The organism is Candidatus Phyllobacterium onerii (assembly GCF_028331445.1).
Taxonomy (GTDB): Bacteria; Pseudomonadota; Alphaproteobacteria; order Rhizobiales; family Rhizobiaceae; genus Phyllobacterium; species Phyllobacterium onerii.
Genome location: NZ_JAQMHX010000021.1, coordinates 1 through 54902 on the forward strand (window position 1 = coordinate 1; position 54902 = coordinate 54902).

48 protein-coding genes and 2 pseudogenes are annotated in these 54902 nt (G+C 57.3%); 24 read left to right on the top strand and 26 right to left on the bottom strand.

The window, feature by feature from the left end; genetic code table 11:
* Window positions 1-274: hypothetical protein (locus PHA01_RS26860; protein WP_271899339.1), on the bottom strand; the 274-nt coding region annotated here is incomplete at its 3' end.
* A 14-nt stretch (window positions 275-288) separates the two neighbouring features.
* Here PHA01_RS26860 and PHA01_RS26865 point away from each other — a divergent pair.
* A complete protein-coding gene (locus PHA01_RS26865; RefSeq protein ID WP_271899340.1) occupies window positions 289-930 on the top strand; it encodes an NAD(P)-dependent oxidoreductase in 642 nt (213 codons plus the stop codon).
* A 255-nt stretch (window positions 931-1185) separates the two neighbouring features.
* Window positions 1186-2235 (top strand): LLM class flavin-dependent oxidoreductase, encoded by a 1050-nt coding sequence (locus PHA01_RS26870; RefSeq protein WP_271899341.1) that lies wholly within the window; start codon window positions 1186-1188, stop codon window positions 2233-2235.
* A 95-nt stretch (window positions 2236-2330) separates the two neighbouring features.
* On the opposite strand, the gene PHA01_RS26875 is transcribed toward PHA01_RS26870, so the two are convergent.
* The 8 genes and pseudogenes from PHA01_RS26875 to PHA01_RS26910 all read right to left on the bottom strand — a co-directional run bounded on the left by PHA01_RS26875 (window position 2331) and on the right by PHA01_RS26910 (window position 12891).
* The gene (locus tag PHA01_RS26875) at window positions 2331-4319 is read right to left on the bottom strand and encodes a S10 family serine carboxypeptidase-like protein (RefSeq protein WP_271899343.1); all 1989 of its coding nucleotides are present in this window, start codon (window positions 4317-4319) and stop codon (window positions 2331-2333) included.
* Between the two features lie 168 nt (window positions 4320-4487).
* Window positions 4488-4910 carry a hypothetical protein gene (locus PHA01_RS26880; RefSeq protein ID WP_271899344.1) on the bottom strand — a complete coding sequence of 141 codons (423 nt, stop codon included), beginning with the start codon at window positions 4908-4910 and terminating at the stop codon, window positions 4488-4490.
* Window positions 4911-5046: 136 nt separating this feature from the next.
* Entirely contained in the window at window positions 5047-7050 is a 2004-nt protein-coding gene (locus tag PHA01_RS26885; protein ID WP_271899345.1) for a S10 family serine carboxypeptidase-like protein, read from the bottom strand.
* A 315-nt stretch (window positions 7051-7365) separates the two neighbouring features.
* Window positions 7366-7528: pseudogene (locus PHA01_RS26890) on the bottom strand (glutamate racemase); the annotation flags it as partial.
* A 24-nt stretch (window positions 7529-7552) separates the two neighbouring features.
* Window positions 7553-7960, bottom strand: a complete 408-nt coding sequence (locus tag PHA01_RS26895) for a hypothetical protein (RefSeq protein ID WP_271899346.1) — start codon at window positions 7958-7960, stop codon at window positions 7553-7555.
* A 7-nt stretch (window positions 7961-7967) separates the two neighbouring features.
* Window positions 7968-11120, bottom strand: a complete 3153-nt coding sequence (locus PHA01_RS26900) for a S10 family serine carboxypeptidase-like protein (RefSeq protein ID WP_271899347.1) — start codon at window positions 11118-11120, stop codon at window positions 7968-7970.
* Window positions 11121-11243: 123 nt separating this feature from the next.
* A complete protein-coding gene (gene murI / locus PHA01_RS26905) occupies window positions 11244-12047 on the bottom strand; it encodes a glutamate racemase (RefSeq protein WP_271899348.1) in 804 nt (267 codons plus the stop codon).
* Window positions 12040-12891 carry an RNA methyltransferase gene (locus PHA01_RS26910; protein ID WP_271899349.1) on the bottom strand — a complete coding sequence of 284 codons (852 nt, stop codon included), beginning with the start codon at window positions 12889-12891 and terminating at the stop codon, window positions 12040-12042. The genes murI and PHA01_RS26910 overlap by 8 nt, the downstream gene beginning before the upstream one ends.
* A 349-nt stretch (window positions 12892-13240) precedes the next feature.
* Between PHA01_RS26910 and PHA01_RS26915 the strand changes: the two genes are divergently transcribed.
* The 3 genes from PHA01_RS26915 (at window position 13241) to PHA01_RS26925 (ending at window position 16376) form a co-directional block, all read left to right on the top strand.
* On the top strand, window positions 13241-14455 hold the full coding sequence (locus PHA01_RS26915; RefSeq protein WP_224512971.1) for an NADP-dependent isocitrate dehydrogenase: 1215 nt from the start codon (window positions 13241-13243) through the stop codon (window positions 14453-14455).
* Between the two features lie 138 nt (window positions 14456-14593).
* On the top strand, window positions 14594-15829 hold the full coding sequence (locus tag PHA01_RS26920) for an aminotransferase-like domain-containing protein (RefSeq protein ID WP_271899350.1): 1236 nt from the start codon (window positions 14594-14596) through the stop codon (window positions 15827-15829).
* A gap of 232 nt (window positions 15830-16061) precedes the next feature.
* Window positions 16062-16376: a YciI family protein gene (locus tag PHA01_RS26925; protein ID WP_181872349.1), complete on the top strand. Its 315-nt coding sequence runs from the start codon at window positions 16062-16064 to the stop codon at window positions 16374-16376.
* A gap of 865 nt (window positions 16377-17241) precedes the next feature.
* On the opposite strand, the gene alaS is transcribed toward PHA01_RS26925, so the two are convergent.
* Together alaS and recA are read right to left on the bottom strand one after the other, a co-directional pair.
* Window positions 17242-19899 (bottom strand): alanine--tRNA ligase, encoded by a 2658-nt coding sequence (gene alaS / locus PHA01_RS26930; protein WP_271899352.1) that lies wholly within the window; start codon window positions 19897-19899, stop codon window positions 17242-17244.
* A 297-nt stretch (window positions 19900-20196) separates the two neighbouring features.
* Window positions 20197-21291: a recombinase RecA gene (gene recA / locus PHA01_RS26935; RefSeq protein WP_114428850.1), complete on the bottom strand. Its 1095-nt coding sequence runs from the start codon at window positions 21289-21291 to the stop codon at window positions 20197-20199.
* Window positions 21292-21610: 319 nt separating this feature from the next.
* Between recA and PHA01_RS26940 the strand changes: the two genes are divergently transcribed.
* Together PHA01_RS26940 and PHA01_RS26945 are read left to right on the top strand one after the other, a co-directional pair.
* Window positions 21611-22555, top strand: a complete 945-nt coding sequence (locus PHA01_RS26940) for a carbohydrate kinase family protein (RefSeq protein ID WP_271899353.1) — start codon at window positions 21611-21613, stop codon at window positions 22553-22555.
* A 14-nt stretch (window positions 22556-22569) separates the two neighbouring features.
* Window positions 22570-23496 carry a pseudouridine-5'-phosphate glycosidase gene (locus PHA01_RS26945; protein WP_271899354.1) on the top strand — a complete coding sequence of 309 codons (927 nt, stop codon included), beginning with the start codon at window positions 22570-22572 and terminating at the stop codon, window positions 23494-23496.
* On the opposite strand, the gene PHA01_RS26950 is transcribed toward PHA01_RS26945, so the two are convergent.
* Window positions 23486-24148 carry a YiaD family glycine zipper/OmpA-like lipoprotein gene (locus tag PHA01_RS26950; RefSeq protein WP_271899355.1) on the bottom strand — a complete coding sequence of 221 codons (663 nt, stop codon included), beginning with the start codon at window positions 24146-24148 and terminating at the stop codon, window positions 23486-23488. The genes PHA01_RS26945 and PHA01_RS26950 overlap by 11 nt on opposite strands.
* A 303-nt stretch (window positions 24149-24451) precedes the next feature.
* On the opposite strand from PHA01_RS26950, the gene PHA01_RS26955 reads away from it, so the two are divergent.
* Window positions 24452-25657, top strand: a complete 1206-nt coding sequence (locus PHA01_RS26955) for an HPP family protein (protein ID WP_271899356.1) — start codon at window positions 24452-24454, stop codon at window positions 25655-25657.
* Between the two features lie 4 nt (window positions 25658-25661).
* Here the strand turns inward: PHA01_RS26955 and PHA01_RS26960 are convergent, their stop codons facing one another.
* The 3 genes from PHA01_RS26960 to PHA01_RS26970 all read right to left on the bottom strand — a co-directional run bounded on the left by PHA01_RS26960 (window position 25662) and on the right by PHA01_RS26970 (window position 28344).
* Window positions 25662-26321 carry a VOC family protein gene (locus PHA01_RS26960; RefSeq protein WP_271899357.1) on the bottom strand — a complete coding sequence of 220 codons (660 nt, stop codon included), beginning with the start codon at window positions 26319-26321 and terminating at the stop codon, window positions 25662-25664.
* Between the two features lie 64 nt (window positions 26322-26385).
* Window positions 26386-27627 (bottom strand): epoxide hydrolase family protein, encoded by a 1242-nt coding sequence (locus PHA01_RS26965; protein ID WP_271899382.1) that lies wholly within the window; start codon window positions 27625-27627, stop codon window positions 26386-26388.
* A gap of 318 nt (window positions 27628-27945) precedes the next feature.
* Window positions 27946-28344 carry a RidA family protein gene (locus tag PHA01_RS26970; protein WP_271899358.1) on the bottom strand — a complete coding sequence of 133 codons (399 nt, stop codon included), beginning with the start codon at window positions 28342-28344 and terminating at the stop codon, window positions 27946-27948.
* A gap of 205 nt (window positions 28345-28549) precedes the next feature.
* Here PHA01_RS26970 and PHA01_RS26975 point away from each other — a divergent pair.
* Together PHA01_RS26975 and PHA01_RS26980 are read left to right on the top strand one after the other, a co-directional pair.
* Window positions 28550-28663, top strand: a pseudogene (locus PHA01_RS26975) (TetR/AcrR family transcriptional regulator); the annotation flags it as partial.
* Between the two features lie 134 nt (window positions 28664-28797).
* On the top strand, window positions 28798-29772 hold the full coding sequence (locus PHA01_RS26980) for a Bug family tripartite tricarboxylate transporter substrate binding protein (protein WP_417021052.1): 975 nt from the start codon (window positions 28798-28800) through the stop codon (window positions 29770-29772).
* A gap of 100 nt (window positions 29773-29872) precedes the next feature.
* Here the strand turns inward: PHA01_RS26980 and PHA01_RS26985 are convergent, their stop codons facing one another.
* Entirely contained in the window at window positions 29873-30109 is a 237-nt protein-coding gene (locus PHA01_RS26985; protein ID WP_271899359.1) for a hypothetical protein, read from the bottom strand.
* A 189-nt stretch (window positions 30110-30298) separates the two neighbouring features.
* On the opposite strand from PHA01_RS26985, the gene PHA01_RS26990 reads away from it, so the two are divergent.
* Window positions 30299-31012: an SDR family oxidoreductase gene (locus PHA01_RS26990; RefSeq protein ID WP_271899360.1), complete on the top strand. Its 714-nt coding sequence runs from the start codon at window positions 30299-30301 to the stop codon at window positions 31010-31012.
* On the opposite strand, the gene PHA01_RS26995 is transcribed toward PHA01_RS26990, so the two are convergent.
* Window positions 31009-31704, bottom strand: coding sequence for an ArsR/SmtB family transcription factor (locus PHA01_RS26995; protein ID WP_271899361.1), 696 nt, complete (start codon window positions 31702-31704; stop codon window positions 31009-31011). The two genes, PHA01_RS26990 and PHA01_RS26995, sit on opposite strands and share 4 nt — an antisense overlap.
* A 131-nt stretch (window positions 31705-31835) precedes the next feature.
* Between PHA01_RS26995 and PHA01_RS27000 the strand changes: the two genes are divergently transcribed.
* Both PHA01_RS27000 and PHA01_RS27005 read left to right on the top strand, forming a co-directional pair.
* Complete coding sequence (locus PHA01_RS27000; RefSeq protein ID WP_271899362.1) at window positions 31836-32165, top strand: NIPSNAP family protein; 330 nt, start codon at window positions 31836-31838, stop codon at window positions 32163-32165.
* Window positions 32162-32509 (top strand): antibiotic biosynthesis monooxygenase family protein, encoded by a 348-nt coding sequence (locus PHA01_RS27005; RefSeq protein WP_271899363.1) that lies wholly within the window; start codon window positions 32162-32164, stop codon window positions 32507-32509. Before PHA01_RS27000 ends, PHA01_RS27005 begins: the two co-directional genes overlap by 4 nt.
* On the opposite strand, the gene PHA01_RS27010 is transcribed toward PHA01_RS27005, so the two are convergent.
* Together PHA01_RS27010 and mbfA are read right to left on the bottom strand one after the other, a co-directional pair.
* Complete coding sequence (locus PHA01_RS27010) at window positions 32500-32640, bottom strand: hypothetical protein (RefSeq protein ID WP_271899384.1); 141 nt, start codon at window positions 32638-32640, stop codon at window positions 32500-32502. The genes PHA01_RS27005 and PHA01_RS27010 overlap by 10 nt on opposite strands.
* Window positions 32641-32887: 247 nt before the next feature.
* A complete protein-coding gene (gene mbfA / locus PHA01_RS27015; RefSeq protein WP_271899364.1) occupies window positions 32888-33871 on the bottom strand; it encodes an iron exporter MbfA in 984 nt (327 codons plus the stop codon).
* 148 nt (window positions 33872-34019) lie between these two features.
* Between mbfA and PHA01_RS27020 the strand changes: the two genes are divergently transcribed.
* Window positions 34020-34640, top strand: a complete 621-nt coding sequence (locus tag PHA01_RS27020; RefSeq protein WP_271899365.1) for a LysE family translocator — start codon at window positions 34020-34022, stop codon at window positions 34638-34640.
* Window positions 34641-34781: 141 nt separating this feature from the next.
* Window positions 34782-35756, top strand: coding sequence for a cysteine synthase A (gene cysK / locus PHA01_RS27025; protein WP_271899366.1), 975 nt, complete (start codon window positions 34782-34784; stop codon window positions 35754-35756).
* 38 nt (window positions 35757-35794) lie between these two features.
* Here the strand turns inward: cysK and cckA are convergent, their stop codons facing one another.
* Window positions 35795-38392: a cell cycle histidine kinase CckA gene (gene cckA, locus PHA01_RS27030; protein WP_271899367.1), complete on the bottom strand. Its 2598-nt coding sequence runs from the start codon at window positions 38390-38392 to the stop codon at window positions 35795-35797.
* A gap of 339 nt (window positions 38393-38731) precedes the next feature.
* Between cckA and PHA01_RS27035 the strand changes: the two genes are divergently transcribed.
* Entirely contained in the window at window positions 38732-39769 is a 1038-nt protein-coding gene (locus PHA01_RS27035; protein WP_271899368.1) for a flagellar biosynthetic protein FliO, read from the top strand.
* A gap of 193 nt (window positions 39770-39962) precedes the next feature.
* On the opposite strand, the gene dksA is transcribed toward PHA01_RS27035, so the two are convergent.
* Complete coding sequence (gene dksA / locus PHA01_RS27040; protein WP_091877580.1) at window positions 39963-40379, bottom strand: RNA polymerase-binding protein DksA; 417 nt, start codon at window positions 40377-40379, stop codon at window positions 39963-39965.
* 382 nt (window positions 40380-40761) lie between these two features.
* Here dksA and PHA01_RS27045 point away from each other — a divergent pair, with 382 nt between their 5' ends.
* From PHA01_RS27045 to PHA01_RS27070, 6 genes are all read left to right on the top strand, one after another.
* Window positions 40762-41277 (top strand): SixA phosphatase family protein, encoded by a 516-nt coding sequence (locus tag PHA01_RS27045; protein ID WP_271899369.1) that lies wholly within the window; start codon window positions 40762-40764, stop codon window positions 41275-41277.
* Between the two features lie 96 nt (window positions 41278-41373).
* Window positions 41374-42837, top strand: coding sequence for a YcjX family GTP-binding protein (locus PHA01_RS27050; RefSeq protein ID WP_271899370.1), 1464 nt, complete (start codon window positions 41374-41376; stop codon window positions 42835-42837).
* Complete coding sequence (locus tag PHA01_RS27055) at window positions 42834-43916, top strand: YcjF family protein (RefSeq protein WP_271899371.1); 1083 nt, start codon at window positions 42834-42836, stop codon at window positions 43914-43916. The genes PHA01_RS27050 and PHA01_RS27055 overlap by 4 nt, the downstream gene beginning before the upstream one ends.
* A 48-nt stretch (window positions 43917-43964) precedes the next feature.
* The gene (locus PHA01_RS27060) at window positions 43965-44183 is read left to right on the top strand and encodes an AbrB/MazE/SpoVT family DNA-binding domain-containing protein (protein WP_271899372.1); all 219 of its coding nucleotides are present in this window, start codon (window positions 43965-43967) and stop codon (window positions 44181-44183) included.
* Complete coding sequence (locus tag PHA01_RS27065; RefSeq protein ID WP_271899373.1) at window positions 44170-44517, top strand: type II toxin-antitoxin system PemK/MazF family toxin; 348 nt, start codon at window positions 44170-44172, stop codon at window positions 44515-44517. Before PHA01_RS27060 ends, PHA01_RS27065 begins: the two co-directional genes overlap by 14 nt.
* Before the next feature lie 106 nt (window positions 44518-44623).
* Entirely contained in the window at window positions 44624-45160 is a 537-nt protein-coding gene (locus PHA01_RS27070; protein ID WP_271899374.1) for a hypothetical protein, read from the top strand.
* A 37-nt stretch (window positions 45161-45197) separates the two neighbouring features.
* Here the strand turns inward: PHA01_RS27070 and folK are convergent, their stop codons facing one another.
* Window positions 45198-45710: a 2-amino-4-hydroxy-6-hydroxymethyldihydropteridine diphosphokinase gene (folK, locus tag PHA01_RS27075; RefSeq protein WP_271899375.1), complete on the bottom strand. Its 513-nt coding sequence runs from the start codon at window positions 45708-45710 to the stop codon at window positions 45198-45200.
* Entirely contained in the window at window positions 45707-46546 is an 840-nt protein-coding gene (gene folP, locus PHA01_RS27080) for a dihydropteroate synthase (RefSeq protein ID WP_271899376.1), read from the bottom strand. Before folP ends, folK begins: the two co-directional genes overlap by 4 nt.
* 137 nt (window positions 46547-46683) lie before the next feature.
* On the opposite strand from folP, the gene PHA01_RS27085 reads away from it, so the two are divergent.
* A complete protein-coding gene (locus PHA01_RS27085) occupies window positions 46684-47301 on the top strand; it encodes a DUF922 domain-containing Zn-dependent protease (RefSeq protein ID WP_271899377.1) in 618 nt (205 codons plus the stop codon).
* 6 nt (window positions 47302-47307) lie between these two features.
* Here the strand turns inward: PHA01_RS27085 and PHA01_RS27090 are convergent, their stop codons facing one another.
* The 3 genes from PHA01_RS27090 to PHA01_RS27100 form a co-directional block, all read right to left on the bottom strand.
* The gene (locus PHA01_RS27090; RefSeq protein ID WP_271899378.1) at window positions 47308-48333 is read right to left on the bottom strand and encodes an NAD(P)/FAD-dependent oxidoreductase; all 1026 of its coding nucleotides are present in this window, start codon (window positions 48331-48333) and stop codon (window positions 47308-47310) included.
* Between the two features lie 189 nt (window positions 48334-48522).
* Window positions 48523-48843: a 2Fe-2S iron-sulfur cluster-binding protein gene (locus PHA01_RS27095; RefSeq protein WP_271899379.1), complete on the bottom strand. Its 321-nt coding sequence runs from the start codon at window positions 48841-48843 to the stop codon at window positions 48523-48525.
* Window positions 48844-48991: 148 nt separating this feature from the next.
* Window positions 48992-49360, bottom strand: a complete 369-nt coding sequence (locus tag PHA01_RS27100; RefSeq protein WP_271899380.1) for an Hpt domain-containing protein — start codon at window positions 49358-49360, stop codon at window positions 48992-48994.
* Window positions 49361-49663: 303 nt separating this feature from the next.
* On the opposite strand from PHA01_RS27100, the gene PHA01_RS27105 reads away from it, so the two are divergent.
* A complete protein-coding gene (locus PHA01_RS27105) occupies window positions 49664-54637 on the top strand; it encodes an apolipoprotein A-IV repeat region-like domain-containing protein (RefSeq protein WP_271899381.1) in 4974 nt (1657 codons plus the stop codon).
* Window positions 54638-54902: the final 265 nt, after the last annotated feature.

Here is a 54902-nt window from a genome sequence, read left to right on the forward strand (position 1 = left end):
ACGGAAAACCGGTTCCCACTTTTCCTGGAATTTGCTTCAGCCTTTTGTTTTGACGCAATTCCGGACGGAAAACCGGTTCCCACTTTTCCTGGAATTGCTTCAGCCTTTTGTTTTGACGCAATTCCGGACGGAAAACCGGTTCCCACTTTTCCTGGAATTGCTTCAGGCGGTTACTTCCATGTGCCCTGAAACGGAAAAAGTGCGTACTTCTCTCCATCCCGCTTCTAGCATACACGGTTATTATTGGTAACCAGAAAACGATGCGTACCTGCATCAGAGGAGCATGTCATGAAAATCGCGTTGATCGGCGCCACCGGCTTTGTTGGCAGCGAAATTTTGAAGGAAGCCGTGGCGCGCGGCGACAGCGTCACAGCGCTGGTGCGCAGCCCGGACAAGGTGGAAAAGCTGAAGGGCGTTACAGCCGTCGAAGCCGACGCAACCAACACCTCCGATCTTGCCGCCAAGCTCAAGGGCCACGACATCGTCATTTCCGCCTATAATCCCGGCTGGACCAACCCCGACATCAAGGCAGTCCATATTGCGGCCAGCAAATCGATCACCGCGGCAACGAAGCAGGCGGGGATCACTCGGCTGATCGTGATCGGTGGCGCCGGCAGCCTTTATGCGCCTGATGGCACGCAATTTGTCGACGGCGAAGGTTTTCCGGCCGAATACAAGGAAGGCGCATTGGGTGCACGCCAAGCACTGAATGACCTGCGCAGCGAGACGGCGCTCGACTGGAGTTTCGTATCGCCGCCGTTTCATCTGGCACCGGGACCGCGCACCGGCAAATACCGGCTTGGCAAGGACAATCCGGTATTCGACGCCGAGGGCAACAGCGCGATCAGCGCCAGCGATCTGGCCGTGGCGATCGTGGATGAGGCAGAATCGCCGAAGCACAGCAGGGAGCGTTTTACCGTGGGCTATTGAGGTGAGCTCCTCTTACCCTCCCCCTTGTGGGGAGGGAGGCTGCGCAGCAGCAGGGAGGGTTTCTCTTTTGCTTGAAGACCCCTCCCGTCGCTTCGCTCCTGCCCTCCCCACAAGGGGAGGGTAAGGGCCGCAACGTGTTGCCTCGAACGCAAACCACCGGTTTCCTTTTAGTGCCTTGGCAACCGCAACGTGCGTTCTTCCCATGGCGTCATCCTGCGCTTAACTATGTAGCAAAGTTTAACGCAAGGTATGACCATGGAACTCGGCATCTATACATTTGCAGGGATGAGCCCCGATCCCTCGACGGGCGTCGCCATCAGCGCGCACCAGCGCATGCAGAACCTCATCGAGGAGATGGTGCTCGCCGACGAGGTCGGGCTCGATGTGTTCGGGATCGGCGAACACCACCGCCCCGATTTCGTCATCTCGACCCCGGCCATTGCATTGGCGGCTGGCGCCTCGCGGACGAAGAACATCCGGCTGACCAGCGCAGTAACGGTGCTGAGCTCGGACGATCCGGTGCGGGTTTTCCAGGAATATGCGACCCTGGACCTGATCTCCTCGGGCCGCGCCGAAATCATGGCCGGACGTGGCTCATTTATCGAATCCTTCCCGTTGTTCGGCTATGACCTCAACCATTACGACGAGCTTTTTGCCGAAAAACTCGACCTGCTCCTGAAACTGCGCGCCAGCGAACGCGTGACATGGAGTGGCAATTTTCGCGCGCCGATCGACAATCTCGCCGTTTACCCACGTCCGCTGCAGGATCCCCTTCCCGTCTGGATCGCCGTCGGCGGCACGCCGGCATCGGTGGTCCGTGCCGGAACGCTGGGCCTGCCGCTGGCCGTGGCGATCATCGGCGGCGAGCCGCATCGTTTTGCGCCGCTGGTGGACCTTTATCGCAAGTCGGGCGCCAAGGCGGGGCATGCGCCGGAAACGCTGAAAGTCAGCATCAATTCGCATGGCTATGTCGCGGAGAATTCGCAAGCCGCGTCAGACGAATACTGGCCGTCCTACGAAGTGGTGATGAACAAGATCGGCCGCGAGCGTGGCTGGCCACCGAGCAATCGCGCCCAATACGAAGCCGGACGGACGCCGCGCGGCGCGCTGCTGGTGGGCTCTGCGCAGGAGATCATCGACAAGATCATGCTGCAGCACAGCTATTTCCAGCACGACCGCTTCATGCTGCAGATCGACCTCGGCAGCCTGCCGCACGCGAACACGCTGAAGGCCATCGAGCTTTATGGCACGAAAGTCGCGCCGGTGATCAGGAAGGAGCTGAGCGGAGCAGAGGTAAAGGGGTAAGCCCAGCGGTGCCTGTCTCACCGCCGGGATTGATTTTGAGCAATTCCGGACGGAGAACCCGGTGCCCACTTTTCGTGGAATTGCTCTAGTTTGAGCTAATTCAGAACGGATGCAGGTTTTGCAGCCGCGGTCGATTGCGAGCCATAGGCAGGTGCGTTGTAGAATTCTTCAAGCGCCTCTCTCGCTGGCGCGCGCGCTTCTTCTGCATAATAGAACATGTGTCCGCCTTCGAAATTCTTGACTGGAATGCGACCCGCCAAGCCAGCGCCGGCGAGATCAAGCTCCGATTGATGGAATGGCGTCACCAGATCGTAATAACCATGCAAAGCCAGCATCTTGACGGACGGATCGTAGTTCAGGGTGCTGACCAGATCGGGAAGGCTGCTCCGTGCATTGAGCCGCTTGCCCTCGCGCTCATATCGCCAATTTCTAATGATTGGATCCGACAACGTCGAATATTCCGAGGCATTCTTATAGTTGAACATGTCCGGGAGTAATGTCTTGATCTCGGCTTTGAAGGCCTCGTCTTCGTAGAAGGTGATGTCGTAACCACCCTGCTTGGGAATATGCGCACGGACATCGTAGATACCGAAATTTGAATCCGGAATTAAGTCGTTCATAAATTTGTCTGCGCCAGTGTTAAATTCTATCTCGGTCGGAGCCCCAAAGGCAATGCGAACCACTTCTGAGCCTGTCAAATGAAACATACCGGCTCTAAAGTCCAAGCTCCGCGTGTCGTCATTGATGTACTCAAGCCAAGCTGGAGAATCGCCAGTCTTGTTTTTGTCGATTGCGATTTGGGCATAGCGGTTAATGCCCGCAACGACATCCGTGCCAAAAGCGTCGATATAGGCAGGACGGTCAGTAGGATTGGCAATGAACCAATTGGCTGTGGGGGTCGCGATATTGGGCTTGATCAAGTAAGGGACCATGCCAAACGCTACGGCGCGCCCTGGCTCGTTATACCACTTCATAAAATAGTCGACATTTCTCTGTGCGTTATCCGCCATCGACTTGATCGTTGCCCGGCCGGGATAGTGCCATATCGAGTAGGCGGGGTTATACTGTTCGGCCACGAAGCTTCTTAACCCGTTGAGGTACTCGTCGAGTGGCGATTGGCCACGCCTCGTCGCTTTTCCAAAATACTCGGCAGTCATCCCGAACGACGGAAGAAAGCCAGCGCAGGAGATGTCACCGCCCTGCCCGCAATTCGTTTCATAGTTGAGGATGGGCGAATTCAATATAATCCCCGACAAAACTATCGGCTTCTTGCCAGATTTGTCGGGTTCGAAGTTACTCGTTCCCGCCGCTTCCAAAAGATTGGCCGTGACCGGAACGCGGATGCCGCCATAGGATTCGCCATAAAGATACTTGGGCGAGCTCTGGCGATTGTAGAAATTGACGAAACGGGTAACGAAATCGCGGTTGATCCGCGCATCAACCTCCATGCCCCAGAATTCGGCATTCAAGTGTGGGGCGATTGCCTGCGAAAGACCGGTTCCGACGGGGTCGACAAAGACCAGATCCGTCTTGTCGAGAAGCGTTTCCAGATTGTCAATGAGGGGCATATTCCCAGGCTTGGCAGAGAAATACTCCTTCGGAATGTTGGGAATACCGGTCTTGAGCCGCTTCGGCGCCCATGAGCCGAGGTGCAGCCAGATCGAGGCAGATCCCGGGCCGCCATTCCAAAAAAATGTCACAGGGCGATTTTCTTTGGGCAAATCCTCGCGCGTATACGCCATATAGAAAATGGACGCTTGGGCATCCTTTTGCTCTGGAGCTTTGCGGTCATGGGGAGCGTAGGCGATGAGATGACCCGCCCGCGCCGTATAACTAATGGTCTCGCCATTCTTGAGGGTCATCTGATGGTTCTTTACAGCGGGTGCCTCGCTGACCATCGCAAGCTCAAGACTAGCGTCGATTGCGCCGCTATAGGTGTTCTTGTCTTCAAGGACCGCGTCCGCAGGAGCTACCGGAACTAAAGGAAGGTCCGTCAGCTGGATGACCGGGCCGGGATCGACTTTCGGCAGATTGACCGGTGGGTCGACCTGAGGCGGAACAAATGTGCTCTCTGTCTGCGTCACGTTGGAATCGTTGCACGCCGCCAAGCAGAGCAGCGCTAAAACGAACATAATCCGGTAATTCATCACATCCTCGCAATTGATAAAAAATATAGCTTGTTCAATGAATTATTGTCGTGCGGCCACCCATGCGATGAAAGCAAGCGGCCGCTCGGCTATCGAAGCGGTCAATCATTCGATGATTTGAATTGGCTTCTTCTCGATGGCCTTTGTCGGGTCGCCAAGGCCTGCCTTGGGCACGACTGGCGCTAGCGGCGAGCGGACGCTCATGAAAGTATTGATGTCATTGAGACTAACCGAACTGCGACCACTTTTGCTGATTTCGTTGAAATGATCAGCAACGAAACCCCAGCCGGCGTCTTTGGCTTTCTGCGCCGTCAATTTGCCGGAGGGACCAGCAGCGGCTTCAAACTGAGCCTTAAGCCGCTGTTCGAGTTCCTTCTGGATGTTTTCGGCCGTCATCGCCGGCCGGACTGTACCGGGCGGATCTGGTGGCGGAAAGCCGAGACGCTCACCGGCACTAAGTGGGGAAATGGCCAGGAAAGACACTGAAGATGCCAAGATAATCGTCGCAAACAAATAAAGCTTCGTCATGAAATCCACACCTCATAGCAATGAAATTAGTCAGCTACTTTAGCGAATGTAATAGCAAAAGTTTATGCGCAGCAATTATCCAATAGTCTGATATATTATTCAATCGTCTGGCCCCCGATCGATCAAAATCGGACCATTAATGTAATACGACAGGCGCCTTGCCAGCGCCCGTGGGCCGACCATCGTAGAACGCATCGAGCGTCTTTTTTGCTTGTGCGCGTGCCTTGTCATCATCGAAAAACATGTGCCCGCCTTCGTAGAGTTCGACCGGGACGATGCCTGCCAAGCCAGCGCCGGCGAGATCAAGTTCTGTCTGGTGAAAGGGCGTCAGCAGGTCATAGTAACCGTGCAGGGCAAGCGCCCTTACCGCCGGGTCGTTCTCCAAAGTCGCGACCAGGTCCGGAAGTCCAGTTCTGAAGGGCTGCAGCTTGTGCTCTCGCTCGAATTTCCAACGGCCGCGTATGCTGTCATCGCGCAGCATGTAGAGCGAAGCGTTATGATAGCTGAACATCTCAGGCAGGGCCGTCTTGATTGCATCTGCAAACCCTGCACCGGTGTAGAGCGCAGCGGCAGGGCTGCCAAAATTGGAGATGTTCGCCCGAGCGTCAAAGAAACCGAGATTTGAGCCCGGAACAAGCTTGTTTGGGAATTGAACCGGAGACACTTCAAATTCATACAGCCAATCCGCATCGAGCCCGGTGATGCCGGTCATATCCTTGAAGAAGCTCAAACCGGCCGGCGTCTGCGCATAGTCCCGCCACGCCGGCGTCAAGGCTCTCTCGATCTCCTGTTTTGCGTTCGCGACAAATTGCTTGAGCGCGTCAAAGGGATCGGCCATGAATGCTTCGACGAAACGACCCCGCTCCGCAGGGGTGGCAACAAGCAGATTTGCAAGTTCTGTAGCCTTGCTGCTGGCATTCTGCTTCGTGTCGACATTGAGCGCCCACTCTCGGGCACTGGCAGGGTTCTGCCAGTTACCGGTCAGCGTGCCGTATTGGCGATTGGCTTCGGCATAGGCCGCCTTGGCCCTGGTAAGCATCGGCGTGTACCAGATCTTTCGTGCGGGATTGTACTTTTCGGTAACGAAAGTTCGTAACGTTTCAATGTATTCCAGAGCGGTCGCTGTTCCGCGCCTGGTGCTCATGCCGTGGTAGTCAGCCGCCATGGCGTAGGATGGCAAATATCCCGCACAGCTAACATCTGCGGTCTGGCAGTTCATATCGAGATTGAGAATCGGCGAACCCAGCACGAGGCCGGATAGAGCGACAGGCTTCCTGCCGGTTTTGTCAGGGGCGAAATTGCCGCTTCCCGCAGCGACGAGCAGATTGGCGACGATCGGCAGGCGGATGCCATCATAGGATTCGCCATAGAGATATTTCGGCGAGGCCTGGCGGAGGTAACGATTGACGAAGCGCACGACAAAGTCCCGGTTTACCTGCGCATCGGCCTCCATGCCCCAGAAGTCGCTGTTCTTGTACGGTACAATGGCCTGCGATAACCCCGTTCCGGGTGGATCGACAAATACAAGATCGGTCTTGTCCAGCAGCGTTTCGGCATTGTCGACCCACGAAAAGTCTTTCGCCCCGCTCACCAGACGTTCCTGGGTAACATCGGAAGCACCTGTCTTGAGTCGCTTCGGCGCCCACGAGCCCAGATGCAGCCAGGCCGAGGAATAGCCTGGACCACCGTTCCAGAAGAACGTCACCGGGCGATTTTCCTTCGGCAAGTCCTCCCTCGTGTAGGCCGTATAGAATATGGAAGCCTGCGCTACGTTCCCCGCCGGGTGCTCAATATCCTTCGGCGCATAGGCAATGAGGTGGCCGGCGGCGGCGGTGTATCTGACCAGTTTGCCATTGATCATGATCTGGTGATTCTTGACAGCGGGCGTCTCGTCGACAGTCGCAAGCGGAAGGCTCGCATCTGCTGCGGCGCTATAGACGGTCTTGTCTTCCAGCACATGGTCCTCGGGTGGGACAAGAGCGACGGTAGTGATCGAATCTGCCCCTGGACTTCCCGGAGCATTGATATGTGGCTCGGCCTCAGGCGCCACAAACGTACTATCGGCCTTGGTGTTGCCGGAATCACCATCGCAGGCAGCCAGCAAAAGCGATGCAGAAAAGAGCAGAATCCGGTACTTCATCGCAACCTCCAAATCAAAAAAATATTATTAATCAATGGATTACGGTAACTGGACAATAAGAGACGGTGTGAAAAGGCTGTCTTGGAGCAACCTTCGCAAAAAGGGCCACAAGCAGCATGGTCAAGATACACGGTATGGTTTTACGAGGCAGACGATACACAACTATGAGATGTGCTGTCTATTGAGCTAAAGTCGTATGCCGCTCTGTCTGCCTGGAGCGACGCATATTTCTTCGCCATCGTCCAGACTGGCTGCAACTCAAGGTCTAGTTGATGTTCAGGCCGAAACCCTGCATGAGCCGTCTTGCCGCCGGTAGACCAGCCAGAGCGCAAGGCGCCGGAAGACATTGGCGAGAAAAGGGACAATGCGTACAGGCAAGGACGACGATATCGGTGCGGCGGCCGCCCTTCTCATGGAAGCACGGCGCGATTTCTGTCCGAATGGCTTCATCGTCGATATGGTCGCCGCGAGTATGCGCGAGGCGCAGCGACAGCCTGAGGGTTCATTTCACGATTTGAACAGTCTTCGGTTTGGCCGGGCCACCTTGCATGAAATCCAGAACATCGCCGAACTTTACGTAGCCGTCATGATCGCGGTCGATCGCCGCAAAATGATCGGCAACATAGCCCCAGCTTGCGTTTTTCGCTTGGCTGGCTGTCAACAAGCCGGAGGCAGAGCCCGCAGCTTCTGCAAAGCGCGCCGCAAGTTCAGCGTTGACCTCGGCATTGATCGATTGACCGGTCACGGGCGGCAGGTTCGGATCGAACGGCGGTGAGCCGAACCTCCCGTCCTTGATTTGAACCACCGGCGTGGTGATTGCCATTGTATTGTTGCCGAGCGGCATGGCGAATACGGGGGATACACTGAACAAGACGAGCATGATGGCCATTTGCGGGGATGTTTTCATCATGTGTCTCTCAATTCACAACCGTAGTCTTCTGTTCAGTCACAAGCGTTGGCGGCGAGTAGAGCGGCGCGTCGACGAAATCAACAATGGTTTTTTTCAGTTTCGGCAGTTCGCTTTCGACATAATACATCATGTGCCCGCCCTCGAAATTGTGGATTGGAATGCGATCATGCAGGTTGACATCTTTGCCGTTGATCTTGACCGTCTTGTCGAGGTCGAGCTCGGATTGAAATGTCGGCGTTCTGCCATCGAAATAGCCGTGGGTGACCATCAGCTTCAGATCCGGCGCATAATTGAGTGCTTGGGTGATGTCGCCGAGGCTATTCGTCTTGGTTTTCTCGCCACGCGATGACCAGTCCCAAGCAAAGCTTCCGGTTGTCACACTTAATGACGCTTCATAATAAGAGTCATTCTTGAAATTGAGATATTCCGGCAGGTATTCCTTGATTCGCCTGTGAAACGCCGGATCTTCCATAAAGGAGAAGTTGTAGTCTACCTTACCTGCGATACTCATACGCATATCGTAGTTGTTGAACGTGTATCCTGGTTTCAGTTTCGCCATGAAATTTTTTGGATTTATATTTATCCCGTTCGACCAGGTATTGGAAAGTCCAGTGAACCGCTCAAGCTCCTTGATGTAGGCTTTTCCGTCATCGGTCTGGCTGAACGCACTGAAAGTATTATCAAGAACCTTCCTTGTCGCTGGCAAGTTCGTCTCATTGGCAAATTTTCGCACTTCCTGCATATATTCTGTGATTGTGCGATTGCCGCGTGCTGTGCTTTTCCCGAGGGCGTCCGCCGTCATGGCATAGGTGGGGAAAAAGCCGGCGCAGGGAGCAAACGCGTTATCGATACAATTACTGCCGAAATCCAGAACTGGCGAATGAAAGACCGAGCCGGTGAGCACCACGGCCGGTTTGCCCGACTTGTCTTCCTCATAGTCCGTTGTTCCGGCATCCAGCAGCAATTTGGTCAGAACCGGCACACGAATGCCGCCGCCATAGGATTCGCCATAGAGATATTTCGGCGAGCTCTGACGATTATTCATATTGATATAGCGAGTAATAAAGTCTCGCATGACCTTCGCATCGACATCGACGCCCCAGAAATCCTTGTCTATATGAGCCTTGATGTCGGACGTGATAGCATGGGAATAACCATCGCCAATCGGATCGACAAAGACGAGATCCGCCTTGTCGACAAGCGAATCGGCATTATCGACGAACGGAAAGTCCAGATATCGCTGCGTTGCCGCATTTGGCGGGAGAGTTGGATAGTCGAGCTTGATCCGTTTTGGTCCAAAAGCGCCAAGATGCATCCAGATTGATGCCTCGCCCGGTCCGCCGTTGAAAAAGAACATGACCGGACGTTTGTCCTTTGGCAAATCGTCCCGGGTGTAGCTCATGTAGAACACTGCCGCCTGCGGATCGCGTTTTGCCTCCGGGTTGGCCTTGTTCTTCTGCGCATAGGCAATAAGGTGCCCGGCCTTTGCAGTAAACCACACCGTCTTGTCGGCTAGCTGCATCGAATGTCGTTTGACCGCAGGGGCCTCATCGACCTTGTCAAAGGCGACAGTCGTATAGCTATGGCTTTTATAGGCGTTGTTGTCCTCCTTGACCCGGTCTTCCGGCGCATAGAGCTTGTAGGCGTCTTCGAGCTTGCCGGCGGCAGTCAGGAGTGCCGCTGCCTTGTCGATCAAGCCAGCCTTTTTGTATTGCTCGATGGCCTCTTCGGACTTTCCGGCAGCAGCCAGAAGGTCGCCAGCCTTTTCATTTTTTCCAGCCTTCTTGTACAATTCGATAGCTTCATCATTGAGCCCGGCATCGGTGAGAAACTTCCCCGCGTCGTCGAAACGCCCCGCATCGAATGCTGCCTGCGAGAGAATGCGGGCAGCGTCTAGCGTCGCCTTGTCCGTTGTGGCCTTGCCGTCCACCTTGATCCGTTCGAGTTCAAGGCCTGCTTTCCTGATATCTTCGGCTTTGTCTCCAGCCAGTTTGATCAGATCGTCGAGCTTCTTCTGCTCGGCGGCGATCTCACCGCTCTTGCCGTCTTCGCCTGCAAGCTTTTTCCAAGCCTCCTGCGCCGCTGCCAGTTTGTCTTGTGCAGTTTCGATATCATCAGAGAGGGTTTCGAAGGTCTTGCGTGCCGTCGCAATGTCGCCGCCACTGCCATCCTCGCCCTGCAGCTTATCCAAAGCTTCTCGCACTGATTTCAGCTTTTCGCTGGCAGTCGTGATCTGATCTTCAAACTCCACAAGCGTCTTACGTGCATTCGCGACCTTACCGCCCTTGCCATCCTCACCTATGAGATCAACAAGCTCGTTGAACGCCTTGGCAATCTTACCGGGATTTTCGCCTGTGCCATCACCCGTTAAATCAAGCAGGGCCGTGCGCCTCTCCTCCAGCTCATTCTGGGCAAGGGCGATTGCGCCCGGATTGCCCGTAGTGCCGTCGCCCTTTAGCTCTTTCAGCTTTTCCTGCGCCTCAAAGATTGAGCCTTCACCCTTGCCATTGAGGATGGCAAGTTTCGCATTGAGATCGGCAAGCGAATCTGTCGCAATCTTGATGCCGCCACCCTTGCCATCCTCGCCCTCCAGGTCGATCAACCTATCTCTTGCCTCCTTGATGGACCCGCCTTTGCCGTCCTTTCCTTGAAGCTTCTCGAGCGATTCAGTTGCCTTGTTGAGCTCTTCCGTTTTTGCCTTTGTGTCTTCAACCAGCGTGTCGTAAGTTGCCTTCGCCAGACCAATCGCGCTGCTCTTGTCTGCAATGCTACCCAGCTGTACCAATGTCTGCTTTGCCGTTTCAATGTCGGCTACCTTGCGGTCGGCTTGGCTGATCAGATCCGCAAGATATGCTTTCTGCGTGGCGATCTCGCCGCCCTTGCCGTCCTCACCCAGCAGCCGGTTAAGTTCAGCTGTGGCACTCCCAATCGCTGACCTCAGCTCTTTCTGCTTGGCTTCCAGAGCCGCGATCTCGCCGGCAAGAACGATCTTGTCCTTTTTTCCGGCCTCTTTTTGCGCATTTACCTTCTCCAACTCAGCCTTTGCATTGGCCAGATCGGAAAAGGTACTGTCCGCTTCTTTTTTGGTCGTGGCAGTGTCCGAGCCATTACAGGCGGAAAGGCCAAGGACGGCCGCAAGCAATAAATAACGAAAATTCATAAGTGCTCTCTGAAAAGCTCAAAAAGCAACTTTTGGCGGCGGCAGGTTGTGGGGTCAATTCGACGATAGTCGCAATTTGTCTATTTTTTTATCGCTCGGCTCGCGTGACCCACTATTAGGCAGTCACACTGTTGCAAGCCCGAAGCCCTGCATGAGCCGCCTTGTCGAGAAATCCGGATTGCCCGAGGTGAAGATGGCGATGTCGTCACCATGTTCGGGCTCGGCGCCGGTGCCGTTCGGTTTGATCAGGGACACAGCGCGGCGGGCGATCGCCTCGGCCGGATCGAGCCAGTCGACCGGCCAGGGTGCAAGGCGCCGGAAAACATTGGCGAGAAAGGGATAATGGGTGCAGGCAAGGACGACGATATCGGTGCGATCGCCGCCATTTTCATAAAAACATGGTGCGATTTCTGCCCGGATGGCTTCGTCATCGATGTGGTCGCCGCGAATATGCGCTTCGGCCATGGCAGCCAGATTCTGGCTGCCGACAAGGCGCACATGGCACTTCGTGGCGAAAGACTGGATGAGATCGCGCGTATACGCCCGCTTGACGGTGCCCGGCGTCGCCAGCACGCTGACGAAGCCCGACGAGGTACGCTCGGCGGCCGGCTTGATCGCGGGGACAGTGCCGACGAACGGCACAGCCGGATAGGCCTTGCGAAGATCATCGAGCACCAGCGTCGAGGCGGTGTTGCAGGCGATGATCGCAATCTCCGGGTTGTGCTCGGCGATGACGCCCGCGAACATATCGACAATGCGGGAGCACAGGGCGCCCTCCTCCCATTCGCCATAAGGAAAACCGGCATCGTCGGCAATATAGACGAACCGCCGGTCCGGCATCAGCACCCGCGCCTCGCGCAAAACGGTCAGGCCGCCAATCCCGCTGTCGAAGACGATGATTGGCCGGTCCGCTGTTTCTTCACTCATCGCCTGGCTGATCCCCGCTGATTTTCTTCACTGGTGGTTTCTCGCGCTTGCGCCCTTCCGGCGCACCGGAGCCGCGCGGCGTCTTCGGACTGAAATAGTCGAGCGAGACAAGAACGCCGCGCAGGAGTTTCAGTTCGGAATCGGAAAAGCCCGCCCTTGTGAGCACGCCGCGCAGATTGTTGACCATAATCTCCTTGCGCGCCATCGGCCGGAAATAGCCGCGCGCCTGCAAGGCATCTTCGAGGTGGTTGAAGAAGCCCTGCAACTGTTCCTTTGGCGCAGGCTCGAGTTCGGGACCACGAAAAGCGGTGTCGGTATGTTTCTCCAGACCTGACTTCATCCACTCATAGGACATGAGCAAAACCGCCTGTGCAATATTCAGCGACGAGAACGCCGGATTGACCGGAAAGGTCACAAGCTCATCCGCAAGGCTGACTTCGTCATTATTGAGGCCGAAGCGCTCGCGCCCGAAAAGAATGCCGGTCTTCTCGCCATTGTTGAAACGCTGGCGCAGGACGTGGCCTGCTTCGACAGGGCCGCGAACCTGCTTGAAGGCGTCACGCTCGCGCGCCGTGGTCGCATAGACGAAATGCAGATCCTTGATCGCCGATGGCAGGTCGTCGAAGACCTGTGCCGCATCGATGATATGGTCGGCGCGGCTCGCGGCAGAGCGCGCCTTGTCGTTGGGAAATTCCTCGCGCGGCTTGACCAGGCGCAGCTCCGCCAGACCGAAATTCGCCATGGCCCGCGCCACCATGCCGATGTTTTCCGGCAGTTGCGGTTCCACCAGAATGATCGCCGGGCCTTCGGCGATAAGGGTGCGCTGTCTGTCTGTACCGGCCATTTTTAATCCTTCGCTGACGTTGCGCCGTCATAGCTCGCGTTTTTTTGATGGGCAATGCTGCTGTGCGTGGTTCGACAAGCTCACCATGAGGGAGGTTGGTTGATTGCATGAGGATGCTTCTGCGCTGGCGCCCCTGCAAAACTCCATTTCCCTCATGGTGAGCTTGTCGAACCACGCACAGCGCCATTGCCATCCTGCGAGGGCTCCAAAGCCGAATATTTCAGAAACACCCTCAAACCATCGCATCCCTCACTTTGCGTTCTGCAATCGCGGTGCTATAGGGGCGCGAACCCTCACTTTAATCCCGTGCTGACACTCCCAGACGCAGCAAAAAAGAGGCTGACACTTCATGGCAAAGATCAAGGTTGCAAATCCGGTCGTCGAGCTTGATGGCGACGAGATGACTCGTATCATCTGGCAATATATCAAGGAAAAGCTGATCCATCCTTACCTCGATATCGACCTGAAATATTACGACCTCGGGATCGAGCATCGCGATGCGACCAACGATCAGGTGACAATCGATGCAGCCAACGCGATCAAGCAATATGGCGTTGGCGTCAAATGCGCCACAATCACCCCGGACGAACAGCGCGTTGAGGAATTCGGCCTGAAGAAAATGTGGAAGTCGCCCAACGGCACGATCCGCAACATTCTCGGCGGCGTCATCTTCCGCGAACCGATCATTGCCAAGAACGTTCCCCGCCTTGTTCCAGGCTGGACTCAACCAATCATCGTCGGCCGTCATGCTTTCGGCGACCAGTACCGCGCCACCGATTTCAAGTTCCCCGGCAAGGGCAAACTATCGATCAAGTTCGTCGGCGACGATGGCGAGACCATCGAGCACGAAGTCTACGACGCACCAGGCGCCGGCGTTGCGATGGCCATGTACAATCTGGACGACTCGATCCGCGACTTTGCCCGCGCCTCGTTGAACTATGCCCACAATCGTGGCGTTCCCTGCTATCTGTCGACCAAGAACACCATCCTCAAGGCCTATGATGGCCGCTTCAAGGATATCTTCCAGGAAGTGTTCGACGCAGAATTCAAGGACAAGTTCGCAGCCAAGAAGATCACCTATGAACATCGCCTGATCGATGACATGGTCGCGTCGGCGCTGAAGTGGTCCGGCGGTTATGTCTGGGCCTGCAAGAACTATGACGGCGACGTGCAGTCCGACATCGTGGCGCAGGGTTTTGGCTCGCTCGGCCTGATGACCTCCGTGCTGATGACGCCGGACGGCCAGACCGTTGAAGCTGAGGCCGCGCACGGCACCGTGACCCGCCATTATCGCCAGCACCAGAAGGGCGAAGAGACCTCGACCAACTCCATCGCTTCGATCTTCGCCTGGACGCGAGGACTTGCGCACCGTGCCAAGCTCGACGGCAATGCCGAACTCGAGCGCTTCAGCCATACGCTGGAAAAAGTCTGCGTGGATACGGTTGAATCCGGCTACATGACCAAGGATCTCGCCCTGCTCATCGGCCCGGACCAGCCCTGGCTGTCGACTACAGGCTTCCTCGACAAGATCAACGAAAACCTGTCGAAAGCCATGGCTGCCTGATCCGGCACTTGATGCAACACAAGCCCCGGTTCGCCGGGGCTTTTTATATTGTCAAATTGAAAACCCAAATATACGACAGCATTGTTGACATAATAGCGAATTTGCGGTCGAGTGACTTTGCACCATGGGAGGAATGAAATGAGCGACTGGGATGCCCGCTATTCGGCACGCACCGGCAAGATGCGCGCTTCGGAAGTTCGCGAGCTGTTGAAGCTGCTTGACCAGCCGGACATCATCTCGTTCGCTGGCGGCATTCCAGACCCGGCGCTGTTTCCAAAAGATGCTATCAAGGACGCCTATGCTGCAGTCCTGAACGAGAATGCGGATGCAGCGCTGCAATATTCGGTCAGTGAAGGCTACAAGCCGCTGCGGCAATGGCTGGTGCAGTACATGGCCTCGCTCGGTGTTGCCTGCACCATCGACAACATCATCATCACCACCGGATCGCAGCAGGCGCTCGACTACCTCGGCAAACTGTTCATTTCGCCAGGTGACACGATCCTCACCACATGGCCGACCTATCTCGGCGCACTGCAGGCATTCAATGCCTATGAGCCACACTATGATCGCCTGATCCCGGAGGGTGGCAACATGACGCCTGACGCCTACAGGGCCAATGCGCGGGCGGCGGGAGGCCAGGTGAAACTCGCCTATCTCACCAGTGATTTTTCCAACCCGACCGGCGAAACCATCGGCCGCAGCGATCGCATGAAGCTGATCGAGCTGGCGCACGAACTCGATATTCCGCTGATCGAGGATGCCGCCTATCGCGCTCTACGCTACGAGGGAGAGAATGCACCCTCATTGCTGGCGCTGGATATCGAGTGCGAAGGCCATATCGACCAGACACGCGTCCTCTATTCCGGCAGCTTCTCGAAAACACTGACGCCCGGTTTGCGCGTTGGCTGGATTTGCGCCGCTCATCCGGTCATCAGCAAATTGGTCCTGATCAAGCAGGCGGCGGACCTGCACAGCCCGACCATCAACCAGATGGTCATTCACCACGTGGCGGAGCGCCATTTCGATGCGCAGGTGGAGAAGGCCAGAAACCATTACCGGCAACGGCGCGATCATATGCTGAACGCCTTGGCACGATATATGCCGGAAGGCGTAACCTGGACAAAGCCGGAGGGCGGCATGTTCGTCTGGATGACGCTGCCGGACCATATGGATGGTGCGGCGCTGCTGGCCCGTTCGATCGAGCAGATCCGCGTGGCTTTCGTGCCGGGTGCGGCCTTCCACGCCGATGGCACGGGCAGGAACACGATAAGGCTGAACTTCTCCCTGCCAGACGCCGAAGCGATCGATACAGGCATGCAGCGGCTTGGCGGACTGATCAGAAGCGAAATGGAGCACGTAAGAGCCCAACCGTAAATCTGCCATGGAGGGCTGCAACCGGCGTTTTTCTGCGCTCCGATGCTCACGTACCAAACGTACGCTGCGCTTCGGTGCTCGAAAACCACCATTTTCGCCGCCCCATGACAAATTTCGTTTAGACTCTGGAAAATAGCCCCGCAGCGCGGCAAGTATTTACTGGATCGCAAGTCCCACGTTCCTGCGGTATGATGGAGTGTCACAGCGCCATCGAACCAGGGGGACTGAAACGATGACCACGCAGCATTTCTTTTTCCGCTTGATCCCGCCGCGCCCGACCTTTGCCGACGATATGGACGATGACGAACAGGAATTGATGCGCCAGCATGTGACCTATGTCGGCGAATATTTCGAAGAGGGAACCGTTCTCGCCTATGGCCCGGTGCAGGACCCGGACGGCTGGTTCGGCATCGCCCTCCTCGAAGTCATGGATCACAATCAAGCAGTACAATTTGCCGAGAACGACCCGACGGTGATGGCGGGACTGAACAGCTACAGCATCGCGCCGATGCATATTGCAGCCGCGCGGGGGTTTCGCGCGGGGTAGGCTATACTTACAACACGCTTTCTGGGTCGACAGACGATCCTTCAATGGGCTCGCGCGCAGGAGCCGAAATCACTGGTGAGTCCACTGTCGGTAAGCCAAGTTTGCCTTGCAGGCCTAGTACCTGGCTAAAAGCCTGAGCTGGAATCCGACCAGTTACGTTTCCGAGTTTGCCGATCAACTCGAATTCAAGACCGTTGACTGCGGCCGAGTTGAATTGGGACTCATCTAATAACACCATACCGGATTCAATCGCCGGGCACGCTCCATCCCGACATCTCCTCGTGCGGATTACACCCTTTTTATAGTGAAGTTGCTTACCAAAGCTCCATGCCTCGTTGATGAGAAGTCGATTCCGAGTAGAATATGTTGTCGAAAACCCATAGTCCGAATTGGACGAAATGAAGGCACGTATGTACAGCCCATCATACGTGCCTACGGCAGCATTGATATACGAGCCATAGGCCATTTTGACACCCAAATGGACATCGCTGGCTATGTGAGGCGGTGGATTAGGTATACAGGAACTCAACGCGATGACGACAAACAAAAGATTTAACAATTGCTTCACAGCATCCTCTAATCTTTTAATAAACAAATACTTTGTATAAGTATAAAATCTACAGACTTCGGTATGCGTAAACTTCCGATCCTCTGTCTTTAAACTTGTATAAAAAAGCACCAAGAAACTGGCGCGAAGCGGCTACAAAAATGTTATTAGAAACCGATCGATGCGAATGATGCGCAAACAACTAGAACAAATCAAGTTACTTCTCATTAATCAATAAGTCTCAAATACCAATAAATGTCCAATATCAACTTGGAATAGAATCCAGCCGCGCAATACACGCGGCTGGAATGATAAAAGCTATCCAGCCAAAGCTTCGCGCACGGCAGACACGGCTTCCTCGGCCCTGGAGCCATCCGGACCACCGGCCTGTGCCATATCCGGACGGCCGCCACCGCCTGCCCCGCCGAGTGCAGCGGAGGCAATGCGGACGAGTTCGACGGCACTGAATTTGCCCACAAGATCGTCGGTAACACCGACGACTGCGCTTGCCTTGCCATCGTCCGACACGCCAATGAAGGTGACGACGCCGGAGCCGACGGTCTTCTTCGCATCGTCCGCAAGCGGCTTCAGATCACGCGGATTGACGCCGCTGACCACTTTGCCGATGAAACCTACGCCATTGACCGTTTCGGATTGGGCACCGCCCGAAGCCGGACCGGCCAAAGCCAGCTGTTTGCGCGCCTCGGTCAGTTCGCGTTCAAGTTTGCGGCGCTCATCCATCAGCGCCGAGACACGCGACAACGCATCGGAGGGTGTAGATTTAAGCACGCCGGCGATCGACTTGACGCGTTCGTCCTGCTCTTCGAGGTAGCGGCGGGCGGCCTCGCCGGTCAAGGCTTCGAGGCGGCGCACGCCCGCAGCGACTGCCCCTTCGGAGACAATGCGGATCAAGCCGATATCGCCCGTGGCGCGCACATGCGTACCGCCACAAAGCTCGGTCGAATAGCTCTTGCCGGCTTTGTCGCCGTGCAGCGCGGTGCCCATGGAGACCACACGCACCTCGTCGCCATATTTTTCGCCGAACAGCGCCATCGCGCCCTCGGCAATGGCGTCGTCCACGGCCATCAAACGCGTGGTGACCGGCGCATTCTGCAGGATGATCTCGTTGGCGAGATCCTCGATGACAGCCAGCTCCTTGTCCGAAATCGGCTTCGGATGCGAAAAGTCAAAACGCAGCCGGTCGGGCGCGACGAGCGAACCCTTTTGCGCGACATGGGTGCCAAGCGTTTCACGCAGCGCCTCATGCAACAGATGCGTTGCCGAATGGTTGGAGCGGATGCGCGTACGGCGCGCATGATCCACCGTGAGCTCAACCGGCACGTCCACTTTCACCGTACCCTTGGTCACGGTGCCGATATGAACGAAAACGCCGTCGTTTTTCTTCTGCGTGTCGGTGACGGTCACGAGGAAGCCATCGCCGGAGATGGTACCCGTATCGCCCTGCTGGCCGCCGGATTCGCCATAGAACGGCGTCTGGTTGACGACGATGGACACCGCGTCGCCCTCGCTGGCACTATCGACAAGCGCGCCATTCTGCACCAGCGCTGTGATGACGCCTTCCGCCTTCTCGGTCTCATAACCAAGAAACTCGGTCGCCCCGACCTTGTCGCGCACGGAAAACCAGACGGTTTCCGTTGCCGCGTCGCCTGAACCGGACCAGTGGGCGCGCGCCTCGGCCTTCTGCCGCTCCATGGCTGCGGAAAAGCCTTCAGTATCGACGGAAATGCCGCGCTGGCGCAGCGCATCCTGTGTGAGGTCGAGCGGAAAGCCAAAGGTATCATAGAGCTTGAATGCCGTTTCGCCGTCGAGGCTGTCGCCATCGCTTAAAGACTCCGTGGCTTCGCCTAGCAGGCCAAGGCCGCGTTCGAGCGTCTTGCGGAAGCGGGTTTCCTCGAGCTTCAGCGTCTCGGAGATCAGCGATTCCGCCCGGATCAGCTCGGGATAGGCCTGGCCCATCTCGCGCACCAGCGCCGGAAGCAGGCGGTACATCAACGGCTCCCTGGCGCCAAGCAGCTGCGCATGACGCATGGCGCGGCGCATGATGCGGCGCAGCACATAGCCGCGGCCTTCATTGGACGGCAGGACGCCATCGGCAATGAGGAAGCTCGATGAACGCAGATGATCGGCGATGACGCGGTGGCTGGCACGGAATGGACCTTCTGCCTTGACGCCGGTTGCTTCTTCCGAAGCGTGGATCAATGTCTGGAACAGATCGATATCGTAATTGTCGTGCTTGCCCTGCAAAACCGCGGCAAGGCGCTCCAGCCCCATGCCGGTATCGATCGAGGGACGCGGCAGATCGATGCGCTGCTCCTTCGTCACCTGTTCGAACTGCATGAAGACGAGATTCCAGATCTCGATGAAGCGATCACCATCCTCATCGGCACTGCCGGGAGGACCGCCCCAGATATCCGCGCCGTGATCATAGAAGATTTCCGAGCACGGACCGCAAGGACCGGTATCGCCCATCGCCCAGAAATTATCGCTGGTGGCGATACGGATGATGCGCTCTTCCGGGAGACCCGCGATCTTCCTCCAAAGATCAAAAGCCACGTCGTCCGTGTGATAGACGGTGACGGTGAGTTTGTCTGCCGGAAGGCCGAACTCCTTGGTGATCAGGTTCCAGGCAAGCGAAATTGCCTCTTCCTTGAAATAGTCGCCAAAGGAGAAATTGCCGAGCATTTCGAAAAAGGTGTGGTGGCGCGCGGTATAGCCGACATTGTCGAGGTCATTGTGCTTGCCGCCAGCGCGAACGCACTTCTGCGAGGTCGTGGCGCGGCTGTAAGGACGCTGCTCCAGGCCGGTGAAAACGTTCTTGAATTGGACCATACCGGCGTTGGTGAACATCAATGTCGGATCATTGCGCGGGACAAGCGGGCTCGACGCCACGATCTCATGGCCATTCTTCTTGAAATAGTTCAGAAATGTCGACCGGATCTCGTTGACGCCACTCATCTTATTGCCTTCTGACCTGCTATTGTCTCAAACCGTATTGGCCCCACACTATGATAAAGGGGCAGAACGCACCGCTTGTAGCGATAGGGCCGCGACCTGTCCAGAAAATCTGGGTGAAAGGATGTTTCGCAACAACGCCAAGCTCGCTCATGCTGAGCTTGAGGGAGGCAAGCAGTTTGGTACCAGCTCGGGGCAACTTAATATGGGTTGGCGTCGCAGAAAAAACAAACCCGCAGCCAGGACCTGGATGCGGGTTCGTCGTCACAGTGAGATAACGCCTCAGGCTCTAATCGGCGATCAGCCCTCGGCGGCGTCCGGGCTCTCGTCATCTTCGACATCGTCAGGTCCCTTGTCGAGCATCTGCTCGGCGATGAGGCCGGCATTCTGGCGCAGCACCAGTTCGATCTCGTTGGCGATTTCCGGATTTTCCTTGAGGAACAGTTTCGCATTGTCGCGGCCCTGGCCGAGACGCTGTGAGTTATAAGAGAACCAGGAACCGGATTTCTCCACGATACCAGCCTTGACGCCGAGATCGACCAGTTCGCCCGTCTTGGAAACGCCTTCGCCATACATGATGTCGAATTCAACCTGCTTGAAGGGCGGAGCCAGCTTGTTCTTGACCACCTTTACGCGGGTCTGGTTGCCAACAACCTCATCGCGCTCCTTCAACGAACCGATGCGACGGATGTCGAGACGGACCGATGCATAGAATTTTAGCGCGTTACCACCCGTGGTGGTTTCCGGCGAGCCGAACATGACGCCGATCTTCATACGGATCTGGTTGATGAAGATGACCATGCAGTTGGAACGGGAAATGGAGGCGGTGAGCTTGCGTAGCGCCTGGCTCATCAGGCGGGCCTGCAGACCCGGCAGACTGTCACCCATCTCGCCTTCGATTTCAGCGCGAGGTGTCAGTGCGGCGACCGAGTCGACGACCAGAACATCGATAGCGCCAGAGCGCACCAGCGTATCTGTGATCTCCAGAGCTTGCTCGCCCGTATCCGGCTGCGAGATCAGGAGGTTTTCGAGGTCAACGCCAAGCTTACGGGCATAGACAGGATCAAGTGCGTGCTCGGCATCGACAAAGGCGCAAATGCCGCCCTTCTTCTGGGCTTCGGCGATCGTATGCAGGGCAAGCGTCGTCTTGCCGGAGCTTTCCGGCCCATAGATCTCGACGATACGGCCTTTCGGCAATCCGCCGACGCCAAGGGCAATATCCAGCGACAGCGAGCCCGTCGAAACCGTTTCGATTTCAACCACCTGCTCATTGCGTCCAAGCCGCATGATCGAGCCCTTACCGAAGGCCCTCTCGATCTGAGACAATGCCGCATCCAGCGCTTTCGTTTTATCCACCGAATTACCCTCAACCAACCGCAATGAATTTTGAGCCATGTTACACTACCCCTGTGTTGTGCATGAAGTCCGGAATGTTCCTGTATCTGAATTTATTTGTATCTGTTTTGTTCTTATTTGGCAACAGCCATAAGCTGTTGTAAAATAAGGATAACCAAAAAATGTTCGCAAAATGTTCTCGTGGCGAATGTGGCGTTCTGTTCGCTTCTGCCAAGGCGGTATTTCCGCCTCGCTGGCCGAAGTGGCGTTCAACGTTTCGAATCGCTCTTATGATTGCACCCCGGCCTCCGGCGTTCTAGAGAGGAGCGCGGGCGTCCGTGCCCACAACTTGAAGTTTTGTCCGGATACACAATCAACCATGATCCAAGTCACCAAGCCGTTGCTCTTCGCTGTCGGCGGCGCTCATCTCGACAGGCGCGGCCAGAGCCTCGTGCCTTTCGTGCCCGGTGCATCCAACCCCGGAATCATGCGCGAGGAGCCGGGTGGCGGCGTTTTCAATGCGCTGCGGCTCGCTGTTCAGCGCGGAATCGCCGCCGAAATTCTCTCGGTGCGCGGCGGTGACCGGATCGGGGAAATGGTTGCCGCAGCCATCGAATCGGCGGGAATTCACGACGGCTCGGTGGTCTTCATGGACCGCGCGACACCGAGCTATACCGCCATCCTCGACGAGCACGGCGACGTGGTCGCCGGTATCGCGGACATGGGACTTTATGAGCTCGCCCTGCCGCGGCAATTGCGCCGGCGCAAGGTGCGCGATTCGATCGCCATGGCCGATGCTGTGTTCTGCGATGCCAACCTTCCGTCAGATGCGCTGCAGCGGCTGGCAAGTCTCACAGGCGAGCGACCACTGTTTGCGCTGGCGATTTCGCCGGCAAAGGCGTCTCGTCTGGCGCCGATCTTCAGCAATCTCACCTGCCTGTTCATGAACCGCCGCGAAGCGCTGGCACTGACCGGGCTCGGTCCCGACGCCGGTCCCAACGACATATATAAAGCGTTGCACGCCGACGGTCTCAATGGCGCTGTCATCAGCAATGGCGGTGAGGCCACCCTCGCCTTTTCCGGCAATGATGTGTTCACTATTCACCCACCCGCCGCCAATGAAATCGCCGATGTCACCGGCGCCGGCGATGCGCTGGCTGGGGGCATGATCGCCGCGCTGATGCGGGGCGTCGCCTTTGATGAAGCCTTGCGCGAGGGACTGGCAGCATCGATGCTGACGCTGCAAGTCCACTCCGCCAGTGCCAGGTTCACACGGCAGGAATTCGACAGGGCACTTGCACAAATACCGGCTGCTCTCGCATAAAAAGGAAGATGATAATGACCAAAGTTTTGAACCCATTCATGGATATTGCCCCCACGGTTCAGGACGCGCTTGCTGCGGGCAAAGCCATCGTTGCCCTCGAAAGCACCATCATCACCCATGGGATGCCCTACCCGGACAACAGCCGCATGGCAGCCGACGTCGAAGCAATCATCATTGCGGAAGGCGCAGTTCCCGCCACCATCGCCATCGTCGACGGCCGTTTGAAGATCGGTCTTTCCGCGCAAGAGCGCGAGGCGCTGGCGCAGGTCAAGGGCGCGATGAAACTCTCGCGCGCGGATCTGGCGTTTGCGCTCTCGGAAGGGCGTACCGGGGGAACGACGGTTGCCGCGACGATGCTCGCCGCCCACCATGCCGGTATCAAGGTTTTTGCAACTGGCGGTATTGGCGGCGTCCACAAGGGCGCCGAGCAGAGTTTCGATATCTCCGCTGATCTGGAAGAGCTCGGCCGGACGCCGGTCATCGTCGTTTCAGCGGGAGCCAAGGCGATTCTCGATATCGAGAAAACGCTGGAAGTGCTTGAAACCAAAGGGGTACCTGTCGTGGTGTATGACGCCGATGTGCTCCCCGCCTTCTGGTCGAGGCAATCGCAAATCAAGGCACCTCTGCGGCTCGACACGCCGGATGCCATTGCAAAATTTCAGGCTGCGCGGGATGCTATCGGCGTTGTCGGCGGCATGCTGATTACCAATCCGATCCCCGAGGCAAGTGAAATCCCGGCGGGAATCATGGGCGGGTACATTAAAGAAGCGATTGCCCGCGCCACAAAAAAAGGCGTCACCGGCAAGGCAGTGACGCCCTTTCTTCTCTCGGAACTTCTCGACATTACCAAGGGTGAGAGTCTCAAGGCAAACATTGCTCTCGTCGAGAACAATGCACGCCTCGCCGCAAAGATCGCGGTATCGCTAACCGCTACTCGGTAAGCGGCGAAATCTGGATCTCGACGCGGCGGTTCTGCGCGCGACCGGCTTCGGTGGCGTTGGTCGCGACGGGCTGCGTCGGGCCATAGCCTTGAACGTCGAAGCGACGGTTGTCGATGCCCTGCTGGGTCAGATAATTGGCGACGGACAGAGCGCGGCGCTCCGACAGCAGCTGGTTATGCTGCAGGCTCCCGGTGGAATCCGTATGGCCGGCGACATCCACGATGGTGCGGTCGAACTTGCGCAGGACGATGGCGACAGAACCCAGCGTGGAGAAGAATTCCGGCTTCACCTGATCCTGATCGGTGTTGAAGGTGATCGCCGACGGCATGTTGAGGATGATCCGGTCGCCATTGCGCGTCACCGAAACGCCGGTGCCCTGCAACTGCGCGCGCAGTTCCGATTCCTGACGATCCATGTAATTGCCGATCGCGCCACCGCTGAGCGCGCCGATACCCGCGCCGATCAAGGCCGCATTGCGCCCGGATTTGCCGCCGCCGCCAATCGCCAGACCCGTCAACGCGCCGACAGCCGTGCCGATCATGGCACCGCCGGCCGTGTTCGACATTTTCTGCTGGCCCGTATAGGGGTCGGTCGTGGTGCAGCCCGCAAGAAAGGTCGCGGCAAGGCAGCCGATGGCAAATCTTTTCATCATGGAATCAGGTCCCCGGTTGGATGTGGCAGGGAATATACGAGTGATTCGGGCAAAAGAAGGGTAAAGAAGGCGGCGAGCGCAGGCCCGAATGAAATTCGTCTGGTCCCTTCCAAAACCGGCCATTCGGCCACTGGATTGATTTGCCTCATATACCGGCTAGAGACGAAATTTAGTTCTGCGATTGGCCCGTAAGGAAGACGTTTATTCGTTGCCCAAATTGTAGGCTAACTGCTACTGCTTTAGGCAAACACCCAAGCGTCAACGCTAGCTACCGGGTCAATCCCAACAGACGGATAGTTCACCATGCTTTGGAGCACCCTCAAGCGCTTCATTCCTGCGGTTGCGCCGATCAGCAAGCATGAGCGCTTCAGAGCGTGCATTGGTGCACTTGTCGGCATCATGGTGACGGGCACTGTCAGCAAACTTGCGCTGGGTCCAGAGGTTAACCTTCCCCTGCTGATTGCACCCATGGGCGCATCGGCTGTGCTGCTTTTTGCTGCGCCAACAAGTCCGCTGGCGCAGCCGTGGTCGATCCTTGGCGGCAATATGTTGTCGGCATTTGTCGGCGTTTCCTTCGCACTTCTGGTGCCAGATCCGATCATTGCGTCGGCACTGGCCGTTTCGGTCGCCATAGGACTGATGCTGGCGCTCGGTTGTCTGCATCCCCCAAGCGGGGCAGTTGCATTGACCGCCGTGCTGGGCGGTCCCGTATTGCAAGCTGAAGGATATGGCTTCGTCGTCTGGCCGGTCGGGCTCAATTCGCTGCTGTTGCTGGCGTCAGCGCTGGTGTTCAACAATCTGGCGGGGCGGCGATATCCCCATCTTGCGCCAGCTCCTCAAATCAATATCCACGATACGGCTGACTTGCCCCCCACGGCTCGCCTGGGATTTGTCCCCAGCGATCTGCAGGACGTGCTGGCCCAGTATGACGAGATCGTCAATGTCAGCCCCGACGAGCTCGATGCGTTGCTGCATCGTGCGCAGATCCGCGCCTATGAGAGGCGATCCGGTGAGATCACCTGTGGGCAGATCATGTCGAAGGACGTGGCAACCGTGCGCCCTGAGACAGCTTTGCGCGATGCCTGGAAGCTCCTCATCAATCACCGCGTCAAGGCGCTTCCGGTTACTTCAGAAGATGGCAAACTGGTCGGTATCATCACCCAGACAGACTTCATGCGGGCATCGCTTCTGGCCGATGATGGCCGCCTCCATCTTGGCTGGCGTGTCCGTGTCGGCAATCGGTTCCGATTGGCGCGCCAATCCAAGCACACGGTAGCCGACATAATGACGCGCCGGGTCCAGTCGGCCTTGCCGGAAACCATGATCGCCAAGCTCGTGCCGCCAATGGCCGACATGGGCCTGCATCACATGCCTGTGGTCGATGCAAACAACCGTGTCGTTGGCATCGTCACACAATCGGACCTGATTGCCGCGCTGTTTCAGGAAAGGCAAACCGGCTCCGCAGAAATCCAGGCCGCTAAACTGGACAATGACGATCGGGCGGCTTAACGGCTCAAGTTGGCAATGGTTCGCCCGACTGTTCCTTGACCATGTACTCCGCATACCAGTCAGGCCAGCCCTCATCATACTCACCGCCAGTCCGCTTCTCGTGCTCGCCATGCGCTGCCCCTGCACGGCGTAGGGCGGCCGCGAGGTCTTTCGCGGAGCTGAAGGTCGTTTCGGTTGCATCGATGCGCCCAGGCAATCGCGCCGTAATCTCCTGGAAAAGCCAGCCGTTGCCATCGGGATCGCTGAACGACGCAAAGGAGCGATAGGTGCCGCGCTCGGGATGCAGGCCGGCGGTGCGGACTCGTCCAAACAAATAAGGCTCATCCGGACCCGTATAAACGTCACCGGCAGGGTGAAACGCGTCGCTGACTTTCACGCCCCGTCCGATCAGTTCCTTGCGGGCAGCCTCGATGTCGGAAACGATAAGGTAAAGCCCCTGAGCGGAGCCAGGGGCCGCAGCGGTGACATTCTTGCCGAAGATGACCGAGCAGCCGGAACCCGGCGGGGTAAACTGCATTACGCGAAAATCGGTGCCGGCAAAATCGGCGTCCAGCCTCCAGCCGAGGTTGGCATAGAACTCCTTAGAGCGGTCCGGGTCCGAAACAGGGATGACGACAATCTCGAGTTTCATATCGGCCGTTCCCGCTTGATTTGTGTCAGTCATGGCATGGTCCTCCTCGATGCCTGTTGAAAGGATGGTGCGCAATTTGCGCAGTGTTTTTATAAATCTACTGGCGCAGTGGCTTGAAAGCCGCCCTAAGGTCGGCCGTGATGTACGCCGGCTGTTCCCACGCCGCGAAGTGCCCGCCTTTGTCATGCCTGGCGTAAAAAATGAGCTTCGGATACGCCTTTTCGGCCCAACTTCGCGGAGCCTGGTAAAGCTCGTCAGGAAAGGCGCTTACGGCCACCGGTACGGTGAGGTGCTTCGGGGCAAAAAAGGGAAGCTTGCTCTCCCAATAAAGGCGGGCCGAAGAGACTGCTGTGTTCGTCAGCCAGTAGAGCGTGATGTTATCGACGATTTCCTCTCGTGTAAGACCCTCGGGCACACCGTCAAAGACGCGTGCGATAAGTGCATAACTGGCCGCGTCGTGGTCCAGCATCCAGGCGGCGAGACCGACGGGCGAGTCCTCGATCGCGTATAGTGTCTGCGGCCGGTTACCCATTTCCTGGGCATAAGCCAGGCCGTGCTTATAAAAAAAGTCGAGTTGCTCGTAGGCATGTTTCTCATCTGCTGACAGGTCCGGCGGCGGTGGGCCTCCGGAACTCAATGCCTGTGCAATATCTTCGGGCACCGTAGCGGGCATGTTGGTGTGGATGCCGAGTAACCCCGGAGGCGTCTGCACGGCCATCTGCTCCGTGACGGCATTTCCCCAATCGCCGCCCTGGGCAACATAACGGTCGTAGCCGAGGCGCTTCATCAGCACGATCCAGGCGCTTGCGACGCGGACAGGATCCCAGCCGGTAACGGTGGGCACTCCTGAAAAACCGTAGCCGGGCAGCGATGGGATCACGACGTCGAAAGAGTCCTCGACCTGTCCGCCGTTTGCCGTCGGATCGGTGAGCGGTCCGATGACCTTCAACTGCTCGATAATCGAGCCTGGCCAACCATGCGTAATGATTATGGGAAGTGCATTGGGATTCTTCGAACGAACGTGGATGAAATGAATATCCACTCCGTCGATGTTTGTCTTGAATTGCGGCAAGGCATTGAGCTTCGCCTCCATTTTGCGCCAGTCATAATCGGTGGCCCAATATTTTGCGAGTTTCTCAAGCGTCGCGCACTGCACGCCCTGCGATGCATCCTTGACAATTTCCTTGCTCGGCCATTTCGTTGCCGCAACGCGCTTGCGCAGATCGGCAAGTTGCTCGTCCGAAAAGTGCACGTTGAACGGGCGGATTTCTTCATTTGCGGCCGCCTGCGCTGTGGAAACTGAAACAAGGCCCGCGGCACCTGTGCCGATAGCTGACATGGCGAGCAATGAACTGCCCGTCAGCAAGATGTCACGCCTGCTCGGATCTGGATTTTCTGCCATTGTAATCCTCCATTGGTCAGGCCAAAAACAGAGGACATGCTGCTGCGGGGAACGTTGCGCCCGTAACATCTTGTGTGCTCTGCGGATATGGTCCTGCGAAAGTGCACGCCGTGATGCTGAACTAGGACTGGGCGGCCTAAGCTGAGAATGATCGGTCCGGATATGGTCAGGGGCAAGTACGTAACGGTAACAACCGGGCTCTTGCATCGATGACGGCCGCCCGTTGGCCGTCATCGTGTGGCATGGTCGAGCCGATCAGCTGGACTGAGGAATGCGCGCTATTACCTTGATTTCAAAATCGAAGCCGGCCAGCCAGTTCACGCCTACCGCAGTCCAGTTCGGATACGGTTGCCCACCGATTGCCTTCAGGCGAACTGTATTGACTGCCTCAAATTGCGTGGCAGGATCCGTGTGGAACGTGGTCACATCAACCACGTCATCGAACGTGCAACCAGCAGCCTTCAGCACGGCGGCGAGATTGTCGAAGGCTAGCTGGACCTGTTTTTCGAAGACAGGTTCTGGCGACCCGTCCTCCCGGCTTCCCACCTGCCCCGAAACAAAAAGAAGGTCGCCCGAGCGGATCGCCGCCGAATATCGATTGATCTCATAGAGTGCCTGCCGACCGGCAGGGAAAATGGCATCGCGTTTTGTCATTGGTTGTTCCTTTTAGAAATTGAGGCCGGTTTACCGGGGATGGATGAGCCGGTTCGTAACGGTTTCAAAGCCTTTGCGCTTTACTGTCCGGAGCGAACATTGATATACGTCCCGTATGTAGTCATATATTGGCATACACTTCGTATGTCAATTAGCATACGGAGTGTATGTATTTCACGGGAGATGACCGTGGTTGCGAGAAGACGCGCTGAATGCGTCGCTTTGGATTGCCGCGCCTGATGATCCTCGCATTGTCGTTGCAAAGGCTGTCGACGCTTTCCGGCATCTCGCCGCCGGTTTGCTGCAAAAAGAGCGCTGAGGCAAAATCCTGGTCTGGACATGGATTCTGAAATACCGTCCTATAGCTCATTGAGTTTATGGTCCGATCGAGAGTTGTCTTCTCGCGATGACCATTCGACATCATGTGAACCACACTTACCGGGAGGGGATACTGTGGCATTGAATAGACGCGTTGTTTTAGGTTTGGCGATTGGTTCGGCGATCGCATCGGCATTACCGGCTTCGGCACAAACATTCCCGGATCGCGCGGTCACGCTTGTGGTGCCTTTTGCGGCTGGTGGCTCGACCGACCTCGTTGCCCGTCTCGTCGCGGCAAACATGTCAAAGACACTCGGACAGCAAGTAATCGTCGAGAATGTCGGGGGTGCGGGCGGAAATCTCGGAGCTGCCCAAGTGGCCAGGGCGGAGCCCGACGGTTACACAATCCTCATGGGAACGGTTGCAACCCATGCGCTCAACCCACTGATGTTGAAAGCAAAACCCTATGATCCAGTCACGGATTTTGCGCCGATTTCGCTCCTCGTGTTGGTACCCAATGTGCTGGTTATCAATCCGCAGCTGCCAGTCAACAGCGTCAAAGAGCTCGTTCAGCTGCTCAAGGACAACCCCGACAAATATTCCTATGCTTCGTCTGGAAACGGCACTCCGCTGCATTTATCCGGCGAACTTTTCAAAAGCATGGCCGGGGTCTCCATGGAACATATCCCATACAAGGGTGCAGGACCGGCTTTGAACGATCTGCTTGGCAATCAGGTGTCGATCATGTTCGACAATTTGCCGTCGTCTTCGGCACACATAAAGGCCGGATCCCTGAAAGCTCTCGGTGTCACGACGAAGGATCGGGCTCCTTCCTTCCCCGATGTACCAACAGTCGCGGAGGCCGTGCCGGGCTATGAGACATATACCTGGAATGCATTGTTTGCACCCGCCGGCACCCCACCCGAGGTTGTGGCTCGCCTCAACGAAGCCGCCAATACCGCGCTGAAAGACCCTGCCGTCGTTTCGCGCATGAAAGATTTCAGTGCGACGATTGTCGGTTCAACGCCAGACGAGCTTGCGACACACGTCAAAGCAGAAATCCAGAAATGGGAGCCTGTCGTGAAGAGCACGGGCGTGACTATGGATTGATACAGCGTGGAGATGAGTGGGGTAAATTACCCCCCACTCAACTGCAGCCGGTCACAGGGCTCACGATAATTCCCCCATCGCTACCGGGGAGAGCGGAGCGTTAAAGCAGCTTCATCAACGTCGCCAATACACCAAATCCAACCGTCATCATCACACCGATACGCAATGTCAAAGTCAGTGTCTGTGTTGTCAAAGCGGCGGCCAGATCCGATTTGGTAACGAGTTCGGCCATGATAAAATCCCTCGCAGCTTCGGCATGGGTTTCGGCGTGTTGCTGGTCTATGCCGCCAGAACGCAACCGCTTTGAATAACCAAGCGTATCAAATGCTATTGCCATCGTCATGTTCTTTCTTGATGAACCAGCAATGACTTCTCACAATAATTTCAACAATTTCAATTCGACTTTTGACTCATTTTCGGAAGTTCGTTCAAAATATTTGAGCCTCGCTGCCAGCTGAATTCGTTTGCGCTCGAGCTACCGATCAAACATGCTCCGCGCCATTCGAAATCTTGAAAGGCGAGCACCATGACCGACACTTCACAAGCACCAGTTGCAATCATCACCGGTGGAGGACGCGGCATGGGCGCCGCCATAGCGCGCGAATTGCACGAGCGCGGCTATCGTCTCGGACTGATGTCACCGTCGGGCAGCGCGGTCGAGCTTGCCACCGAGCTTGGCGGTGTCGGCATCAAGGGTTCTGCTGGCGAGGCAAATGATCTGGAGGCCCTGGTTGAAAAGACAGTCGAGGCCTATGGCCGTGTCGATGCTGTGGTCAATCATACCGGCCATCCGCCGAAGGGCGACCTCCTCGATATCACGGATGAAAAATGGGCGATCGGCAATGATCTGATGGTTCTGAGCGTGGTGCGCATGGCACGGCTGGTGACGCCCTATATGTTGAAGCAGGGCAAGGGCGCATGGGTGAACATCACGACGTTCGCCTCCTTCGAGCCAAGCCTGGTTTTCCCGGTCTCCTGCGCCTATCGCGCAGCCGTCGGCGCCTATACCAAGCTCTACTCTGACCGCTACGGTGCCGACAATATCCGCATGAATGCACTTCTGCCGGGATACATCGACAGTCTCGACCACAAGCCCGGAACGGACGACAAGGTGCCCATGAAACGGCTTGGGACGATGACGGAAATTGCCAAGACAACCGCGTTCCTGCTGTCAGACGATGCAGGCTATATCACCGGCCAGAACATACGGATCGATGGCGGCGTCACGCGGCATGTTTAGGAAAGGCTGACACCGAATGTCTCGCGCAGCTGTCTCTGGCCATTCGGCGTCACGGACACGGCGCGGGTTCCTTCCAGCCGTCTGATCCAGCCATTGTTGAAGCAGTGGCTGCACAGCGCCGCGCCGATTGCACCGGCAAGATGCGGGCGGCGCTCGCTCCAGTCGAGGCACGGCCGGCATAGGATGCGGCTGCGCCTGGCGGTCAACGCTTCGATCTCGATTCCGGCGCGGGCAAACAGCGCAAGCCCGCTATCCGTCACTTCACCCGCATCGAGGCCAAGATCGAGATGACCGGCATCGATCAGCGCATCGGTGATTGAAACGCCGAGATGCCCGGCGAGATGATCGTAGCAGGTGCGCCCTGCCCTGAGCGCCGCATCGCGTGGGCCGGTGCGCAGCGGCTTGGCGGTGACGTCCGGCGCGGCGAGCCGCATGATGCTCTCGATCATCTGGGCCACGGCAGGCGAAGCCAGCCGGTGATACCGATGCCGGCCCTGCTTTTCCACCGCGAGAAGTCCGGCCTCGGTCATGCGCGTGAGATGGCTGCTGGCGGTCTGCGCGGTGATGCCGGCGAGTTGTGCGAGTTCCGACGCAGTCAGCGCGCGTCCATCCATGAGCCCATTGAGCATGCTCGCACGACCGGGATCACCCGCTAGTGCGGCTATCTCGGCAAATCTCGCATTGTTCGACATGATCGTTTCCGTGTTTGTTGGCTGATCGAGACTGATCCCAACACAGACGATGATGCTTCGAAAACGGTCGAAGTATCAAGCGCTCATTGGCGGATATACCCATGGCCAACGCCAACGAAGGAGTGCCCGAAATGACCATCACCTGTTTCATCAAATATGAAATCGATCCCTATCAGAAGGACGCTTTCGAAGAATATGCGCGCAACTGGAACGAGGCGATACCGCGTTGCGGCGCCGATCTCATCGGCTATTATGCGCCGCATGAGGGCTCCGCCACGCTGGCCTACGGCGTTTACAACATCGAGAACCTGGCGGCGTACGAAGCCTATCGCGCACGGCTGATGGCAGATCCGCTGGGCCGGGCCAACTACGAATTTTCCCGGGAAAAGCGCTTTATCCGGCGCGAGGACCGTACATTCCTGCGCCTTGTGACAGGAACGAATGGAGGAATGCTCAAGTGATTGCGGTGATTTTCGAGTTGGAACCGGCTGAAGGCCGCGGCAAGGATTATTTCGACAGGGCAGCGGACCTGAAGCCACTGCTGGAGACGATGGACGGCTTTATTTCCGTTGAGCGGTTTCGCAGCCTTGCCAACGAGAACCGCTATCTCTCCCTGTCGTTCTGGCGCGATGAAGCGTCAGTGGCGGCTTGGCGCCAGACCGAGGAACATCGCCTGGCTCAACGTGACGGCCGCGCCGGGATCTTTGCCGACTACAGGCTGCGGATTGCGTCCGTTATACGTGATTATGGGTTGCGTGCCCGTGATGAAGCTCCGCTTGATGCGCGAATGTACCATCACGCCTGAACCCCGTGATTGCGCTGGGCACAAGCCGGTCCGGGGCCACGCATGTAGTGGCGCTCTGGCCGGTAACTCGGAGCAATGAATTCTCGCACGACGCGTAGCGTATCGCGTAGCTGGATAATCATGGTCATCATTTTTGTCTCTTGGTTTTGGCATACCGGGCAAGGCCGATAGCGATCAATTAGCTAAAATTTAATGCATAAAGATGAACGCCTCCTGAACGGCGTTGGTTAAAATCAAATGAATTCATAGAAAATTAGCCTTAACCAGTTGGGCAAAAAGATCTTTTCGCAACAGGAAAAGGGCGAAAATTCGCCCTTGTTCCTTCAATAAGGCGTCCGAAATGTTGGTGAATCGCGTGGATTTTTACAAGAAATCGAATCACGCGTTACCGATCAATATGCCTGTCGCCAATACGAGCCCGCCGCCGAGAACAACCTGGATCGCGGCGCGGAAGAATGGCGTCTCCATGAAGCGGTGCTGGATATAGGCAATGGCCCAGAGCTCGATGAAAACGACAATCGCGGCGATTGTCGTGGCCGTCCAGAAATCCGAAATGAGATAGGGCAGCGCGTGGCCAAGGCCACCGATCGCCGTCATCAGGCCGTTGGCGAGGCCGCGCTTCAGGGGTGAGCCACGCCCGGACAATTTTCCGTCGTCATGCGCAGCTTCCGTGAAGCCCATGGAAATACCGGCGCCGAGCGAAGCAGACAGGCCGACGAGAAACGTCTGCCACGTGTCCTGTGTGGCGAAGGCGGCCGCAAAAATCGGCGCAAGGGTCGAGACGGAACCATCCATCAGACCGGCAAGACCTGGCTGGATATAGGTCAGGATCAGCTGTCGCCGTTCGGTCTGTTTCTCGACCTCCTGCACGTCGTCGGGCGTGTGCTGCACCCCGAGCCTGTGGGCGAGCGATTCATGCGCCTTCTCGGCGATGGCGAGGTCGCCCAGGAGCTTGCGTGTGGAGGCATCCCGCACAAGTTTCAGTGCCTCGATATAGAAGCGGTAGGCCTGTTCCTCCATCTTCTCGGCCATTTCCCGCACCTTCTCTATACCGAGCGGGCGAACCAGCCAGTCCGGCTTGCGCTCGATATAGCCGCGCACGTGCTCCCTGCGGATGAGTGGTATCTGGTTGCCGAAACGCTCCTGGTGCAGATCGATCAATGCCTGGCGATGGCGATTTTCCTCTTCCGCCATTTCGTCGAAAACCTTGGCGCTTTGCGGAAAGTCGTCACGCAGCCCATCCGCATAGGCGAGATAGATTCGTGCGTCGTCCTCTTCCGACGAAATGGCCAGGGCCAGCAATTGCTGTTCGGAGAGAGCGGCGAGTTCATGGCGGCGATGACCGAAAAAACGGCTGAGCATGGCGTGATCCTAAATTAGAATGGTTCTAAACTATAGATTCAAAGCCCTGTATTCAAGGTGTAATCGGGTTCTTTTCACGGTCCATGGACAGAACCCGGACGTCGGAGTATCTTCCGCCTCCGCCAACCTCCGCTGACAGAGAACGATCATGACGCTTGCCGGTTTTGTTGCCTATTCTGGTGCCCTTGCCATCGCCGCCGCTATCCCCGGACCGGGTGTAACTGCCCTTGTCGCCCGGGCGCTGGGCTCGGGGTTTCGCTCATCGCTGTTCATGTCGCTCGGATTGATCATCGGCGACCTCACCTATCTCACCGCGGTGGTGCTGGGCCTTGCCATGGTAGCGCAGACATTCGGCACGGTTTTCCTGGTGATCAAATGGGCGGGCGTCGCATATCTTGCCTACCTTGCCTGGGGCTTCTGGACATCGGGCATATCAGCGGAAAAGATCGAAGCCAAGAAAAGTCGCGGCGGTGCTATCTCTAGCATTGTGGCCGGCTTGACGGTGACGCTCGGCAATCCGAAGACCATGCTTTTCTACATCGCCCTGACACCGACTCTCGTCGACCTGCATACGATCACCCTGGCCGACTATTCGATCCTCGCTGCGCTGACCGTTTTGGTTCTACTCGTGGTGCTGGTGCCCTATCTCGCCCTGGCAGCCAAGGCACGAGGACTGCTCGCCTCGCCCCGGGCGCTGAAACGGCTGAACCGCACGGCAGCAGCCTTCATGGCAGGCGCTGCGCTCGCCATTGCCGGGCGCTCCTCCTGAGCAGGAATGCTATTACAGCTGCAGCCGAATATTAGTATTTTCTTCTAAGCGGTACCGCGTTTACGCACGAGCCCAACTAGGAATTTTCAGGCAAGGCCCATAAGATCGCCTCACGACCCAAAACAGGATCAGGAGATATTCATGAGCAATGACAGCGCGCGCAAGCCAGGCCGTGGCCGCATCTACAATTCCATTGTCGATACGATCGGCGATACGCCCCTGATCCGTCTCGACAAACTGGCCAAGGAAAAGGGTGTCGGTGCCAATCTTCTGGCCAAGCTCGAATTCTTTAATCCTATCGCCAGCGTCAAGGACCGTATCGGCGTCGCGCTGATCGAGGCGCTCGAAGCACAGGGGAAGGCGAAACCGGGCAAGACCACGCTCGTCGAACCAACCTCCGGCAATACCGGCATCGCGCTCGCGTTCGCCGCCGCCGCCAAAGGTTACCGGTTGATCCTCACCATGCCTGAAACCATGTCGGTCGAACGCCGGAAAATGCTTAAGCTGCTCGGCGCAGAGCTGGTGCTGACCGAAGGAGCCAAGGGCATGAAGGGCGCCATTGCCAAGGCGAACGAGTTGGTCGAGACCATTGGCGACGCGGTCATCCCCGGTCAGTTCGACAATCCAGCCAATCCTGAAATCCACCGCCGGACCACCGCCGAGGAAATCTGGAACGATACCGACGGCACGGTCGACATCCTGGTTGCCGGCATCGGCACCGGCGGCACGATTACCGGCGTTGGCCAGGTGTTGAAGCAGCGCAAGCCGAGTGTGAGGGTTATTGCCGTGGAGCCTAAGGATTCGCCTATTCTTTCCGGCGGCAATCCCGGCCCACACAAAATCCAGGGCATAGGCGCAGGCTTTGCTCCCGCCGTGCTCGATACGCACATCTATGACGAGGTCGTGCAGGTCTCGAACGAGGATTCCTTCGCCAATGCGCGTCTCGTAGCGCGGCTTGAGGGCGTGCCTGTGGGGATATCATCGGGTGCAGCACTGACGGCGGCGATTGAGGTTGGCAGCCGCCCGGAGAACAAGGGTAAAAACCTTGTCGTGATCATCCCTTCCTTCGCCGAGCGGTATTTGTCCACCGCGCTGTTCGAAGGCCTGGATGGCTAGCTGACAACTCAAGGGTGGGGTGCAATCTGCTTTGCGCCCTACTCGCTCTCCAGCGTTTCCTTGACCGCAGTTGCCAGTTGCTTCAGTGAAAACGGCTTCGGCAGGAAGCCGAATTTAGCGTCTTCCGGCAGGTTTCGTGCAAAAGCATCTTCCGCATAGCCCGAAACGAAGATGAATTTGATATCGCCGTAATCCTTGCGCAATTCGCGCAGCAGCGTCGGGCCATCCATTTCGGGCATGACCACGTCAGAAACGATGATGTCCACTTTGCCGCCGAGTTCTTTCATCACCTCAAGCGCCTCGACGCCGCTGGATGCCTCATGCACCGTGTAGCCACGCGATTGCAGCGCGCGAACCCCGCCCATGCGGACGGCGTCCTCGTCTTCCACCAGGAGAACGGTTGCGGAACCGGAGAGATCGGTGGCTTTTTCCGTCTTCTTCTCCTTTTTCGGCATTTCGGTCACGACGGCTTCGCCATCGGCGTTCAGGACCTGCGGCTGCTTTTCCTCTACGAAACGCGGCAGGAAAATGCGGAATGTCGTCCCCTTGCCAAGCTCGGACTCGGCATGGATCGAACCGCCTGTCTGCTTGATGATACCATAAACCATGGACAGGCCGAGGCCCGTCCCCTTGCCAACTTCCTTCGTCGTGAAGAAGGGTTCGAAAATCTTCTCGATCACTTCCTGCGTCATGCCGGTACCGCTGTCTTCCACCTCGACCAGCACATAATCGCCTGGAACGAGGTCGCGATAAGTCAATTCGGCACTCTCCGCTTCGGTCACATTGCGTGTACGGAGCGTCAGGTTGCCGCCTTCGGGCATCGCATCGCGGGCATTGACCGTGAGATTGACCACCACCTGCTCGAACTGGCCGAGGTCCGCGCGCACCGGCCACAGATCGCGCCCATGCTCGATCTTGAGATTGACCTGCGTCCCGGCAAGACGCGTCAGCAGCATGCGCACATCAGCGATCACATCGGTGAGGTTGAGCACTTCCGGCCGCAAGGTCTGGCGACGCGAGAACGCAAGGAGCTGCCGCACCAGCGAAGCGGCGCGATTGGCATTCTGCTTGATGTTCATGATGTCGGCAAAGGACGGGTCCGATGCGCGATGATTGGTCAACAGCAGATCGGAAGACATGATGATTGCGGTCAACACGTTGTTGAAATCATGTGCGATACCGCCTGCAAGCTGCCCTACGGCCTGCATTTTCTGGCTCTGCGCCATCGTGGCTTCAAGCGCCTTCTGCTCAGTGGTTTCAACCACTGAAACAATGGCGGCTTCCTCGGCGCCATCCTCGGAACCGGCGTCGAACACCGGACTGACGTAGAAGCGCAGATGGCGATCCTCATTACCCGGAATAACGGTATCGACAGGAGAGATTTCCGCCTTGCCGGCAAAAGCTGCAGCCAGCGCCCGGTCGAAGGCCTCGCGATCGCGTTCATGCACGACGGTTTCAAGCGGAATGCGCCGGTCGATGTCATCACGATCGACAACCGGGGCGAAGAGCCCCAAGAACCGCGCATTGGTGCGCAGGATCTTGCCGGTGGCGTCAACGGCTGCGATGGCCATGGACGCTGAATTGAAGAAGCGCGTGAACCGCACCTCTGCCGCGCGCAACGCGGCTGAATTGTCTTCACCTTCAGCGCGGTTGAGAACGATGGTGCGGGTTGGACCACGTCTGCCATCGCGCTGCGCCTGCACGCGATGATAGAAGCGCACGGCGAGGCTCTGGCCATTGGATTTGGCAAGGTCGAGATCGATGACCGTATTGCGGCTCGTACCAGGCTCGGTCTTGACCGCATTGATCAGCGCCATGCCATTGCCCGCGACGATGTCGCGAACCATCATCGAGCCGGGGGTAAACCGCGTGAGGTCGACGCCGAGCCATTCCGCCAGCGTTGCGTTGATATAAATGATGCGGCCATCCGGATCGGCTGAGAAGAAGCCTGCCGGAGCGTGGTCGAGATGATCGATGGCCTCCTGAATATCCTGGAAATAACGCTCCTGTTCGGCACGCTCAGCCGAAATATCGGCGATCTGCCACGCATAAACCGGCGTCGTCTGGTCTGGAATGCCCGCAACAGGCCGCGCCTTGACCCGGTACCACGTCGGCACGGGCTCACGCGAGGGATCGAGTGGACGCGACAGGCGCAGTTCCTCCTGGCCGGAAACGCCGTCGCGCACGGCATTGGCGAGCCGGTAGATCGGATCCGAGGCGGCGGCCTCACTGGAGAGAATATGCTCGATCGCCCGCACATCGTTGGAATTGGTGACGCCGGTCAGCTCGGCATAGGCCCTGTTGGCGTAAACGATGCGGCCCTTTTGATCACAGACGACCGTGCCTTCCGGAAACGTATCCACAAACGCGCGCGTGAGTTCATCACTTGTGCCGCGCGGCGTGAACTGAATGACATTGATCGCCGAGCCGAACAGATAGAACACACCGGTCATGGCCAGCGTGCCGAGGAGGCCAAGCAGGAATTGCTGCCCTAGTTGATCGCGATAGATGAAGTAAAGGACGGAAACGCCGATCAGCAGCACGCCGAGAAGAACCAGGCGCAAGCCGGCCTTGTTGGATTTCGTGTTCGCGATGATAGGCTCTGGGTAAAGATCGCTGTTCGTTTCTTGAGACATACGTCTGCTATTCGTTTCTTGAGACATACGTCTCAGGCCCCTTTTCTTCATCACCGGCGCAATTGCATCAAGCCGATGTTTATTCTCGAATCGTTTGGATCATATCTTTGACCCTGTATAAACCCCATCCTTCATATGACCGCGATTATTCCACGGTTTCGCACGAATTCCGATTTAGAATATCCAATATCGCGTGTAGACAATCCGTACTAAACAAGCGGGAAATGCGTTAGGGTTGCGGCTAACAATTGCACGCACTAGTGTCGCATAAAGTAATGCTTCGAAGCCCATGTCGGGGAACAAGTTTTGGGCCCGAAGAACGCACAAGGAGAGTTTATCATGAACGCTTGGCTTGCCACTATTGTTGGCGAAAGCGCTGCCCCCATCGTGGGATTTATTCTTCTGTTCATTCTGGTCATCGCCCTGCTTCTACTGGTATTCGCCATATTGCGGCGGGTGACGGGTGGAACATTCGTTGCCGGCGGGCGCAACCGGCAGGTCCGTCTCTCGGTTACTGACGCCGCAGCTGTCGATAATCGCAGGCGGCTGGTACTCGTGCGCCGCGACGATGTCGAGCATCTGATCCTGATCGGTGGCCCCAGCGACCTGGTGATCGAACAAAACATTCGCCAGTTCGCGCGACAGCCGCGGGTCGAACCGCCAATGCCCGAGCCCGAGCCGAGAATTCCTGAACCGAAGCCAGAGCCGAAAGTCGCGGAAGCGCCACCTCGCGCACAGCCCCGTATCGCATCTCCAGCCCCTCCAGTTCACACGCCTCCCCCACCTGTTCAGACAGCGCCAGCGCCGCAGATACCGCTGCGTCCGGCACCGCCGCAGCAATCGGAGCCGCCAAGACGGCCGCCTGAACCACCGAGACAGGCCGAGCAACCTGTCCCCTTGCCACCCACGCCCCCCATGCAACCCGTTCCACCGGCAGCGAAGGCCCCGGTAGCAGCGGCCGTTGCTTCGAACGAGCCACCGGCTGTCAGTGCACCGACGCAGGACAATGGCTGGCAACGAACCGCTTCGCCATCCTTTGGAACCGTGCCTCGCGCCGAGCCGAAGATAGACACGCCAGAACCTGCCAGGGAGGTAGCTGCATCGGAAACCAGAACGACGACTGCCGCTGCCTTCCCCTTCGCCGTGCGCAACGAACCGGCGGCAGCCGTCAAGGAACCGACATTCGACGCGTCCGTAGAAACGGAAGAATCTGAAATAACCTTGGGTGATATGGACTTCAGCGATGCATTCGAAACAGATCTCGGAAGCGAACTCAACATCGCACCCGGCAAGGAAGCAAAGCCTGAAAAACAGGACAGCATCGAGGACGAGATGGAACGGCTTCTAGGAGATCTATCCCGACCTGAGAAGCGTTGAGGGGATAATCCACCCTGTTGGGCACATGACGCGATTTTCTGTGCTTCCGGCGCCCATGGACGAAAAAGCCCACTCCGCTCCGGTTCTCGAAAACCACACCATCTGCCTCATCAGGCTGAATTCCCGTACTGCTTAATCACCACAAAAAAAGGCCCGGAAAAACCGGGCCTTTTTTATTGATGGGGATTGCAGCTCAGTCGTCGCGATAGACTTTCTCGCGCCGTTCGTGACGTTCCTGGGCTTCGATTGACAAGGTTGCGATAGGACGCGCGTCAAGACGCTTCAAGCTGATCGGATCGCCGGTTTCCTCGCAAAAACCGTAGGTCCCATCGTCGATGCGTTGTAGGGCGGCGTCGATCTTGGAGATTAGCTTGCGCTGGCGGTCACGGGCCCGAAGCTCGATGGCGCGGTCCGTTTCGGACGATGCACGGTCTGCGATATCCGGCAGATTGGCATTTTCCTGCTGCAGGATCTCAAGCGTTTCACGCGCCTCCCGCAGAATATCATTTTTCCAGTTGATCAGTTTTTCACGAAAGTAGGATTTCTGCCGATCACTCATGAAGGGCTCGTCATCCGTGGGCTTGTAGTCAAGATCGATCAGTTTATTCATCTTTGAATCACCCTGCACCTGTAAGACGCGAGGAGGCCTATATAGGTCGTGTCAGATTGGCGCACAACTACAAAAAGACATGTAAATCAAAGAAAGAAATCATGATTTTTTGCCCAAATTATCGGCAAAAATGGCGGGATTCATCGATTTTCTAACCAGAAATACGAAGAAACGAGGGCAAATTTCGGCATTTTATAGCTCCAAGGCTCTACTACCGGTTGTAGCCTGCCTTGCAAAAATGCATGCCGCCCAGAAATTCGACAGGCCTGTTTTGCACAATTATTTGATAATTGTCACATTTGCCGCAGAGATTTTATCCAAAGTTTGCGTCTTTCGGGGAAGCATGGCACCTGTTTGAGCGATATCATCAGGGAGTTGCAAGATGAGCCAGGTTTATTTGCTGCGGCATGCAAAAGCAGTCTGGCCATCCCCCGGCCAGAAAGACTTCGACCGGACGCTCGATACGGACGGCATCGAAGCCGCCAAAGTCCTGGGAGAGGAGCTCAGGCGCTCCGGAATGAAACCGGAGATCGTTTTATGTTCCCCCGCGATCAGGGCGCGACAAACCCTTGAGTATGTCGATATCCAATCTCCCTTCATACTCGAGGAATCCGAAAGACTCTATTCGGCCGGTCCTGACGCCTATCTCATGGCGATCCGCATGGCCGGGCTCGAACACGAAGCAGCCAACTCCGTGATGCTGGTCGGTCACAACCCGATGATGGAGGAACTGGCCACCGCCCTCGCCGGCCGCGGCAGTCCTCCCAGCCATCCGACCTTCGTATCCGGGTTTCCGACCGCCGCCCTGGCTGTCATTCAGTTCGACTGTCCGCTTGCAGAAATCCGCCCGGGAACCGGGACATTGCAGGCTTTCTTTTCTCCCTCAACACATTTGTAAGATCATCATTTTCTTGCCTTTGACACGCCAGACACCCAAATGGGCTGAGCCAAGGGATAAAGATCAAGACTGCGCCGCGGCCATAGGACGGTTGATTTGGGAACACTGACGACACTTACCGACGAAGCAAAGATCGCGCTCGATACGCTGGCCGACCGCACCAGCGGGCTCATGTCGCCATCGCTGAGGCTCGGTGTCACCGGCCTTTCTCGTGCCGGCAAGACGGTCTTCATCACCGCGCTGGTGCATAATCTGATCCATGGCGGCCGCCTGCCATTGTTTGAAGCACAGAAATCCGGACGCATCGCCCGCGCCTATCTCGAAGAGCAGCCCGACGATGCAGTCCCCCGCTTTCAATATGAGGATCATCTGAAAGCACTCATCGACGAACGCGTCTGGCCGGACTCGACGCGGGCAATCTCCGAACTGCGTCTGACGATCGAATATGAATCCGCGTCGATGTGGAACCGCATGTTCTCCGGCGGCAAGCTTTCGGTCGATATCGTCGATTATCCCGGTGAATGGCTGCTGGATCTCCCGCTGCTTGGTAAAACTTATGCGGAGTTTTCCAGAGATTCGTTTGAGCTCGCCCAACTCGAAAGCCACCGCGATCTTGCAGCGGACTGGTTCAAGGTGTCGAACGATGCCGAGGCGGATGCGAACGCAGATGAAATGACGGCGCAGCGCCTGGCAAAGAGCTTCACAGAATATCTGAAAGCTGGAAAGGCTGACGAACGCGCGTTGTCGACGTTACCGCCTGGCCGCTTCCTGATGCCGGGGGACCTTGACGGATCACCAGCGCTTACCTTCGCTCCATTGCCGAACCTTGATGCTGGTAAACCGCGTCCCGGCTCGTTGGCGGCAATGATGGAGCGGCGGTACGAAGCCTACAAAACCCATGTAGTAAAGCCGTTCTTCCGCGAGCACATTGCTCGGCTCGACCGGCAGATCGTCCTTGTCGATGCCATGCAGGCAATGAATGCCGGGCCGTCGGCCGTGGCTGATCTGGAGCGAGCGTTGACGGAAATCCTTTCGTGCTTTCGCCCCGGCAGCACGAATTTCCTGACGGGCCTTGTGCAACGACGCATCAGCCGCATTCTCGTTGCCGCAACCAAGGCCGATCATTTGCACCACGAGAGCCACGACCGGCTACAGGCCATCGTCCGGCGATTGGTCGACCGCGCCGTCAGCCGCGCCGATTTTTCTGGTGCAACCGTCGACGTGCTGGCGATGGCAGCGGTACGTACCACGCGCGAAGCGACGGTGACGCAGGGCAAGGAAACGCTCCCGGTCATCATCGGAACGCCGCTGAAAGGCGAGACCATCAACGGCGAGACATTCGATGGCAAAACCGAAACAGCCATATTTCCCGGTGACTTGCCGGCAAAACCGGACTCGATCTTTGAACATCCGGAGAGGGTTTCCGAAGACCCTGCTATTCGTTTCGTCCGCTTCCGCCCGCCCCGGCTGGAGAAGACCGCGGAAGGCCTCACCCTGTCGCTGCCGCATATAAGGCTCGATCGCGCGCTACAATTCCTCATAGGAGATCGCCTCGCATGACGGATAACAACGCCCGCAAACCTGCTTCCTTTCGGCTCGACCAGCCAGAGCAAATCGCCGATCCGCAGAAGGCGCGCGCTCCGCAACAGCGCAAGCCGACAGCGATCAAGGATGTCGCGGTGATAACACCGGCAGCCGTCGACGTCTTCGACCTCGATCCGGAGACCGCGAACGAACTCGATGCGCTGACCCCGCCGCCTGCACTCGCACAGAAAAAGCGTTTTTCTTTCGCCTCCCTGCTCACTGGCGCCCTCGGAGTGCTCGTATCGCTGGCGCTGGGCCTGTGGGCCGACAACCTCATTCGTACGTTGTTCGAGCGTGCGCCATGGCTGGGCTGGGTGGCGCTTGGCGTCAGTGTGGTTGCAGCCTTCGCGCTGATTGCCATTGTCCTGCGCGAAGGGCTGGCCTTGCGCCGCCTCGCCTCGGTGCAGCACTTGCGCGATGAGGCTGCCAAGGCTGCGGCGGATAATGATGCTCGAGCGGCGAAAGCAGTTGTCGGCAAACTTGTCTCCATCGCCGAAACCCTCCCCGCTACGGCGAAGGGCCGTGCACTTTTGCACGATCTGCGCGATGATGTGATCGACGGCCGCGACCTGATCCGGCTCACTGAAACCGAACTGCTCCGCCCCCTCGACCGGCAGGCGCGGGAGATGATCCTTGCCGCCTCAAAACGCGTCTCGATAGTCACCGCAGTCAGTCCGCGCGCGCTGGTCGACATCGGCTATGTGGTTTTCGAGTCCACGCGTCTGATCCGGCGGCTTTCGGAGCTTTACGGCGGCCGGCCGGGCACTCTTGGCTTCCTCAAACTCACACGCAATGTCATTGCGCATCTCGCCGTCACCGGCACGGTGGCGATGGGTGACAGCATCATCCAGCAACTGGTCGGCCACGGTCTGGCAGCACGGCTTTCCGCGCGGCTCGGCGAAGGCGTCATCAATGGATTGATGACAGCGCGCATCGGCATCTCTGCCATGGACCTTGTACGGCCCTTCCCGTTCAGTGCGGAAAGGCGCCCGAGTATCGGCGATTTTATTGGCGATCTGGCGCGTATTGGTGGCGGGAAGAAGGGTGAAAATTGACAAATCGTTCCTTACATTGTAAGGATGCCCATTCTTATTAGGTGAAGCATGATAACGAGCAAAATAACCAGCAAAGCGCAGACGACAATACCCCAGCCGGTGAGAGCAGCCCTGCATCTCGTCGAAGGCGATCATATCGAATACAAGATCGAAGGCGAAAAGGTCATCCTGGTCAAGCACGCAGCAGAAACATCGGGCGACAATCCCTTTGCAACTTTTGAGGAATGGAATTCCGAGGCGGACCGGAGAGCTTATGGCGATCTTTAGGGCGGGCCACGTTGTAAAGGTTCCATTTCCCTATACCGATAAAAATACACGGCAACACCGACCCGCTCTGGTTGTTTCGCGTGGAGAAATTGGCAAGGATAATGCCTTGTTATGGGTTGTTATGATAACAAGCGCCGAAAACCGCAAGTGGCCAGGAGATCAGACAATTCAATTGCTTGAAGGTACCGGACTGCCCATTGTGTCGCTGATAAGACCCACGAAAATCGCAACCATAGAAAAACGCGATGCGGAAATTATTGGCGAGATATCAAACGAACTGCTGACGTTGGTTATGCAGGAGATATGCAAGAATATCGCTCCACCCTCCCCTTGAAGGTTCCTTTTCATTCCAATAAGCACTGAATGGCAACCATCCATTAACCATTCCAAACGATGATCGCCTAAGTGCCCATTCCAATGATTTGTGTTGAGTCTTGTCTATGAAAAGAAGCGCAGCAGCCGCTACCCTGTCCCTGTTTGCCTGCGCGTTTCTGGTGTCGCCGGCGCAAGCCAAGGATAAGGACGCCGAATTTTTCCAGACCGTGGAAGGTCAATGGGTCGGTCCCGGCGAGATCGTTGCCGGCAAATACAAGGGCACCAAATTCGTCTGCACGCTCGATGGGACCACGCCAGCGGAAAAAGCCGGCATGACACTGGACGGCAGCTGCCGCGTCGGCATTTTCAACCAGCCGATGAAGGCAACGATCGTTCGCGCTGGCAATAGCTACAAGGGCAGCTTTCTCGATGGTTCAGCCGGCAAAGGTCTTGACATCACTGGCGGTAATGTCTCCGGCAACCGCGTGGTGCTCGCCATCAGCCGCAAACAATTGAACGGCGCCATGCTGGCCAAGTTCAACGATGACAACACGATGAACGTCACGATTTCTGTGCGGCTCGAAGAGGCGCTGATCCCGGTTGTAGGTATGACGCTGAAACGCGTTGATGCAAGGGCTGTTGGCAGTATCGCCAAGAACTAACAATCTTTGACAGCCTGACCGGAAGGCACAAAATCGTTCATTTCCACCAGTCTGCATCATCGCGCGCAGTTTCGACGCCGGTTCTGTCGCAAAGTGCAGCCCATTGCGCGACGGTCTTGCCGCTGACCGCCAAATCCGGTGCGATATCGGCGAGTGGCACCATCACGAAGGCGCGCTCGGTCATGCGCGGGTGTGGCAAGATCAGAGTCGTACTTTCAAATTCCTCAAGGCCTTCATAGGCCAGCACATCGATATCGATGATCCGTGGTCCCCAGCGTTCGAGCCGCTGACGTTTCAAGTGCTTTTCCACATCGAGACAAGCTGCGAGTAGCGCTTCCGGATCGAGCGAAGTCTCGACTTCGGCGCAGGCATTGTGAAACCATGCCTGATCCGTCTTGCCCCATGGCGGCGTCTTGTAGACCGGCGACACACTGAGAACACGCGTTTCACTGCGCTCGTTCAGCGCCCGCAATGCCTTGGCCATCGAAGCCACCGGATCGCCGATATTGCCGCCAAGCCCGAGCCACGCTTTTTGCTTCAAGGCGGTCATTGCCTTGATCTGCGCGATTGCAATACCGCATCCGCCAGCGACAGCGCGCTTTGGCTCATCGCGACATTATGCACCCGGAAAATATCGGCACCGGCAATCCGCAATATCGCTGACGAAGCGGCCGTGGCGATATCCCATTCCTGCTGCTCGCCGCCGGAAGTGGCACGCAGGAAACGCTTGCGCGAGGTACCGACAAGAAATGGATAACCGAACGCCTCGAGTTCCACAAAGCGATCCATCAGCGCAATGTTTTCGGCAGTGTCCTTGGCAAAGCCGAAACCTGGATCGAGTACGATCTGGTCGCGCGAAACACCAGCGACCTTGGCAATTTCCAGCGAACGGTTGAGAAAGGCGAACTGGTCGACGATGACATCGGGGTCGCGTTCCCGCTCGCGACCCGTATGCATGATGACAAGCCCTGCTCCGGTTTCCACCGCGAGATCAGCGATGGCAGGCTCGCGCTGCACACCCCAGACATCGTTGACGATATGAGCGCCGGCCGCTACGGCAAGGCGGGCGGTCTCTTCACGATAGGTATCGACGGAGATGATGATATCCGTTTCTTTCACCAGCGCTTCAATCACGGGCAGAATGCGCGATTGCTCGACGGCCGGTTCGACGCGCGTAGCGCCGGGCCGGGTCGATTCGCCGCCAACATCGATGATCGATGCGCCCTCGGCGATCATCTCCCGCGCGCCCTCCAGAGCCTGATCCAGAGAATAATGCACACCGCCGTCGGAAAAGGAGTCCGGTGTGACGTTAAGCACGCCCATGATCAGTGCGCGGTCACCCAACGTCAGAGACCGGCCATGTGCCAGTTTCCATTCTCTTTGCATCGCGCGCTCCCATCATGCTTCACGTATCATTGTTCTGTTTTTGAACAGAACGCATGCAACGTCAATTCATCCGCAATGTTTTTGACGATAGTGTCTGGATCGTGCAGAGTTTGGCTTGAAGCAAGGAAACATATGTCATGAACCTAATGGCCAGAGCTGCCGCACTCGCAATCGGCCTAGTAGTTGCCATGCCAATTGCTGATGCAGCGACAGTCCTGCGAAGCTATGAATATTTCACCCTAAGCGGCACCACTGCCGCAGACCTTGACCGCGAACTGTATCGTCGGGGTCCTGTCTTGCAAAAGACTGGCCAGCGTCACCCGGGCATGACGAAGATGCGCTTCACCAACAAGATAAAATATGGTTCCGACGGCAGGAACTGCCGGGTGGTCGATGCGAATGTCGTCGTTCACGCCCACGTTTATCTCCCACGCTGGAAACAGCGCCGTACGGCGAAACCGGACCTTGCGCTGATCTGGGATACGCTGTCGGCGGACATAAAGCGGCACGAGGAGAGTCATATCGTCATCGCGCGCACAGCTGCAGGCGATATGGAGAGGGCGATCAAGGCGCTGCCATGGCGCAGCGATTGCACCGCCATGAAGGCTGACATCGATGCGCTGACTACAAAATTGATGCGCAAGCACGACCTTGCGCAAATCCAGTTCGACCGCGTCGAAGCCATTAACTTTGACAGTCGCTTTGAACGGCTTCTTGTCTTCCGGCTCCAGCGCGAATTCGCAAAAAGCCCTTGATTGGCGTCAGTTAACGCCGAGCTTCTTTTGCAGGCTGGTCGATGAGGTTGTGTACTGGAACACAATACGCTCGCCTGGACTGACGATGTGCTTGGCGGCCTGTGTCATCAACGCCGCTTCATGGAAGCCGGAGAGTATCAGCTTCAACTTGCCGGGATAGGTATTGATGTCGCCGATGGCGAAAATGCCGGGCTCCGATGTCTCGAATGTTTCGACACTGACCGGAATGAGATTTTCGTGCAGGTTAAGCCCCCAATCGGCTATGGGCCCGAGCTTCATGGTCAAGCCGAAGAACGGCAGCAGACGCGTGACCGGAATATCGGTCTCGCCCTCGCCACCCTTGATCGTTGCATGGGTCAGCTGGCCATCCTCGCCTTTGAGACCGGAAACCTGACCGAGTTCGAAACGCACGCTGCCGCTTTCAACCAGTTCGAACATCTTCTTGACACTGTCGGGAGCCGCACGAAATTCGGCGCGGCGATGAACGACTGTGAGACTGCGCGCAATCGGCTGCAGGTTCAGCGCCCAATCGAGCGCGCTGTCGCCGCCACCGACAATCAAGATGTCCTGATCGCGAAATTCTTCCATGCGGCGCACGGAATAGAAGACACTTTTGCCCTCATAGGCTTCAATGCCCGGTACCGGTGGGCGCTTCGGCTGGAAAGAGCCGCCGCCGGCAGCGATGACCACGACCTTGGCTTCGAACACCTCCGCCTCGTCGGTTTCGACGTGGAATGAGCCATCGGCCTGGCGCTCCAGCTTCGTCACCATGCGATTGAAATGGAACTGCGGCGCAAACGGCTTGATCTGCTCCATCAGCTTTTCAGTGAGATCGTGCCCGCTAATGACCGGCCAAGCCGGTATGTCGTAGATCGGCTTTTCCGGATAAAGCTCGGCGCATTGGCCGCCCGGACGATCCAGGATATCGATGAGATGGCATTTGAGATCGTAAAGGCCAAGCTCGAACACGGCGAACAGACCGACGGGCCCGGCGCCAATGATCACAACATCGGTTTTGATAATCTCACTCATCGAAAATTCCTCATGCCTACATGCCGCGCTGATGGAAAAAGGGGTATGGCTGGCGTGTCCGGGACACGCGGGCTGCCAAGCGCGTAACGATTGCACTCGCCAAGGTCAAGAGAATGCGTTCCCCTCGCCTGCCAAATTGGCCCGCAACGGACATATTCTAATCGGTCGATGAGAAAATATCAGCAGGCTTTACGCCTGACGTTCCGGAACTTGTAGGACGAGACCATCCAGGTCGTCGGAAACACGGATCTGACACGACAGACGCGAGTTTGGACGTACATCATAAGCGAAATCCAGCATGTCCTCTTCCATCGCTTCGGGCTCGCCGGTCGTGGAGGTCCACTCTTCATCCACATAGACGTGGCACGTGGCGCAGGCGCAGGCCCCACCGCATTCCGCATCGATGCCCGGCACCGCATTGCGGATGGCATTTTCCATCACGGTCGAACCGTTTTCCGCGTTCGTTTCAATACGCGCACCGTCATGAGTGACAAAAGTGATCTTTGCCATAAAAATTCGCCCCAAAGCAGGAAAGTTACCGCTCACATAGGGATTTTGGCTGGCAAGTCAATTGTATTCCCTGACGCAGCCGCTATTGATCGACCGCATCGAGGCGCCAGTGTATGGTGGACGTCGAGCGTTTCTACCGACTTTGATGCTAGCGCGTTATAGCGGCTATATAATCGCGGACATCGTCGATGACCGGTCCCATATCCTTGATTTTCTTCGTGTCGCTTGGCGCCTGTTCGATGGCTTCGGCCATCTCGGCGACGCGAAACGCTCCGACCGCATGGGCCGAACCCTTCAACGATTTGGCGAGACGAACGCGTTCGTCCGGGTTGGCGTGTACCAGCCGATCGACGATGCCGCATGTCTGGCGGGAAAACAGGTTGAGGATTTCGGTTTCGAGGGCCCGGTTGCCGAACGTCTCGCGTGTCAAATGGACGAGATCGATTGGCCGCTTGCGCGATGGCTTCGACTTTTCACCTCCCGGCGATGCAAAGGCCATCGATGCTTGTTGTGCCATTGGGTACTCTCCTGAACGCTTTACAATTGAACTAACAAGTTTACTCAAATGCCTCTGATTCAAGGTTAAAACGTGGCAAGCGCTGCGGGGAAATGGCCGGTTATGGTGAACAAAAGGTAAATTTTGGCTTCCAAGTGAAATTTCCTGCGACCTCAAAAAATTAACCTTGTGTTTAAACTTTTAAGCATTTCCCGAATCCATTGTTTCTTTCCAATCCATGTGCCAGTACGATACAGTAGCGGCGTAGAGAGTATGGTGCGGTGGGCTTCACATGTGGTCACCGCCCAATATTGTGAGGAAAACATGGCCACAGCCCCGAAAAGCAAAGCAGTGAAGGCCGACGACGAACTCGGACAAGCTCTTGAAAAGGCTCTCGAAATCGATTTCGATGAGTCCACGCTTGGGATGGATATGGATTTGTCACCTATCGATGACGAACTCTTGTCCTTCACTGATCTGGAAGCGCAGATATCGCAGGCAGCCCAGGAACTGGCAGCGGAAAAACTTGACCCGCCAGCGACGCCGGAACCCGTGAAAGCGCCAGAAATCAAAGCGCCTGTTTCCACTGAGCCACCGATTCCTCTGCCTGCACCAAAGCCGCAGATCAAGGCTGCCAACCCTATTCCGGCCGCACCGCCCGCGCCGCCAAAAGCGCCGGCCGTGCTCGCACAGACTTTCAAGCCGGCAAATGACGACCTGTTGCAGACAGCGACGGTGTCGCGCACAGCCAGCAATGTACCGGCGCCAAAATCCTACGGTTTGTTAACGGTCATCGTCAGCGTCCTTTGGGCAGCGGCTGTCCTCGCACTCGGCAACGCACTTTACGGCACCGAGGTGCGGTCAATTCGCTCCTTCGCAGATTTTGCTGCGGCACCGCACGCAATTGCCATGCTCGTTGCCATTATCGTGCCGATCATGCTGTTCTGGGCCTTCGCAGTCATGATCCGGCGAGCCCAGGAAATGCAATACGCGGCGCGCTCTATGGCCGAAGCGGCGATGCGCCTGTCAGAACCCGAAATGATGTCTTCGGACCGCGTAGCCTCGCTTGGTCAGGCCGTACGCCGCGAAGTCGCAGCCATGAGTGAAGGTGTCGAACGGACCCTCGCCCGTGCCGTTGAACTCGAAACGCTCGTGCAGACTGAAGTCAACCAGCTCGAACGCGTCTATACGGACAATGAATATCGCATCCGCACACTGGTCGACCGTCTCGGCGGCGAACGTGAATCGGTGATCGGCCATGCCGAACGCGTCCGCGCCTCGATTTCGAGCGCGCACGAGCAATTGAAGGACGAACTGTCACAAGCGGGCGATTCATTGCGCGACAATCTCGCCAATGCTTCGACCAACCTGACCATGTCGATCAGCCAGTCCGGCGAAACGCTTATCGACCGCCTGACCCAGAGTGGACAGACGATTTCCGAATCGATCGTTTCGCGTTCCGACGACATTTCACACAAGATCAGCACTTCCGGCGAAGCCTTTGCAAACCTTCTGGAAATGCGCATTGCTGCCCTGTCCGAACAGACCGATGCCGTAACGATGAAACTTGCCGATACGCTGGACGGCCGCACCAACAGCATGCTGTCGCTGCTCGGCAATGCCACACAGACGCTTGTGGGCGAATTCGATACGCGCCTCGCCGGGCTCGAGACCACGATCAACGAACGTGGCCGCTCGCTACTTGCGGAGTTCGAAACCCGTGCGCAGTCGCTGGATACAAGCACCGAACGCCTCAACTCGGCGCTGGAAGCCCGTGCCCGCCAGATCAACGAACAGCTGATCGAGCGTACCCGCGATATCGCCAAGACCTTCACGGATGGCCGCGCTTCGATCGACGGAATCGTCGACGAAACCAAGGCAAAGATCGGCAATGACCTGTCGAGCCTGTCCGACTCGGTCGGCAGCCTCCTCTCCACCAATGCGGCGGCCTTTGCCGATAAACTGGTTGAAAGCCGCGAGGCACTCGCCGCAACGCTGTCGGCAGAGACAGATCGTGCCGCCGACGTCATTCGCGAACAGGCCGGCCAGATCGGCGGTCATACCTCGAACCTCAAGACCATTCTCGAAAGCAGCACCGCCGCCATCGGCCAGATCATCGGGAGCCATGGCTCATCTCTCGAAAATCAGGCCTCGGGCCTGCGCGCTGCGCTCGATGACAATGACGCACGCATCGGCGCAACGCTCGAGCAGCACGCCAAGGCGATCGAAGACCGCACATCGGGCATGCACGCTGCATTCTCCGATACGGATGCGAAGATCCGCGAAACGCTGGATGAGCATGCGCGCACGATCGATCTGCGTAGCTCCACCATCGAAGCGGCTATTCAGGCCAACGATTCCCGGATCGGCCAGACGCTCGATGCTCATGCCAAGATCTTCGAAGACCGGACATCCGGCATGCGCGCGGCATTTGTCGACACGCACGCCAAAATTGCGCAGACTCTCGACCACCATGCCAAGAGCCTTGACGAGCGCAACCAGGAAATCCAGCTGGCCCTGTCGAGCAGCGACGGCAAGCTATCCGAGACATTGGCGGCGCATACGCAGGCTATCGACTCCCGCAACGCGGAAATTCAGTCGACATTGCTCGCAAGCGGCACACGCATCGATGAAACGCTGGGTGGTTTCATCGACTCGGTCGATGACAGGACGAACCGCATTGAATCGGCACTCACCAGCAGTGATGCGCGGATCAGTGATGTGCTGACATCCCATGCAAGCGCCATCGAGGATCGTACTGCAGGCATCGAGCAGGCGCTGAGCAACAGCGATCAGCGGATCGGTCAGACCCTCGCCTCGCATGCGAGTTCGCTCGACGAACGCACCGCCGGCATCCAGTCGGCGCTCGAAAATACCCATGCACGCATCGGCGAAACGCTTGCCCAGCATGCAAACGATATCGAGGAGCGCACGTCGGGTATCCGTTCTGTGCTGGATAACAGCAACAGTCAGATTGCGAATACACTCAGCCGGCATGCGAATGACATCGAGGAACGTGCGGCAGGTATCCGCGCCGCACTCGACAATGGCAACAACCAGTTCGGTGATACACTGGCATCGCATATCGGCGCCCTTGAGGAGCGGGCCGCTGCGATCCGCATCGCGCTTGCTGACAGCGATACCCGTATTGGCGATACGTTAAACGAACATGCCGGATTGCTCGATGACCGCATTGCCGGCATCCGCACCGCCATGGAGCAAGGCAACGCCGCTATCGGCAAGACGCTCGACAACCAGGCGAGCGCCATCAGCGACCGTACGGTTGCACTTCAAGCGATCCTGCAGGACAGCGCAGATGTGCTGGCCAAGGCCTTCGAAAACCATGGCGGAACCATCGACGAGCGCACAACGACCATGCAAAACGCTCTGGAGATGGGCGTCGATAATGTGCGCAAGTCGCTTGAACAGAGTGCGACGGTTGTCGCACGCAGCCTGCGTGACAAGATCACCGAAGCCGCCTCTTCGCTCACCGGCGAGGCACAGAAGGCCGGCGAAGCGCTCGACGGCCATGGCGAGGCATTCAGCCTGCGCATGAATGAAAGCCTCGCGGAAACCGAAAAGCGTCTCGGTGAACGGGCTCGCGAAGCAGCCGCCAACCTGGAAGCACTCGAAGCGCGCTTCTCCGCCGCAACGGATTCGACCGCGTCGAAGCTTGCGGAAAGCACGCGCGAGCTCAACGAAGTTCTCGCTGCACGCTCGCAGGAGATTATCGGCATCCTCGACAATACGGCGCAGCCGCTGGTGGACAGCCTTGCCGACAACGGCCGCACACTCGCTTCGCAGCTGGTAGAGGCAACAACGGCAGCAACGGAACGCCTGCGCGTCGAGAACGCCGCCCTGATCAATGCGATCGCCAGCCGCACGGCCGAGACCATCACTGCCGTTCAGGCGGCAAAGGCTGGCCTCACCGACGATGTCAGCAATCTGATCGATCGCCTCTCCGCTTCCAATGCGAAGCTTGGCGAGCTGATCGATATGGCGACCAAGAACCTCGGCGATATCGACGGACGTCTACTCGACACGACGACAACCTTTGCCGAAAACGCAACGAAAGCCGCGGAGTCGTTCCAGACATCGACCCGTCTCATCGACGGCAATCTCGGAAAGCTCTCGCAACTTTCGAACTCGACGCTTACGGATATTTCCGCCATCGCGAAGAGCTTCGAAGAACATGGCAGCATGCTCGACAAGGCTTCCGAACTCATCAACGCATCGCAAACTAACCTCGCATCGACCTTCGACGAGCGTCAGGAGGCACTGCAGAAGCTTGCCGCCGGCTTGATCGCGAAGTCAGAAAGCGTCGAAAAGACCATGCGTTCGTTCGAATCGCTGGTTTCGTCGGCATTCGACCGTGCCGAAGGCCGGGCAACACAGACGACCGAACAGATCCGCACCTCGATCTCGGAAGTCGTCGAGCAGGCATCGCAGAAGTTCGCCAATGCCACGGACGAAATCCGCCGCTCCTCTGCTGCCATCCGCGCCGAGCTGGAGGAAACTCGTTCCGAGCTGCAGCGCGGCGTCATGGATATGCCGGAAGAAGCCAAGCAGTCGACTGCGCAAATGCGCAAGGCGGTATCCGAGCAGATCAACGCTTTGAAGGAACTTGCGGAAATCGTTCAGAAATCCGGCCGTTTGACGGATGTTGGTGAAGCCCGTGCAGTTCGCGCCGCAACGCCGACCCGTACATCGGCCGTCGCAGCGCAACCGCAACGTGCCGAACCAGCAGCCACCCCGCGGGCAGCCGCACCGGCTTCTACGCCGGCACAAGCACCTGCAATACGTGGCAGCCTTGATGTTCGCGGCAACGCAGCTCCGGCTGCACGCCCCGCCGGCAATGGCTGGGTTTCGGATCTCTTGCGCCGCGCATCGAGCGACGAGGCGCAAGCCGAACCAAAGGCGAAAGCATCCGAGACTGGCGGACGCTCGCCTGGCCAAGTCGTTGAATCGCTGAACTCCTTGTCGATCGACATTACCCGCGCGATCGATCATGAGGCTTCGGTCGAACTCTGGCAGCGTTATCGCGCTGGCGAACGCAACGTGTTCACCCGCCGTCTCTACACGCTCAAGGGTCAGCAGACATTTGACGAGATCAAGCGCAAGTATCAGGGCGACAGCGAATTCAAACGCGCCGTCGATCGTTACATGGACGACTTCGAACGCCTGCTCGAAGATGTTTCGCGCAACGACCGCGACAATGTCATGGCCCAGAACTACCTGACGTCCGACACCGGCAAGGTCTATACGATGCTGGCGCACGCGAGCAACCGCCTGAAGTAAGCAACGGATATGGATGAAAAAAACGCGGCCTCGGCCGCGTTTTTTGTTGGCAAGTTAAACCTCTCTTGTTTGGCGCCCCCACTCCGTCATCAACTCTGTTGAAGATAGCAATCTCTGATCCTTGCATTGAGAGTTACGATAATCTTACGCATGGCGGCCGCGAGGACGAGGATTGGCTTTTTGCCGGCAGCGACGAGGCGTTTGTAGAAGGAAGCAAACTCTCCCCGTCCTCGCGCTGCCTGCATTGCGGGCATGAACAGGATTG

What these genes read in the sequence shown, in the direction of transcription:
- PHA01_RS26865 (WP_271899340.1), top strand. Translation starts at nt 289, where the DNA reads ATGAAAATCGCGTTGATCGGCGCCACCGGCTTTGTTGGCAGCGAAATT.
- PHA01_RS26870 (WP_271899341.1), top strand. Translation starts at nt 1,186, where the DNA reads ATGGAACTCGGCATCTATACATTTGCAGGGATGAGCCCCGATCCCTCG.
- PHA01_RS26880 (WP_271899344.1), bottom strand. Translation starts at nt 4,910, where the DNA reads ATGACGAAGCTTTATTTGTTTGCGACGATTATCTTGGCATCTTCAGTG.
- PHA01_RS26885 (WP_271899345.1), bottom strand. Translation starts at nt 7,050, where the DNA reads ATGAAGTACCGGATTCTGCTCTTTTCTGCATCGCTTTTGCTGGCTGCC.
- PHA01_RS26895 (WP_271899346.1), bottom strand. Translation starts at nt 7,960, where the DNA reads ATGATGAAAACATCCCCGCAAATGGCCATCATGCTCGTCTTGTTCAGT.
- PHA01_RS26900 (WP_271899347.1), bottom strand. Translation starts at nt 11,120, where the DNA reads ATGAATTTTCGTTATTTATTGCTTGCGGCCGTCCTTGGCCTTTCCGCC.
- murI (WP_271899348.1), bottom strand. Translation starts at nt 12,047, where the DNA reads ATGAGTGAAGAAACAGCGGACCGGCCAATCATCGTCTTCGACAGCGGG.
- PHA01_RS26910 (WP_271899349.1), bottom strand. Translation starts at nt 12,891, where the DNA reads ATGGCCGGTACAGACAGACAGCGCACCCTTATCGCCGAAGGCCCGGCG.
- PHA01_RS26915 (WP_224512971.1), top strand. Translation starts at nt 13,241, where the DNA reads ATGGCAAAGATCAAGGTTGCAAATCCGGTCGTCGAGCTTGATGGCGAC.
- PHA01_RS26920 (WP_271899350.1), top strand. Translation starts at nt 14,594, where the DNA reads ATGAGCGACTGGGATGCCCGCTATTCGGCACGCACCGGCAAGATGCGC.
- PHA01_RS26925 (WP_181872349.1), top strand. Translation starts at nt 16,062, where the DNA reads ATGACCACGCAGCATTTCTTTTTCCGCTTGATCCCGCCGCGCCCGACC.
- alaS (WP_271899352.1), bottom strand. Translation starts at nt 19,899, where the DNA reads ATGAGTGGCGTCAACGAGATCCGGTCGACATTTCTGAACTATTTCAAG.
- recA (WP_114428850.1), bottom strand. Translation starts at nt 21,291, where the DNA reads ATGGCTCAAAATTCATTGCGGTTGGTTGAGGGTAATTCGGTGGATAAA.
- PHA01_RS26940 (WP_271899353.1), top strand. Translation starts at nt 21,611, where the DNA reads ATGATCCAAGTCACCAAGCCGTTGCTCTTCGCTGTCGGCGGCGCTCAT.
- PHA01_RS26945 (WP_271899354.1), top strand. Translation starts at nt 22,570, where the DNA reads ATGACCAAAGTTTTGAACCCATTCATGGATATTGCCCCCACGGTTCAG.
- PHA01_RS26950 (WP_271899355.1), bottom strand. Translation starts at nt 24,148, where the DNA reads ATGATGAAAAGATTTGCCATCGGCTGCCTTGCCGCGACCTTTCTTGCG.
- PHA01_RS26955 (WP_271899356.1), top strand. Translation starts at nt 24,452, where the DNA reads ATGCTTTGGAGCACCCTCAAGCGCTTCATTCCTGCGGTTGCGCCGATC.
- PHA01_RS26960 (WP_271899357.1), bottom strand. Translation starts at nt 26,321, where the DNA reads ATGACTGACACAAATCAAGCGGGAACGGCCGATATGAAACTCGAGATT.
- PHA01_RS26965 (WP_271899382.1), bottom strand. Translation starts at nt 27,627, where the DNA reads ATGTCAGCTATCGGCACAGGTGCCGCGGGCCTTGTTTCAGTTTCCACA.
- PHA01_RS26970 (WP_271899358.1), bottom strand. Translation starts at nt 28,344, where the DNA reads ATGACAAAACGCGATGCCATTTTCCCTGCCGGTCGGCAGGCACTCTAT.
- PHA01_RS26985 (WP_271899359.1), bottom strand. Translation starts at nt 30,109, where the DNA reads ATGGCAATAGCATTTGATACGCTTGGTTATTCAAAGCGGTTGCGTTCT.
- PHA01_RS26990 (WP_271899360.1), top strand. Translation starts at nt 30,299, where the DNA reads ATGACCGACACTTCACAAGCACCAGTTGCAATCATCACCGGTGGAGGA.
- PHA01_RS26995 (WP_271899361.1), bottom strand. Translation starts at nt 31,704, where the DNA reads ATGTCGAACAATGCGAGATTTGCCGAGATAGCCGCACTAGCGGGTGAT.
- PHA01_RS27000 (WP_271899362.1), top strand. Translation starts at nt 31,836, where the DNA reads ATGACCATCACCTGTTTCATCAAATATGAAATCGATCCCTATCAGAAG.
- PHA01_RS27010 (WP_271899384.1), bottom strand. Translation starts at nt 32,640, where the DNA reads ATGATGACCATGATTATCCAGCTACGCGATACGCTACGCGTCGTGCGA.
- mbfA (WP_271899364.1), bottom strand. Translation starts at nt 33,871, where the DNA reads ATGCTCAGCCGTTTTTTCGGTCATCGCCGCCATGAACTCGCCGCTCTC.
- PHA01_RS27020 (WP_271899365.1), top strand. Translation starts at nt 34,020, where the DNA reads ATGACGCTTGCCGGTTTTGTTGCCTATTCTGGTGCCCTTGCCATCGCC.
- cysK (WP_271899366.1), top strand. Translation starts at nt 34,782, where the DNA reads ATGAGCAATGACAGCGCGCGCAAGCCAGGCCGTGGCCGCATCTACAAT.
- cckA (WP_271899367.1), bottom strand. Translation starts at nt 38,392, where the DNA reads ATGTCTCAAGAAACGAACAGCGATCTTTACCCAGAGCCTATCATCGCG.
- PHA01_RS27035 (WP_271899368.1), top strand. Translation starts at nt 38,732, where the DNA reads ATGAACGCTTGGCTTGCCACTATTGTTGGCGAAAGCGCTGCCCCCATC.
- dksA (WP_091877580.1), bottom strand. Translation starts at nt 40,379, where the DNA reads ATGAATAAACTGATCGATCTTGACTACAAGCCCACGGATGACGAGCCC.
- PHA01_RS27045 (WP_271899369.1), top strand. Translation starts at nt 40,762, where the DNA reads ATGAGCCAGGTTTATTTGCTGCGGCATGCAAAAGCAGTCTGGCCATCC.
- PHA01_RS27055 (WP_271899371.1), top strand. Translation starts at nt 42,834, where the DNA reads ATGACGGATAACAACGCCCGCAAACCTGCTTCCTTTCGGCTCGACCAG.
- PHA01_RS27060 (WP_271899372.1), top strand. Translation starts at nt 43,965, where the DNA reads ATGATAACGAGCAAAATAACCAGCAAAGCGCAGACGACAATACCCCAG.
- PHA01_RS27065 (WP_271899373.1), top strand. Translation starts at nt 44,170, where the DNA reads ATGGCGATCTTTAGGGCGGGCCACGTTGTAAAGGTTCCATTTCCCTAT.
- PHA01_RS27070 (WP_271899374.1), top strand. Translation starts at nt 44,624, where the DNA reads ATGAAAAGAAGCGCAGCAGCCGCTACCCTGTCCCTGTTTGCCTGCGCG.
- folK (WP_271899375.1), bottom strand. Translation starts at nt 45,710, where the DNA reads ATGACCGCCTTGAAGCAAAAAGCGTGGCTCGGGCTTGGCGGCAATATC.
- folP (WP_271899376.1), bottom strand. Translation starts at nt 46,546, where the DNA reads ATGCAAAGAGAATGGAAACTGGCACATGGCCGGTCTCTGACGTTGGGT.
- PHA01_RS27085 (WP_271899377.1), top strand. Translation starts at nt 46,684, where the DNA reads ATGAACCTAATGGCCAGAGCTGCCGCACTCGCAATCGGCCTAGTAGTT.
- PHA01_RS27090 (WP_271899378.1), bottom strand. Translation starts at nt 48,333, where the DNA reads ATGAGTGAGATTATCAAAACCGATGTTGTGATCATTGGCGCCGGGCCC.
- PHA01_RS27095 (WP_271899379.1), bottom strand. Translation starts at nt 48,843, where the DNA reads ATGGCAAAGATCACTTTTGTCACTCATGACGGTGCGCGTATTGAAACG.
- PHA01_RS27100 (WP_271899380.1), bottom strand. Translation starts at nt 49,360, where the DNA reads ATGGCACAACAAGCATCGATGGCCTTTGCATCGCCGGGAGGTGAAAAG.
- PHA01_RS27105 (WP_271899381.1), top strand. Translation starts at nt 49,664, where the DNA reads ATGGCCACAGCCCCGAAAAGCAAAGCAGTGAAGGCCGACGACGAACTC.